Raw genomic sequence first — 57,671 nt, forward strand, 5'->3', positions numbered from 1 at the left:
CCAATATTGGAATTGTGCTTTGGGAATAGCCATTTGTTTTGCATATTCACTTTGAGACATTACTTTTGGGGAATAGCCTTGAATAACATTTAATTTGATATCACTTGTATATTTGCTCATATAAAAACTGCACCTCCAATTGTTAGGTAGTGTCTAACAATTGGGGTGCAGTTCACAAGATAGAGCGGCTTTCGATTCATATTATTCTTTTGCTTTTAGATCTTCAATAGAATCAATTTCCATGTATGTTGGAACAACTAATCCTAATTTAGCACCTTCTAAATTAGGTCCTAAGTCAACAACATCTTCTTCATATTTTTCGTAGAATGAACCGTGTGTCTCTGGTAACCATGGCGCAACAGAAGCATCAGCATCATTTTCAGCCACTGCTTGGAACATAACTACAGGGTCTACAGGTGTATCTTTTACTGTATAGCCTATGCTTGTTAACACTTCTGAAACTACAGCTGTAGAAGAACGTTCTGTGTCCCAAGGAGTTGATACTAATTCAATTTCAACACCATCTACTTCTTCTACTCCTTCTGTCCATTCTGATACTCGATCTTGATTATCTTCTATCCATTTGCTAGCAGCATCTTCAAAACTCATATCTTCTTCTTGTGTCATTAACATTACAGATTCCATATCTTCTACTTCCCAATAAAAACGATCTAACACTGTATATGCTTCTGGCATATCTTCTTCTAATCCTAAACGTGTAATTGTATTAATATTTTCTGCTTCACCAAATGAACCTTTTGGATCTTCTAAAAACTTCAAATCATACTTTGCAAACTTAAAATGTGGTGTCCATCCTGTAATAACAATTGGTTCTTCATTGTTGATCGCATCTTCTAAAGATGTTAACATCGCTGCCGTCGAACTTTCGTTTAAAGTATAGCCGTCTAGATTAGGATAATCTTCTAATGCATCTCCAGCCAAACTTGTAATCCCTGCACCCGGCTCTATACCTGTTAATGTGTATTCAATTGCTTTACCTACATCTTCAGACCCAGCGTCTTCACTTTCGTCATTTTCATCTGATCCACAAGCTGCTATGATCCCTAACGTTAATATTATTATTCCCAATAGGATAAAAGATTTAAAATTTTTCGACATCTTTCATTCTCCCTTCTAGATTTTAAATATATTTTTGTCTAAAATGCTAATTTTAAAATAAATTAATTTATTTTATGAAAAAGCTACCTTTATTTATCGTAAAGGTAGCTTTCATTTAGCTTAATAGATCATGGTAATTACTCTACACCACTAGTCCACTCATCTACTTTATCTTGATTGTTTTCAATCCAGTTAGCTGCTGCATCTTCAGGAGAAGTGCCATTTTGGATTTCGAGCATTACTGATTCAATATCTTCAGCTGCCCAATTGAAATTATCTAAAATTTGATAAGCTACAGGGCTATCCTCTTCAAATCCTTCGCGAACCATTGTTTCGATTGTCTCAGCTTCACCAAATGAACCTTCTGGATCCTCTAAATACTTAAGTTCATATTTACTGAATTTCCAGTGAGGTGACCAACCTGTTACAACGATTGGCTCTTCATTTTTCACTGCCTCACCTAATGTTGTTGCCATTGCTCCACTAGAAGATGTTTCAACAGTAAAACCATCTAAACCATAATCTTCAACAGACTTTTCTGCAGCTTGAACCACACCTGCGCCTGGTTCAATACCAGTGATTGTACCATCTAACTCATCTACAGCACCTTTAAGATCACCAATTGTAGAGATATCCATATATTCTGGAACAACTAAACCAATTTTTGCTCCTTCTAGGTTTGGACCTAATTGTACTAATTGATCTTTATACTCTTCGTATAATTCACCATGTGTTGCAGGTAACCAAGCTGCTACCATTCCATCAGCATCACCAGTAGCAACAGATTGCCACATTACTGCGTTGTCTAATGGAGTAACTGTTACATCATATCCTTGCTCTTCTAAAACTTGAGCAATAACGTTAGTAGAAGCTACCTCAGTATCCCACTCTACATAAACTAACTCAATTTCTTTATTTCCTAAATTTGAATCTGCTGTATCTTCTCCGTTGTTATCATCTGATGCAGTGTCATCTCCACCACCACAAGCAGCTAATACAAGTGATAGCATAAGTACTAACACTAAACCTACATGTTTCCATGTTAATTTAAACATAATAACTAAAACTCCCCTTTTCTTAAAATTTATTCTATATGGTTAACTTTTCAAAATGAAAAGTGTCCAACTAATATCATTCCGCTTTTCCTTTATTCAAGTTTTGTGTAAAGCGGTCAATAATTATTGCTAAAATAACAATACCCATACCTGCTACAAATCCAGTACCTACTTGGGCACGTTGCAATGCAGATAATACATCTCTTCCAAGACCAGGTGCACCGATCATTGATGCAATAACTACCATAGAAAGTGATAGCATAACTGTCTGGTTAATTCCGGCCATGATTGTGCTTTTGGCCATTGGTAATTCTACTTTAAACAACTTCTGAGAACCTGTACTACCAAATGCTTCTGATGCTTCAACTAATTCTTCTGAAACTTGTCTAATTCCTAAGTTTGTAAAACGAACAGTTGGCGGCGTTGCAAAAATTAGTGATGCGAAAATCCCTGGTACCATACCGATACTAAAGAATGCTACTGCAGGAATCAAATATACGAATGCAGGCATCGTCTGCATAAAGTCTAAAATTGGAGTTATAATTGTTTCTGCTGTTTTACTCTTGGACATTAGAATTCCAAAAGGTACACCAATAATAACAGACAACAAACTAGCTATAAGTACTAAAGCAAAAGTGTTCATCAATTGTTCCCATAAGCCTTGATTATAAATTAACCATAAGCCCACAACTGAGAATGCAGCTAATCCAAATTTTTTCCCTGTTACAAAAAATGCTAAAACAGCTACTAAAATAATAACAATAATAGCTGGAACTTCTGCCAATTTATCAGCAAAAAACTCCATAAAATCGCCAAACTGATTCTTTATTGGTTCAAATAAAAATGAAAAGGTGTCAGTAATTGTAGCTGTAAGGTCACTGACCCATTGTGCTATTGGTATTTCCGGCATAAAATCAAGCATCTGCTTCAACCTCACTTTCTCCAGCCAATGCTGCGATTACTGCACCACGTACAATAATGCCTTGTAATTTATTATCTTCAACAACTGCAACTGGTACAGGAGTGTCATGAATAATATCAAAAATTTCTTGCATTGGTTTTTCTCTTTCTACTGTAGGAACGTCCGTTTTTAAAATTTCATTTAGGTCACGAATTTCCTTCTTTCGTGCTTCTGATGCATCATCAGCAGTCACATAACCCTTCAAGTTACGCTTTCCATCAATTACATAAATACTGGATAATCCTTCTTCACGCATACGTTCTAAAGCAACACGTGGTCCATGCTTCTCTATGTTTACTGTTTCTGGACGTTTCATAATATGTTCTGCAGTTAATACTTTTGAGCGATCCACATCTTCAACAAATTTTTCTACATAATCGTTTGCAGGATTAACTAAGATTTCCTCTGGTGTACCAATTTGTACAATAGAACCATCTTTCATCAATGCGATTCGGTCACCAATACGAAGTGCTTCATCCAAATCGTGTGTAATAAAGACAATTGTTTTTTTCATTTTGTCTTGCAAGTCCATTAATTCATCTTGCATGTCTTTACGTATTAATGGATCTAATGCAGAGAAAGCCTCATCCATTAATAGTACTTCAGGATCGTTCGCTAGTGCACGAGCTAGTCCAACACGCTGCTGCATACCACCAGATAACTGGCCTGGATATTGATTAATGTAATTACCAAGTCCAACTAATTCCAATGCTTCTTTTGCTTTTTTCGAACGTTCATCTTTATCGATTCCTTGAATCTCCAAACCAAATTCAGCATTTTCCAATATCGTACGGAAAGGAAATAAAGCGAACTTTTGAAAGACCATACTCAATTTTTCTCTTCTTACACGTCGAAGGTTATCCTTATTCATTGTTGCTAGATTTTCTCCACCAACAAGTACACTACCTTCTGTAGGTTCAATCAATCGGTTAATTAAACGAACTAGAGTAGATTTACCACTACCCGATAGTCCCATAATCACAAAAACTTCTCCTTGTTCTACTTCAAAGGAGACACGGTTAACACCTACTGTGTCACCTGTTTTTTTCAATATTTCTTCTTTTTTCATACCTTGATCTAAGAGCTTTAATGATTCTTTTGTATTTTTCCCAAATACTTTAGATAAGCCCTCTACTTTAATTACAGGCATGCTTCTCACCCCTCTAACTTTCTTTGTCGACATTAACATATAACAATACCCGTTTTGATTATTTTCTAAACAATTATCTCAATTCAAATAGATATTCATTACTGTTTTACGCTCAAAAATTGCTACTTTAATACTATACCCTTTTTTCATTATATAATTCAAACGATAAAAACGATTAATTATGGGTAAATTATACGTACAGTTTAAACTGTACGTACTTAATGCAACTTATTCTTTATTTTACTTCTAAATACTCTATATTTTGTATAGATACCTAATTTCCTTTTTCTACAAAAATAGTGTACCCTTTAAACCACATCTTCATTTCATTAGGAGGAGAAAATGGTTACAAACAATAATGAAACGATGCAGCAAAATATCTTTTATACCTTCTCAAAAACAATAGAATTTTTCAGTATATCACCTGCCGAGGCACAACTATTTGCTATGCTTTATTTAAAAGAATATCCCATGACATTGGATGAAATGGGCCAAGCTCTAGGTAAAAGTAAAACAGCTATAGGCACTAGTATTCGAACATTATCAGAATTAAATTTAGTTAGACGTGTATGGAAAAAAGGAATTCGAAAAGATTTATATGAAACCCATCATGACTTATATAGTAAATTTATGAAGACATATATTAATAATTGGATCAGTCATACAAATAATCAGAAGGCATTACTTAGTGATGTTTATGAACAAATGAACAGAACTAACCTTTCAGAAGAGGAAACACAACTTCTAAATAAACTTACTTCTATAATTGAATTTCATCAATCCATCATTGATACATTTACTACAATTGATCCAAAAAAAAATTAGCTATAACACCACACACATCAAGGCTTTAACTAGTTTGATGTGTGTTTTTTAAACTTTTTTATAAAACCTATTGATTTTTCCAGTAAATCGTACTATAGTCATTGAAGGATATTGACCAACATAACAATGTAGAGTAGGGAGGAATCAATGATGAATTGTTGGAAAACAGTTAATTTAGAAAGAGAAGTGGGTATAAACAGAATTTATATTTTCTCTTTTTTAAACGGATTTTTATCATTTATCTTTTTGTTTATTCCGTTTTCTATTTTTCATCAAACAAGTAACATGAAAGACCATGGTATCTTCCCTTTCATTGTTAGTTTGATTTTATTACCTTTTGCTCATAAATTATTTCATTATGTACCGCTTTTGTTAACGAATCGTTCATTTAAAATAAAATGGCGCATTAATAAAAGAAAGTTTCCTATGATATCCATTTTGTCAACAGCAAAGATGTCAAAGTTAACATCAATCATTTCATTATTATCGCCAACTTTATTTATTACATTACCTTGCTTAATTGCGAGCTATCTGTTTCCTAATTATTTTGCGTATTTTCTTATATATGCTTCCATAAACATTGGATTATCTTCAACTGATTATATATATATGATTCGCTTTCTACGAGCACCGAAAAAATGCATTGTGGAAAACGATGGCTCAAGCTATGACATTCTTATTGTAAAATAAGAGGTATCTTTCGATTAAGATACCTCTTTTTTTCATATTAAATACTATTCAAACCATTAATTTTTTGATAAGGTTATTTAAGAAGTTAAGGAGGCATATATATGACATTATTTTTTATTCCTTTTGCATTACTTACCTTATTTATATTTAACTCGCTTACCTATCGCTTATGTGCACAAACAGAAATGTCTCAAGAGAAGCAACCAAACGTGTTTCGAACAATAAATATTTTAATCACAATTTTATTACTCTCATCCTATGTTGAAATTTTTTACACATAATCCGAATCTCTTATGTAAAGCATAAAAGTAACCTACATAAACAATTACTAAAGTAGGTTACTATATGCTTTATTATTTTATAACCATGAAGCGCCAACAATGATTAACAAAATAAACAATACAACTATTAACGCAAACCCTCCACCATATGTTTGGCCCACGTGACACACCCCCTCCTTAATACCTAATTACATCATATGCAATTGTTAGTAAATCGACATAGCATACTCGCCCAAAAATATGTAAAAAGTAAGGAATTTAAATATGGACTGTTTATTTATCTTCAAAATGTGTTATATTGACTCAAGAGCAATTCATTTTGTTGTTAAATTTTAGCTTAAAGAGTAGGAGTGTAATAGAATGAAAAAACTAGTAATGGCAGCAACAATCGCAGCAGGAGTACTTACGTTATCCGCATGTTCATCAGGAGATTCAGAAGCCGTAGTGGAAACTAAATCTGGTAACGTTTCAAAAGAAGATTTTTATAATGAGTTAAAAGCATCTAATGGTGAAGCTATCTTGAAGCAATTAGTGACTGAAACAATTTTAAATGACAAGTATGAAGTTTCAGATAAAGAAATTGATCAACAAATTGAAACGTTTAAGGGACAATATGGTGATCAATGGGATACAATTCTTCAACAGAGTGGTTATGCAAGTGAAGATGATTTCCGTGATGATTTAAAGACACAATTGTTGCAACAAAAAGCAATCATTGAAGATGTTGAAGTGACAGACGAAGAAATCAAAACACGTTATGAAAGAATGCAATCAGAAGTAAAAGCTAGTCATATTTTAGTAAGTGATGAAGAAACTGCTAAAGATATTAAAAAGCAACTAGATGATGGAGCAGACTTTGCAAAGCTAGCGGAAGAAAAATCAATTGATACGCAATCAGCTCAAAATGGTGGAGACCTGGGATACTTCACTGCTGGTGATATGGTTCCTGAATTTGAGGCAGCTGCTTACGAATTAGAAAAAGGAAAAATTAGTGAGCCTGTTAAAACAGCTAATGGTTGGCACATTATAAAAGTAGCTGACAAACGTGAAACGGAAGAAAAAGTTGAACCTTTAGAAGACATTAGAGAAAAAATCAAAGAAGAAATTGCTCTGGGCAAGGTTGACAATACAGTAGCTCAAGAAAAATTAAACAAACTTTACGAAGAAGCAGATATTGATGTAAAGATTGATGAGTTTGAAGATATGTTTGAAACAGAAGACAAAGAAGATAAAGAAGATAAAGAAGATAAATAATCTAACTGACTACATTGGCTTTTTAGCCAATGTAGTTTTTTCTATTCAGTCATTGTAAATTGCGTTACAATTATAGAAAATAGACGAACTTTGAATGGAGTGCAAGGTATGACAAAACAGAGCCATTATTTTTATAAATTTATTCCAATTTCATATCAACTTGAAGATGATAACGCAGAGTATCTCTTCAATCACTTTCCCTCTCCAACTTTACCAGATGGTGATCATTTCTTTTCTATTCAGGATAAAGAAAAAGGCGAGTCAATTAATGAATTGTTACTTTTAAACGATAGTGAAATCCGATTAACAAAAACAAATAAGCAATTTTTAAAAATGTCGTTTAGCAATAACTCAGGTATGATCCAAGCAAAGATGTGGGATAACAATGGTAATATAAGTGAGGTAGAACAGATGCTTCAACAGCATAGCATCTTTCATGTACAAGGAATTGTAGATGATTTTAAAGGAAATAAATCTATTACTGTTAATTACTTAAAACCTGAAAAAGATCAAATTAGTCCTTTTTCTCTTATGCCTTACACAAATCAAGATATGCAAGAGCTTAAACTCGAGTTGTTTTCGTATCTATTTGAACTAAAAGAACCCTTTCAATCCATTTGTTTACAAGCAATGGAGGAACTTTGGCAAGACTTCTCCATTGCCCCTGCAGCTAAAGGCTATCATCATAATTACTTAGGCGGACTATTGAAACATACCGTTGGTTTAATGCGATTTGCTCGATACATTCTCAAAACAGAGGATCATCCTATTCAAGCAATTATAAAGCTAATTAGCGTCGTTGAAAAAGCTTACAAGAATGAACTGTATCAATCCTTTCAGCATGCCTCTACCTCTAATCTGGTATGGAATGACACGATTGATCACTTGTATAAAATGCTTAATGGATTAAAGGAGTTTCAAGAAAATGAACCCAACTATGACCTTTTAATAGCTAGTATTTTATTTCACGATATTGGAAAATTATGCGAGTATGACTTTGTTGGAAGATCTAATAAAGCTTTTGAATTACTTTACCCTACCGCCCAGTTATCAGATTATAATGCTAGAACACAAGCTGGAATTACAATGGATCCATTAGGTGTAATGATCGGGCATATTCCATATGGTGTTTTATTATTAAACAAAATAATAGAACTAAAAAACATCGACATCTCTCTTATAACGATACATCAAATGAGTCATTGCATTCTTTGTCATCACGGCCTTCCTGAATGGGGTGCAGCTGTTAAGAAGCCACAATCTTTTGAAGGATACTTAATTCATATTGTCGACTATTTAGATAGTCGATATGAAAATACTGAAACAATAAAGTAAAGCTACAACCAATAAAAAATCCCTCTACTTTTGTAAAGAGGGATTTTTGTTATTTATCATGTTTTGGAATATACTTAAATATTTCTCCGGTTTCTACAACTTGAATGAAGCGCATGAGCCAGCGATAATAATTTTGCGCATATCTTAATTTATCGATATCATTATTAATCTTTATCACTAATGCTTCATCCGTTGTCTCTTCTTGGATTAATTTCAATTCTTGAATCGCTTCTTCTGCCTCTTCGATATTTGTCTCTGTGTGGTGTCTCCAGCGGTTACCAAACAAAGAAGTAAATGACTTATACCAATCTTCTTCCGATTGATATAAATCTTTACGTACTCCCTTTTTGAATGAGGGCTCTACCATTTTAATTTCTGATAGGGCGCGTACGCCGGTAGACATACTAGTTTTGCTCATTTCTAGAGCATCACGCATATTATCCAAAGTCATAGGACCGTCATTAAAATAAAGTGTTCCATATAGTCTACCTACAGAGGGTGTAATACCATAAAGATTCATATTTTTGGCTATAACTTGTATAAACTTATCAACAACTTCTTCATAAGATTCCCATTCTTCGGTGCTTTTTTCATTCATTATCATTCAACCCTCCCATTACAATCTATTCTTGTAACAAGGTATATTTGTTGTCCAATTATTAGTGCTTTCATTTAGATTCATCTTCTACTTTCCCCCAACTAATAAAACGTAAACGTGACATCCCTTTTCAAAGCAATAAATAGCTATATTTCAAAATATCTTAAGACATTTTACCATTATTGCTAAAAGAATGCTATTGGATTTCATCAAATCCTGTGTATTCTTACATTTTTGTTATCTAAACAGTAGGAAGGAATATTCTCTTTCGTAAACCAAATGATCTGACTAGTATTAGCTAACTCACTTAATGCAGTTAGGATATTACGTAATCTTGTAGCATCAAAATGAACAAATGCATCATCAACAAAGAAAGGCATATTATGATGTCGTTTAATAAACATACTCATACCAATTCGTAAAGAAATATAAAGTTGATCTCTCGTCCCTTGAGATAATTCATGTACTTCAAATTGAATGCCATATTTATCTTCAGTTAACAACTCCCCCTTTTGATCGTCAAACAATACACGAAGATAGTTACCTGAAGTTAGTTGATTAAAGTATGCTGTTGTATGGGACAAAACGGTTGGCAAATAATGATCATAATAAATGTGTTTCGTTGCTTCAATTTTATTTTTTGCTAGTTGATAAATCGCCCATTGTTTTGTCTGCTGTTGCAATTCATTTTGCAATTGATAGTATCTATGCTTTTCATCGAGTAAGACTTGTGATGTCTCTAATTGCTTAATCGATATTTTTAGATCAGAAACGTTCTGTTGCACTTGTTGAATACGCTGTTCATTTTCATCGAAAGCATCGTTTGTTGTTTCATATTTAGCTATGATTTCAGATTTCACCACTTGTTCACCTTGATCAATTTGGCTCCAATCATCTTTAGAAAGTAAGAGGTTAAGTTGATTTTGATATGCTTTATATTCTTTATATAATAAATCAAAATCCTTTTTTTGCTGACCTTTTTTGAAAAAAGACTCCTCATCGCTAACATTTGCTAGTTCCAATAATGTTTTGATTTTATTTTGTAGCGGAACTATTTTTGCTTGTCGTTCCTCTAATTGATTTTTTAATTGATATAGATTCTTTTCTTTATCTTCTTTTTTGTGTACGAGTAAATTAGTCTTATCTATAGCTTGGCGAAGATTGTTTTTGATCATTTCAATCGTGTCTGAAATATCTGCAGATTCACTAGCTTGCTTATGATACGTTTGCTTTATATCATCTTCTAAATCATCCAACTGTTGTTTCAATAAAGTAATTTGATCACTTAAACTAATATATTTTTTCATTTGATTCAATAAAGCTTCTAAGTGATGATAAAGCTTAGGCCATTGTTCAACAGCAATCCCTTTAAGTACAGGAAACTTCTCTATCTGCTCATTTATTTTTTGCTTTAATAACTGCTGTCTTTGTGAATGGAATTTTTTCGTTTCCTCTAATTGGAGTCGATTTTTCTTTATTTCTTTCATTTCTTTTGTCACAGCTTCCTTTTGTTCGTTCCATGTTTCTTGATCGCGAAGCAGCTGTTTTCTCTCCGATAGCGCTTCATCTGTTAAAACACGGCTATGTTTATTTATAGGCACTTCCATTAAAAACCGATTCATTGACTTTATTGATTGATGCATATTCCATCGCACAAAGATAACTAACAATAAGAACGATCCAGCGATAATAAACCACATTTGCTCTTCTAGAATTAGAGCTAAAAATCCTATCATCGCAGTTAAAGCTACGCCTATGATACTAATTAAGTTAGCTGTTCGTTTTTTCTGATGCGAAAAATCTTTCACCGTGTTCCTTTGAGATTCAATTCCAGATACTTGTTCTTGTTGCCGAATCACTTCCTCTTCTTTTTCAATAGATTGCTTTAAGTGATCTAACTCTGCAGGAGGAAGTAACTGTTCACCAATTTTTGTTTGTTCTACCAATAAATCTTGATACCTTCCATCTTTCACTTGTAGCTCATGATCTGTTTTTGTAATAGCTTGATAAAGCTCTTGACGTTCTTCCTTTAATTGAATCCAATTTTCTTCTGTACCAAATGGTAAAGATAGTTCTTGTAAATCCTCGAAGTTTAAATTTAATTGTAATTGATTGATAACATGATTTATTTCTTGCTCTTGTTGTTTTTTCTCCTTATACTTGCTTGTTAAATCTTGTTTGTATTGCTTCCAGCGTATCGTATCACTTAAAGTATCTTCTATGGCTTTTTTCTCTTCTACTGTTAACAAGTCTTTATTTATCTTTTTTAAATCTGTTGTTTCTTTTTCTATTTTTACTTGAAGCATATTTATTTCACTCTGCAAAGGATATAAAAGATAGTTCAGTTGTTCTAAACGCTCCAATCCTTGCTCCGGAAATTCTAATTTATCTGGGTAGTTTTCTAGTTCTTGTTTAATTGTCTGAAAAGAAGCAATGACATCATATTGCTGCATCATTTGTTTGTTTCTCTGTAGCTCTAGTTGTAATGCTTGCTGCCTCTCATATAATTGGTCTAACTCGCGCTTTTCTTTTTCAATTTCGTATTGTTTTTCCTTATATCGTGTTGCATCTTGCTCTAATTTGCTTAAAGTTTCTTGCTTCTCTGCTAACGCATCCATTAATTGATTAATTTTCGGTTTCTTTCCTTGTGGTTTAAAATAATCCTGCAATTGCTGTTCTAACCATTTTTCTGTTAAATAAATTTGATCTGTTCCAGTCATACCAACGCCTAGTAATACTTCTCCAATATCTTGTTGTTTCATCTGATGTAATCGTGAGAGCATTGTGGCGTCAAAAGAAAATATTGATAAAAACGTATCTTTATTTATTCCGGATAGCTTATGGTTTAACCAATCCTCATCATGTGTCACGCCATCTGCCGTATAACAAATGGCTTCTCCTTTATTTCGATCATGCATGCGCTCAATGGTAAACGCAAAATCTTCTTCTGTTTTTACAGAAATCCTTCCTCCTAATTTACCACCTTTTTTAGGAAGGTATACTTTTCGTTCTCTTGGCGGCATTCCAAACAGAATAAATAAAATAAATTGTCTTAACGTTGACTTTCCCGCTTCGTTCTCACCAGATAGAATAATGAAAGATTGATCGGAAAAGTCAAATTGTTTGTTCTCCCACTTACCAAAACCATATATTTCGACATGTTGAATTTTCATAGATTCTGCTTCCTTGTTAATTGATATAGTAGTATATTTTCGGCCGATTCAAGCAAATCAGCTTTTTCTTCTTTGGATAAATCAGCCAAATACTTTCTCGCTTTTGGATGTTTCCACAATGGATTTATCGCTTGATCTACTTCTTCACTACTTTCTTGTAACTGTAACACCTGTGCCAAAAAGTGATCACCATCTTGATAGTCTTCTTTCCGAATAAAGCCATGCCCTTTTAGATCAATCGATTGAATCCAAATCCAGTCTTTTTTGTCCATCATTTTTTCATTAATAAAATCGATAATATCAGCTAACATGCCTTCATAATAAAATGATGCTACTTCTTTTGTGTAATACTCAAGATTTACCCAAACAAAACTCTTCCCCTTCGTACCAAGTTGTTGTATTCTTTTAAAAATTGCTTGTTCTATAGCTTGGATACTAGATATTTCGCTTACATTGATCGTAAGCTGCTCAAATCGAATAGACTGTAATGGCATAAATGTTAACTGAGCACTAGCTTTGTCTAATTCCACATAATAGCAGCCTTTTTCACCTGTCTCTTTCTTTGATCTCCCTTGGATATTACCAGGATAAATAATCGGAGGTGATTCTTTCAGGTGTTGTCGTTTATGTATATGTCCAAGCGCCCAATAATCGAAATCTTTATCTATTAACTGTTGTAATCTGAACGGCGCATATGTGTCATGCTCTGGTTGTTGCTCGACACTACCATGGAGCATGCCGATGTGATAAGGCGTTTCTGTTGTTTTTTTAAATAATGATGTTTTATTTTCATAAACTGCTTGATTTTGATAACTAAAGCCATAAATCGTTGCTAATGGTTGGTTATTCTTTTTAAACACATGTGTGGTTACCTCTTCTTCTTTAAATAAATGAACATTAGCAGGATAAGCTATGTTAACGAAATCACGTTGGATATAATCATGGTTACCAAAGGACACGTATACAGAAATATTATGTTCATTCAGTTGCTCACAGGCATGTAAAAATTGCATTTGTGCATATACACTTTGTGTCGTCTGATCAAATACATCCCCAACCATTAAAACAAAGTCAACTTGCTTTGTTTTCGCAACTTCTACAAGACTTTTTAAAGCTTTAAACGTGCTTTGCTTTACCTCTTTAAATAAGGCTTGTGGTAAATGATCTAATCCTTTAAATGGGCTATCTATATGTAAATCTGCACAATGGATAAAGCGAAGCTGTTCCATTTTCAAAAAACTCCTTCCAATATAGGAATGTTAATTATATTCTATCAAAGAACAAAGGCGAATGCACGTTCGTTCAATGACCTTTTAAGACTTATATATATAAAAACAGAGTCTGGACTCTAAATAGGCCCTGACTCTGTTCTTCATAATATTATTCTTTTTTAGATAATTGGATTGCTTGTTTGAAATCTTTTAGTGAAGAAGATCGGCCATACATAAGCACTCCACCACGATACACACGTGCACCAATTACAGCGAAAATAAGGATAGTAACGATCATAATCCCAATTCCTAATCCAACTTCCCAAAATGGCACGTCTAACATTCCAACACGTAAGAACATAACCATTGGCGTAAAGAACGGAATATATGAGGTAATCGTAATAAAACTGCTATCCGGCGCATTCAGTCCAAAGATAGATACCATAAATGCAATGATGATTAAAAGAATCACTGGCATCATAATTTGTTGCACATCCTCCATCCGACTAACCAATGAACCGAGCATTGCAGAAAGGGTTGCATATAACAAATAGCCTAACAAGAAAAAGACAATCGCATACACGAATGTAGAAATCGCAATATCTGATAATCCGAAAAACTCAAACATACCGCCAACTAACTCATCTTGTTTTTGTTTTATTAATACATAGCCAGCAATAATGAATATCGCGATTTGCGTTAAACCAAGTAATGCAATACCAATTATCTTCGCAAACATCTGACTAACCGGAGAAGAGCTAGAGATTAATATTTCCATCACACGAGAAGATTTTTCGTTTGCTATGTCCATCGCTATCATATTTCCATATGTTAAAACGGTCATATATAACAAGAATAACATTGCATAAACAAGTCCTCTTGCACCACTTAACTCTTCCTCTGTTTTTGCTGTGGAACCGTCTGCGCTCTCAATAGGTACCATATCAAATGTAACTGGGGAATAAATTGATTCTATAACTGCTTGATCTACTCCTGCTTGATTTGTTGCCATTGCTATTTTTATTTGTTGTAATTGATTTTCAAGTATGTTTGAAACAGATGTATTTGACGGTTGATCTGTGTGATACGACCCCACAGGCAAGTTCTCTTCATTGAAACTAACCTGCAACACACCTATATATTCGCCATTATTTATCATTTCCTCTGCTTCTTCTAATGACCCATCAACTGATTCTAAAACAAAGCTAGAATCCATTTGATCCGTACTTTTAGATAAAGTAGGATAGATTGAATCTGTTTCATCAATGACTCCTACAATATCAGGTTCATTATCTCCGTCGAATAACCCAACAATCGATTGAATATTAGCTATACCTATAATAAATAGCAAGAAAATACCTGTCGTTATAAGAAATGATTTCGATTTAAATCTTGTCCAATATGTGTGTGCTAAAACAATCCAAAATTTATTCATAGGATTCACCTGCCTTCTCAATGAAGATGTCGTTTAGTGAAGGTTCCTCCAATTCAAATCGACGAACAAAACCTTTCCCTTGAATTGCTTTTAATACTTCCTGAGAAATTGCTTCGCTTTCAATTTGAAGCTTACATCCTTCTGTAAATGTTTTATACGAAACAACCCCTGGAATGTCTTTTAAAAAGTCTAGATCAAAATCTGCATGGATAAATAAATTTTTCTTACCGAATGAACGTTTTATTTCTGTTAAACCGCCATGTACTATTGGTTTCCCATGCTGCATAATACATAAGTGCTCACACAATTCTTCTACGTGATCCATTTGATGTGAGGAAAACACAATGGATGTACCAGATTCTTTTAAATCCTTCACTGCATCTTTTAGCATTTCTACATTTACCGGATCTAACCCTGAAAAAGGTTCATCTAGAATGAGCAGCTTTGGCTTATGAATGACAGCAGAAATAAATTGAATTTTTTGTTGGTTCCCTTTAGATAATTCTTCAATTTTCTTATCTAGATACTCTGGTACTTTGAACCGTTCCAGCCAGATTTTAAGTTCTGCTAAAATGTCATTTTTTTTCATCCCTCTCAATCGACCGAGATAAACAATTTGTTCACTGACTTTCAGCTTTGGATATAAACCTCTCTCTTCTGGTAAATAACCAATTTGATCACTTTTACTATAATCAATGGTTTCTCCGTTCCAGCTAATTTTTCCATCTGTGGCGTCAATTAATCCTAAGATCATTCGGAAAGTGGTTGTTTTGCCTGCACCATTCGCACCAAGAAATCCAAAGATCTGTTTTTCTGGTATCTCTATGGACAGATTATTGACAGCCGTAAATGAACCGAATTGTTTTGTCACCTGTTCTAACCTTAAAGTCATCTACTCTACTCCCTTCTTTATCACATACATTATTATATACGTCACTAAGTTAAGATAGTTTCAAATATTCTATCATTTTTAAGCATACCAAGAAATGAGGAAATATGTAATAGCAGATTTAAATTGTTTATTCCATTATATAATCAAAAATCTCGCTAAATTAGCGAGATTTTTGATTATATACTATTCTTGTTCTTGCTCTTCCACACCATATAATTCTTCAAGTGGTTTCGTAATAATTCTGCTGATGTCATTAATCAACACATTCAAACGTTGCTCTTCTTCCATAAGCTTAGAGATTTGTTCGTGTTGTTGTACTGTTTCAACAACCTTACGCGCTTGTTCAACTTCTTCTTCCGTAATTTCTAATCCTTGCATTTGCTTTTGCTGTAATTCGATTTGCGTATTACGGAAATCATCAAACATTTTCTTTGCAATGTCATCTGCCATTACTGTGTCATATGCAGCCTTTAAAGCTTGAAATTCATCACTATTTCGAATTGCTTTCTCTAAGTCATACGCGCTATCATAAATATTTGCCATTAAAAAATCCTCCTAAAGTTATAGCTTTCTTACCCATACACTATATCAAACATGATTTAATTATCCAACCATTAGATTTGCAATTCGTAAAATGCAACTAATTATTTTACAGATGATTTGTTATAATGGAAAGAAAACTAGAGGAGTCATTACATGATAAAGAAATTACAGGAAATCTTTCCTTCTCTCATACATGGTACAAGCATCGATCCAATGAACAAAAAAAACTACCAATGGTTTCTTACAGCAAACGATGAGATTATTGGTATTAAAGCAGAAGAAATCACATCTAAAGAAGATGCTATTTTAACAGCATTTCTTACCCCTTATCACGGCTTACAAATACCCAGTACAGAATTAGAGAGAATGTGGAGTGATCTTCTTTTTGCTGGAAAAGATTCGAATTTGATAGAAACAACTGAATCTTATCGTTTTATCTTTTTTTCCTTATCTGAGGAACCTAACGATATATCAACTTTTCATGAAGCGATTCATGGATTGTTCCCTAATCAAGTCCCGATATTATGGGTAACATCATTAGAAGGAGTAATTATTCAAGAATCAAGACCAATCTTGGATGATGACATTTCTTTTTCAGAAATTATTGATGTCTTTAGTAGCGATTTTTATCTAGATCTCCAATTATTTATTAGTCCGTTCTTCACAGCAGTCAATCGCGCACCGAAATACTATTCGTGGTTGAAGAAAGCTTATCAATTGATTAAAAAACAAAACAAAAAATCTGTAATATCTTACGTTAGCGCTATTCCTCATCTAGTAATGGAAGGGAACAATATAAAAGAATATCCTTTATTAATTGAAACAATCTTACAAGACACTAGTCAGGATGAAGCTTTACTTGATACAATCCAAGTTTTTCTAGAATGCAATTCAAATGTTACACTTGCCGCTAAAAAAATGTACATGCATCGAAATAGTCTGCAATATCGAATTGATAAATTTATTGAGAAGACAAATATTGATGTGAAGCAGTTTGAAGGCGCACTATGTGTATATTTAGTACTTCTACTAAGAAGGACATGTGAATAGCTTATGGAAGCGTGCACAAATTCTATGATTATTTTTGTGCACGCTTACTATATATTAAATAGCAATTATTACGTACAATGAAATTATATTTAAAACGTTTTCAAAAAAGCAGGAGGGTTATGCATGGCTGAATTAACTTTAAAACATATTGATAAGGTATATGACAAGGGAGCAATGAAAGCAGTTGATGACTTCAACCTTGATATTGCTGATAAAGAATTTATTGTATTTGTAGGTCCATCTGGTTGCGGTAAGTCAACTACATTACGTATGATTGCTGGTCTAGAGGAAATCACTGCAGGTGAATTCTATATTGATGATAAGCTAATGAACGATGTTGCTCCAAAAGACCGTGATATCGCAATGGTATTCCAAAACTATGCACTTTATCCTCACATGAACGTATATGATAACATGGCATTTGGTTTAAAGCTGCGTAAGTTTAAGAAAGATGAAATTGATCGTCGAGTGCAAAACGCTGCAAAAATTCTTGGACTAGAAGCATATTTAGATCGTAAACCAAAAGCATTATCAGGTGGTCAGCGTCAACGTGTGGCATTAGGCCGTGCGATTGTGCGTGATGCAAAGGTATTCTTAATGGATGAACCTTTATCTAACCTTGACGCTAAGCTACGTGTACAAATGCGTGCTGAAATTCAAAAGTTACACAAACGTCTTCAAACAACAACGATTTACGTTACTCATGACCAAACAGAAGCAATGACGATGGCAACTCGTCTCGTTGTTATGAAGGATGGTATCATTCAACAAGTAGGTGCTCCTAAAGAGGTATACGATAAACCAAACAATATTTTTGTTGGTGGGTTTATTGGATCACCTGCAATGAACTTCTTTAGTGGCACATTAGAAGAAGGTAAGTTCCGTGTATCAGAAGAGCAAGCAATTGACGTTCCTGAAGGTAAGATGAAGATCCTTCGTGAACAAGGGTATATTGGAAAAGATCTCGTTCTTGGCGTTCGTCCAGAAGATATGCATGATGAGCCAGTATTTATCGATGCAAATCCAGGATCAACTATTACTGCAAGTATTGAAGTTGCTGAATTAATGGGTTCTGAGTCTTACCTATACTCTAAACTTGCTGATCAAGATTTTGTTGCTCGTGTTGACTCACGCACAGATATCAGTGGTGGAGAAAGCATTAAACTAGCTCTTGATATGCACAAATCTCATTTCTTCGATAAAGAAACAGAAGAAAGAATAAAATAATTTAGTATTTTAAAAGAAGCGGGCTCCCCTCCGCTTCTTTTTTTACCTAATATATTGCTCCTCTAACGCAACTTGTAAGTAAGAATTACAAGTTGAACATCTTAAAAGATGAAGGCAGAGATGTTCATTTTTTGAATAAATATCGCCATCAACTAATTTTAATGAATCATCATCCATATATGGTGAATAGTCGCCAAATTGATTTGTTACCTTTCCTTCTTCTATCATCTCGCCTCCACAATGCTTACAATCTGATGTAATTGATTCCATTCCATTACAAACCAAACATACATACATCCTGGATAACCTCCTTTCATGTAAGAGATATAAGCACACCTATTACAAAAGAGGCACTCGGAATCGGTGCCTCTTTAACCATTTCATATATTATTGTTGTGAACCAAACTGTTGCTCGGCTTGTTTAACTAAACGTTTTGTAATTTCTCCACCTACAGAGCCATTTGCTCGTGCTGTTTCACTTGCACCAAGTGACACTCCAAATTCTTGTGCAATCTCATATTTCATTTGATCTAAAGCTTGTTCAATACCAGGAACTAGTAATTGATTTGATCGAGTTTGATCTGCCATCCTTTACTCACCTCCTACAAACCTTAGTGTGAGCAAAAAATGAAAGTTTATAAATTAAATAGGTGGAAAAACATCCTTAATTATCCGTAGGACCGAGCATATTCATTGGATTGACCAATTGATCGTACGCCTTTTCGCTGAGTATATTTAAAGATACAGCTGCTTGTTTTAATGTTGTGTTTTCTTGATAAGCTTTTTTCGCTATACTTGCAGCTTTCTCATAACCGATATGAGGGTTAAGTGCTGTAACGAGCATTAGAGACTGCTCTAAATATTGATTCATTTTTGTTTCGTTTGGTCGAATCCCTTTTATACATCTTTGGTCAAAAGATGCAATACTGTCGGCTAAAAGTTGAATAGACTGTAATAGGTTATAAATAATGACTGGTTTATATACATTTAATTGAAAATTCCCCTGACTAGCAGCAATCCCAATCGTCGTATCATTTCCCATTACCTGTGCAGCCACCATAGTAATTGCCTCTGTTTGTGTTGGATTTACTTTACCTGGCATAATGGATGACCCTGGCTCATTTGCCGGAATCGTAATTTCACCAAATCCTGCTCTCGGACCGCTTGCTAACCAACGAATATCATTTGCAATTTTCATTAGGTTAGCCGCAAGACTTTTTAATGCACCATGCGTGTGTACAATTGCATCATGGCTTGTCAATGCATGAAATTTATTTGGTGCGGAGGTAAACACACCATTTGTATGCTTTGAAATTTGATCACATACACGTTGTCCAAAATCACGATGCGCATTTAAGCCAGTACCTACAGCCGTTCCACCAATCGCAAGTTCTCGTAAATACCGGTAGCTGTCTTTAATCATTTTTTCTGATTGAGTAATCATTTCTAACCAACCACTAATCTCTTGTGAAAAGGTGACCGGTGTTGCATCTTGTAAATGTGTTCTCCCAATTTTAATAATATGCTGAAATTCTTCTATTTTATTTTGTAAGGTTTCTTTCATTTCATTTACTGCTGGAAATAAATGCTCTTCAATCGAAACTACAGCGGCAATATGCATTGCTGTAGGAAAGGTATCATTAGAGCTTTGTGATTGATTAACATCGTCATTAGGATGAAGTATGGTCTCACTCTCTTGTTCTTTTAACCATTGATTTCCGACATATGCAATCACTTCATTCATATTCATATTTGTTTGCGTTCCACTACCTGTTTGCCAGACGACTAATGGAAAGTGATCATTCATTTTACCAGCAATAATTTGGTCTGAAGCATACTGAATAGCTAACATTTTGTCTTTTTCTAACTGACCAAGCTCATGATTAACCTCCGCTGCACTTCGTTTTAAAATTGCAAAAGCTTGAATCAGTTGTTCTGGCATAATTTCTGTTCCAATAGGGAAGTTCTCTATGCTGCGTTGTGTTTGCGCTCCCCAATACTTTGATTCTTCTACTCGTATTTCACCAATAGTATCCTTCTCTATCCGATAAGACATTGATTTGACTCCTTTAAATATAATTTATCTCATTCTATTGTAGCTTCTTTTTCTTTTAAAAACTAGAAAAAATCCTTTTCCGCTATATCGCGAAAAAGGATTATTGTCTTATTCATAATCATAACCAAAGTATTCTTCCAATGTAATATCTTTTTGATAAATCGTTTGTGCTACCTCATGCCCGACATAGCGAATATGCCATGGCTCATAACTATATCCAGTAATATCTTCTTTTCCCTTTGGATAACGAATAATAAATCCAAATTCATGGGCATGTTCAGCTAACCATCCACCCGCATCTGTCTGACTAAAAGATTCTTCTAATAATGTTGATACAGTTTCCGTCGCAGATGCCACATCCATCGTTAAACCTGTTTGGTGTTCACTTGTTCCAGGCTTAGCTGAATACTTATCTGCATGGTCCTGGCCTTTTGTATCCACAATGCTAGAGTAAATACTCTCTTGTCTTTCATACGAGCGATAGCCAGAAACAGCAACAAGACCAATGCCATTGTTTTGAGCTTCTGCAAACAGTTCCTCTAATGCATCAGCTGCACTTTTTTGTAGTTGTCGTTTCGGATTCCCTTCTTTTGAGAAATGAGGTACATCTGGAACTGTTAAGTTAGGTGGAACATATCCTGTCGGTAACTTTCTTTGCTTGTTGACATACACTAATTCACTTTCTGGATTGTCAACTACATGTAAACCTGTTTCTTCCTCTATTTTAGCTATATGCTTATTCGTTTCCTCTTCTTTATTATTTTTAGAATCATCTAATTCATCTTTAGTTGGTTGATCCGCTTCTTGTTGTTTGTTTGCATGATCTTCAGCCTGCTGATTATCCTCTTGCTGACAAGCTGTTAAGAACAACCCTATCAAGCATGCGAAAACAATAAAAAATTTCTTCATATTAAAATCCTCTCACCTTTACATTCTAATTCTAACTACATTTCACTATAACATAAAATTTCTATCAAGGAGCTATAAAAATAAGGGAATATTATCCTTTTGGGACATTGGGGACTGACCCCAATGTCCCATTTCACACAAAAAAATCCCTCGTCAATATGACAAGGGATATAGCTTATTTTAAAATTCGTATGCATAGGCTTGATAACTTTTACTTAACTCTTGAAAAGCAGTCTCATCTTGATTGTCAATCGCTTGATTAATACGCTGTTCTAAATTTGATTTATTCCATTTTACAACTAATTCATCCAAAAGCAGTTGTGATGCAAGCTTAATCTCAAAAGAAATTTCTTTTTTCGCTTTGATTGGTGAATGTTTTAACACAGCATACCTTTCTAAACAATAATTGACTTTTTGCTTTTTCATGGAACACGCCTCCTTGTTCCTTTTTTCTATTATCTAAGATTTTTAGCTCGAATGCAATAGTTACGCATACAATTTTCAGAATATTAATTAAATAAACGAAATTAAGCTGCCTTTCGATGTATTTTATTAATAGAAAGGAACACTGCTAACAAGCCAACCAAACTAAAAACTGCTACCATCCACCAAACATTGTATTTCATTAATATTGCTGTCGCTGGGGGACCAAGGGCAACACCAATATATCTTGCTGAACTATATAAGCAAGTAGTTGTTCCTCTCACTTCTTTTTCGATTGATTGTGTAATGATGGCATCCAAACAAGGTAATCCAATGCCAATTCCAACTCCTCCAATGACAAAAACAGTTAACGTATAAATAAAATAGCTTGAAAAGCCGATAGCAATAGTTGAGCAACACATCATAAATAACCCAATAATAATAATTTTTCGCATTATTTTTATATCTGATTTAATCTTCCTACCTGTAAGATAGGATGATAAACACAGCGCTGCAAGTGGTACAGCTAAGTAAAAACCTTTTTTTATACCCTCAATCTGGTAGTTATCCTCTAACACAGTAGAAAGGTAAAAAAGAACACCAAACAAGACAAACATTAAAGCAGCACCAATAATAAATACTGCAATTAACCATGTTCCATGCTCAACAAACGTATTTTTAGTATTTTTCCAATAGCATTGTATCGAAAATGGCGGGTCTTTTTTATTAGGTTTTTTTACAAGAAAAAAAACGAGAACCGCTGACAAGATACAAAAGATCGGTATCATCCAAAATGGCAGAAACCAAATTACACTTGCTAAAGCAGCACCAAAAATAGGACTAAGTACTTTTCCTAATGTATTTGCAGTTTCTATTATTCCTAATGTGGAACTAACATCTTCATCCCGTTCAAACATATCTCCAACTAAAGGCAACACAATAGGTGCAGTACCAGAAACACCAATACCTTGTAAAACACGCCCCACTAAAATAATGACATAAGGTGACTGCATCTTCCAAGCAGCATAGCCAGAGATAAAACCACCAAGTCCAGCGATGAGTAACGATGGGATAATAACAACTTTTCTTCCATATCGGTCAGACAGAAAACCTGCCAAAGGAATAAGAAAAATTGCAACAATCGAATAAAAAGTAATAATATAGCTTGATTGAACAGCTGTAATATTAATTTTCTTTTCCATTAATGGTAATACGGGAATTAGCATTGAATTACCTAAAGTCATAATTAATGGGACAGATGCTAGAGAAACAATTGCCCACCTTTTGTCATATACGCTTTTATCCTTTTGATCAAGCTGATTATACAATCCTTATCGCCTTCTTCCATAGATACTACACCCTATTATGCTTTATTCATCTCAAATTAATGTATTTCTTTATTATTATTAGGTACGCTAGAAATGTTTGACAAAGCAAACAACCTTTCTTTATCACAATTGATGTTGCTTAGTGAAGTATTGTTTCTCTAGACTCAACCACAATCCATTTGATAAGCTAGATATGCTAATAAATTAGGAGGAAAAACCATGGATGAATACAACAACTTAAAAAAGGGTGAAAAAGGAGCCTGGATTAGTATAATCGCTTATTTATGTTTGGCTGCCCTGAAATTGATTATCGCTTCATTTGGTAATTCCTCGGCATTACGTGCAGATGGATTAAATAATACAACGGATGTGCTTGCTTCCATTGCTGTATTAATTGGATTAAGGATATCTAGAAAGCCACCCGATTCTGATCATCACTATGGTCACTATCGTGCAGAATTAATTGCTTCCCTCATTGCGGCTTTTATTATGATTTCGGTAGGTTTACAAGTAATTTTTGCAACTACCCAGTCTATAATTTATTCAAATTATGAACAGCCTTCAATGCTGACCGGATGGACAGCTTTAATTGCTTCTTTTGTAATGTTTGGCGTTTATCGTTATAATCTTCAATTATCTAAAAAAGTGAATAGTACATCTTTATATGCAGCGGCGCAAGATAATAAATCAGATGCACTCGTAAGTATTGGTGCATTTATTGGAATTATCGGTGCTCAATTCGGACTATTTTGGCTAGATCCTATTACTGGATTTATTGTTGGATTAATTATTTGTAAAACGGCTTGGGAAATTTTTCGTGATGCAAGTCATACGCTAACAGACGGATTTGATGAAGATCTATTAGAAGAGATTAAAGTTAGTATTAACCAAGATGAAGATGTGTTAGAGGTCAAAGATATTAAAGGTCGTTTACATGGAAATCAAGTGCTAGTAGAAATTACATTATATGTAGATCCACGCTTAACTGTAGAACAAAGTCACCATATTACAGATAGAATAGAAGAGCTATTATCTGAAAAACATGATGTACCACATGCACATATTCACATTGAGCCATATCCTAGTAATGAAAAGTAAAACCTCATTTAGCAACGAAATAGGTTGAATAACCTCTCATCACTAAATGAGGCTCTTATTAAGGTTACAACATCAAAAATAAAAATACTGTCAGTGTAGACCCTAAAACTACAATGATGACATTTGCACGTACGATAGCTAAAATTACCGCAATTACAGCTCCGGTTAACCCTATCCATGGCTTATCTGGAATAACGGATAACACTCCAGGGAAAATTAATGCACCTAGAGCAGCATATGGAATAATATCCAGCCACTGATTGACCCATTTTGGAAATGGTATTCGATCAATGATAAAAATTGGCAAGAAACGAGGAATCATTGTGACTAAGGACATACCTATAATAATAAACACCATCACATCGTTTTCCCCCTTATAATAAATACACCAATCAAACTTGCAAGTAATGTACTACATACAATGCTCCATCCTTGATCAATAGAAAACGTATAAGAAAAAATATAATTAAAAATCATGGCTAATCCAGCAACATAACCATAACGGATTTCTTTTTTTACAGATGGAATTAATAAGCCAATAAACATCGCATACAATGCTATCCCCATACTTTGACTTAAAGTAGCCGGAATAACATCTCCTAGCATACCACCTAAAAATGATCCAATCACCCACGAAGCATAAGCAGATATAATTAAAGCGGCATAAAAATAGCCACCGTTTGTCTGTTCAGCTTCCTTTGTATGTAGTGAAGCAATGGAAAATGATTCATCTGTTAAGCCTAATGATAATGGTACTTTCCACTTTGCTTGTAAGCCTCTTGTACGATTTGCAAATGATAAACTCATAACAAAATGTCTAAAATTAAGGACGAAAGTTGCAATAATGATTTCTAATGAACCTGCACCTACCGTAATCATACTTACACCCATAAACTGGGCTGCACCTGCGTAAACTAGAATACTCATTGCTGTTAGTTCAATTAATGAAATTCCTGCCTGAGCCGCTAGAACACCGTATGTTATTGCAATCGGAAAATATCCTAAAACAATTGGTAATGCTGCCATAAACCCTTTCTTTAATAAAATCTTTTTATGCAGCTGCTCCTCGTTTAAATGATTGATTTCTTCTATCAAGCTACATCTCTCCAAGTTGTTATTTAAGATTTATGAAAAGATAAAAAAATACAGCACACATCTTTCATTGTGTGCCGTGTTTTATCCTTTAAAGTTCGTCTTGCTCTGTTAAAATCAACGGACCATCCTTTGTAACAACAACGGTATGTTCGAATTGAGCTGATCGTTCTCCGTCCACTGTTCTGGCAGTCCAATTGTTATTATCCATTTTACTGTGCCAAGAACCTTCATTTAACATTGGCTCTATTGTAATTACCATACCTTCTTTCAAACGAGCACCCTTCCCTGGTAAACCATAATGCGGAATATGTGGAGATTCATGTATCGTTGGTCCAATACCGTGACCAGTAAAGTCACGTACAACTGAAAATCCTTCTGCTTCTGCATATTGTTGTATTGCATGACCAATATCACCAATACGATTACCTACTATTGCTTGTTCAATCCCTTTATATAAAGATTCTTTTGTTACATCTAATAAATGAGCAGTCTTTTCGTCAGGCTCACCTACTACGTATGTCCAGGCAGAATCAGCTAAACCACCATTTAAATTAACTACCATATCGATCGTAACAATGTCTCCTTGATTTAATGGCTCCTTACGAGGAAAACCATGACAGATCTCGTCATTAATCGAAGCACAAGTTGCATACTCATAGCCGTTGTATCCTTTTTGCTCGGGTGTTGCACCATTGTCTGCTAAATATTTCTCCACGAACTGATCAATTTCATGTGTAGTTATACCAGGTTTAATCATTTTAGCTATTTCTTTATGACAAGAGGCTAACAACTCCCCCGCTTTTTTCATCATTTCTATTTCTCGTTCGCTTTTTCTAATAATCATTTCACAATCCTTCCTTTCTTATCTAACTATAGCTCATTTTTAACAAACTAGCCACAAGTCACACTTGGATTATTTGTTTTTATGTAAGTCTCTTTTCTTTTATTCATTACTACATTTTCTTCTAGAATGCATCGATTGTCAACACAATTAGAACAAAAATAAGGAACGCACTTATTGCGTCCCCTATTTCTGAAATTTAACATTCTTTTTGATTATTAGTAGCCGTAACCCCAAGAGGCACCAATGATAATCAATAAGATGAATAAAACAACAATCAACGCAAAGCCTGCACCATAATTATAACCTGCACTCATCTTGTAATTCCCTCCTTTACTTATTTCACTATAGGATATGTCGATAATAGCGAAGTGGGAAGCAAAATGACAAAAATGGGTGAATGACTTATTACCCAATTGAACACAATACTGAAACGGCATGAAGTGATAACTCTACAAGTAAGTTAAACTAGATGGGTTTACAATACATCCTTTACACTGTAGTACCCACCATTTTCAATTTTATTTGATTCCATTAGTATATTAATTAAAACCTGGGCTACTGTATCTGTACTTCTAAGTTTGTTATCTTTTTTATATTGTTGAAATTGATTAACATCCTGAAATGCGTCTTTTGATGTTGAACGAATTTCTTGCTGCATTTCAGTGTTCATAATGCTTGGATCAAAAATCATTACTTTGTTATCATTATCTAATTGACTTTGCTCTAATGCCACTGTCTTTGCAAAACGATTGATCCCGGCTTTCGTCGCACTGTATGCACTCCAACCATATACCGACCGATCTGCTGCTCCTGATGTAACATACACATTAATTAGAGGTAAATTAAATTTCTTCGATTTTTTTAAAACAATACTTGAAGCAACCATTGGAGCAATCAAGTTTACATTTACATGCGCAGTAATAGCCTCTGAAGTATATTGGTCAGCTGTGTTTATTGGATTAACCGTCCCAGCATTGTGAATAAGGTAAATATCAGTTATTTCTGGTCGATTACATTGATTAGCAATGATCGAAAAAACCCTTTCCACCTTTTCTACACGCGAAAGATCACACGTATAATGCTGGTAGGATACGCTATTTTCAATAGCTAAGTTTTCTAATTTAGTATTTTTACTACGAGATACACCAATCACGTGTACTCCTCGTTTCATTAATAATGCCGCAATTGATGCACCTAACCCTTTAGATGTGCCAGTAATTATTGCGTATTTCATTATTTCCCTCCTAAATTGAAATACTTCATTTTTTATTGAAATATAGTTTTATTCATAAAAAATTGTTATTTAGTAATGACTGATGATTCAATCGCATATTCAAACGCCTCAATAATGTCCTCAGCATCTTCAATACCTACAGAAATACGGACCAATCCTTCAGTTATTTGCAATTCATCTTGTACATGCTTTGGCAGCGCCCTATGCGAAGTAGCAATTGGATATGAAACAGAAGTTTCTACGCCCGCTAGTGTTGGTACAATTTTCACCCATTGTAAGGATTTAAAGAAAAGTTCCATATTACAATAATTCGTTAGATCAATGGATACAATGGCACCATTTCCTTTTGGCGTTACATACTTTGGGTAATAAACTTTTGAAACAGCACGATGTTGTGATAGTTTATTAGACAACTTTTGCGCATTGGCATTGTGCCTTTCCATACGCACACTAAGTGTTTTGATACCTCTAACTGCAAGCCAGGCATCAAATGGGCTTAGATTCGTACCAATATTAACAGCTTTTTCTCGTGCCTTTTCGATTAACTCCTTTTCACCTACCAAAACACCTGCAGTTACATCGCTATGACCTGCTAAATATTTGGTTGCACTATGCACAACCAAGTTAATCCCTTTATGATACGGCTGGCATAAGTAAGGAGTGGCAAACGTATTATCAATCATCGTGTAGAGTTGATATTCTTTTGCCATACTGACAATACGATCAAGATCCTCTACCCTGAGCAATGGATTAGTAATCGATTCTGTATAAAGTAATCGAGTATTTTCTCTAATACATGCTTCGATCTCTTTTGGTTGCGTAAAATCAACAAAGGATACATCTATTCCAAAATCTTTTAGCTCTTTAGCCAACAATTGATACGTACCACCGTAAATATCTGTAGCAGCAATAATATGATCCCCTGATTTTGCTACTGCAAGAATGCCAATTAAAATAGCAGATAGACCAGAGGATGTCGCTATCCCATCTGTTGCGTCTTCTAATTGAGCAACGGCTTGACCTAATTCATCAGTATTTGGATTTCCAACTCTTGAATATAAGTAATCTTGCTCGCCTTGATAAAACTTTTCTAAATCGTCTAGATCCGAAAATTTGAAAGCCGTTGTTTGGTAAATTGGTGTTACTTTACTATTTATTTTGTTTGTGTTTTTAATCGATAATTGAACTGATTTTGTATCAAAACGTTTCATTCTTATCCCCCCATATTAAACCATTACAATTGTCTGTACATTTTCTATTTATATTTCTATATATGGAATATAACCATGTATCTTTAAATTGACTTTACTTGACTCGTCTATTAAAACACCTTCATCTTCTAATAATTTTTTTTGATAGAGACCATGTTCCCCTGGCAAACTAATTTTCCCTTTACTATTAATGACTCGATGCCATGGTAATTCGTATTTTTCACTAGAACGATTCAAAATCCATGCGACTTGCCTTGCACTTCTTTTGTTCCCAGCCATTTCAGCAATTTGTCCATACGTCATTACTTTTCCTTTAGGTATTTGTAGAATAATTTGAATCACATTTGATGAAAATTGCATCATTACATCTATCCTTCTTTACAACTTTATCTAGCACATTATAGCATGAATTTTCTGATAAATAAATAAAAGCTATTCTCTAATATATTAGAAAATAGCTTTTATTTATTTATATCGATGAAGACCTTCAAATTGCTCACCCTCCCTTCTAAATTACTTAGGTCGCTTATCGATAATCGTTTGTTCTACCTCATAGACGTTCATCTTGCTCACTCCTTATTTATCCATTAAATAGAGTATAAGCAATTAGATACTATTTGATAACGGCAGGTGGAGGGATTTATTATCAGTCGATAGACGGGTCTATTCTAAGACCTTCACAGGTGAATTTAGTTTTTTAAAATCAACAAAGACAATAATAAAAAACTCCCTTGCAACTTACTAGTTAAAGTAAAGTTACAAGAGAGTTTATCATTTAGTCGTATTTAATGTGCAGCGTGGCCAGTAGTTAGAATCCAAATAGATCCTGCTACAATAACTACAGCTAAGAACACACTATATGAAATGTTGATTATATTAGCTACCTTTGCCTTACCCTCTGTCATATGCATGAACATGATTAACTGAACAAGTGCTTGGAAAATCGCAAATGCACCGATAATCCATAACTTAACGTTTGTAGTGAAATCTGTTTCAAATGCAATAAATAATGCGAATAAAGTTAACGCAATGGACAATAGAAATCCTATGACATGATTCATTGGAAAATGTTTTTTCATCTTACATCAGTCCTTTCAGATACACAAAGGTAAAGATAAAGATCCACACAACATCTAGGAAGTGCCAGTATAAACTGACAATGAAAAACTTACGTGCTGTTACGGCTGTAATTCCACGTCTTACAACTTGAATGATTAACGCGATAACCCAACCAATACCAAGCGCAACGTGAACCCCGTGTGTACCTAATAGTGTAAGGAATGCAGAGCCAAATGCACTTGTCTGCAATGTAAGACCTTCGTGTATATAGTGATTAAACTCGTTAATCTCATAATATAAAAATCCTAAGCCAAGTAGTAATGTCGCAACTGTCCAAAACAACATTGCATTTTTATTATTACCACGCATTTGATGGATAGCTAATCCCATCGTGAAACTACTTGTTAGAAGTAAAAATGTTTCAATTAATACATCTTTTAAAATGAATAAATCGCTTTGTGTTGGCCCACCAGCATAGCTTTGTTCTAAAACAAAGTATGTTGCAAATAAAGTAGAGAACAACACAATCTCAGCACCTAAGAAAATCCAAAAGCCTAGAATATTCATCTCATTTTGCTTTGTACTATACTCTAATGGTGTTGACGTTTGTGATGCCATTATAGATCACCTCTCCACTTTTGTTCTGTTTCCCATACCTTTTTAGCAGGAATATGGTATCCATCATCATAATCAAAGGAATTCGCAATTAATCCTCCAATAATAAGAACAGAGAATATTGCCGCTAAAGTAACCCATTCAAAGACTAAGAAGAAACCAACAATACCCATTGCCACACTTAGTATAATCGGAATAGCCGAGTTACTTGGCATATGAATATCTTTAACGTCTTCTTTCTTGATCGTATTTCTTCCTTGTTTTTTCATTAACCAGAACTCATCATGATCTGTTACTTGAGGAGTAATGGCGAAATTGTATTCTTGTACTGGTGAAGCAGTTGCCCACTCTAACGTACGGGCATCCCAAGGATCTCCACCGATATCACGTGAAGCATATCTAAAGCTCCAGTAGATGTTATAAACTAATGCTGCGAAACCAGCAGCAAGTACTAGAGAACCAACAGCTGAAATCCCTAATAACGGTCCCCAACCTGTGCTTTCAGAGTAGGTGTACATACGACGAGACATTCCGTCTAATCCTACAAAGAACATTGGCATAAATGTTAAGTTAAAGCCTATTACAAATAGCCAGAAATGCCATTTACCAATCTTTTCATTTAGTTTAAAACCAAACATTTTTGGCCACCAGTAGTACAGCCCTGCAAATACCGCGAATACAACACCAGGGATCAATGTATAGTGGAAGTGGGCAACTAAGAACAGCGTATTATGATACTGATAGTCGGCAGCTGCCATAGCGAGCATAACACCTGTAACCCCACCAATAGTAAAGTTCGGTATAAATGCTAGTGCCCAAAGCATCGCATTGGTGAACTTAATCCTTCCTTTACGCATAGTAAAGAGCCAGTTAAATATTTTTACACCAGTAGGTATTGCAATCATCATCGTTGTAATTGAGAATACAGAGTTAACTGCTGCACTGTTCCCCATTGTATAGAAGTGGTGAACCCATACAAGCATACTTAAAAATGCAATTGCTACAATGGAAACTACCATTGCTGTATAACCGAACAAATTCTTTCTTGAGAATGTTGCAATTACTTCAGAGAACATACCGAATGCCGGTAGTACAACGATATAAACTTCTGGGTGACCCCATAGCCAAAATAGGTTTAACCATAGCATTGGATCTCCGCCACCAGCTACCGTAAAGAAGTGAGCACCAAAAATTCGATCTAAAGTCATCAGAGCTAAAGCTACAGTAAAGATCGGGAATGCTGCAACAATAAGTACAGAAGTTACCAATGTAGTCCAAGAGAACATCGGCATTTTCATTAACTTCATTCCTGGGGCACGCATTTTCAGAATAGTAACAATAAAGTTAATACCTGAAGCTAACGTCCCTACACCTGCGATTTGAAGTGCAATCGCATAATAGTTGTTTCCTACATCAGGAGAGAATTCCGAACCTGCTAGTGGGAAATATGATGTCCAACCAGCATCAGGTGAACCCCCGATAACAAATGAAATATTAAATAGCATAGCACCAACAAAGAATGTCCAAAAGCTTAATGCGTTAAGCTTTGGAAATGCTACGTCTCTTGCACCAATTTGAAGTGGCATAACCACGTTTATAATACCTATTAACAACGGCATTGCCATGAAAAGAATCATAACTACACCATGTGTTGTAAATACTTCATCATAATGCTGTGCATCTAAGAATTCCATGTTTGGACGTGAAGTTTGGGCTTTCATCATCAAGCCATCTACTCCACCACGGAAGAACATTAATACACCAGCAATAATATACATAATACCTATCTTCTTATGGTCAACAGTTGTAAACCATTCATTCCATAACCATTTCCATTTCTTTAAATAGGTGATTAGCACAACTAATCCAACCATTGTTAAACCAATTGCAATTTGCGATCCTAGGATTAGAGGATCACCTGTTACGAAAAATTCATCTAGTTTCATTATTTGTTCACCTCCGGGTAAAAATTAGTCTATTCTTTCTCATTCGATTCACTGTCTGTGACCGAATCATCATCTGCTTTTTTATTTTCAATCAAATGACCTTCATACGCTTCTGGATCTATATATTTTTCTGATCCGCCATGTGCGTGGTCAATCCATTGTAAGTGTGTTCCATTATATGTTTCTCGACCAATAACTGTAGGCTGAAGAATCTCTGCATATTTCTCTTCAGTTAATTCATTTGCAGTATTCTTAACTTCATCGACCCATTCATTAAACTTGCTAGGAGACTCTGCAACTACTTCAAAATCCATATGTGCGTAACCTTCACCGTTAAAGTTTGTGTTACGTCCAATGTACTCTCCTTCTCGGTCTGCAACTAAATATAGTTGCGTCTGCATATTTGCCATCGTGTACTTTTGACCACCAAGCGATGGAATCCAGAACGACTGCATCGTGCCGGCAGATGTCATTTTAAAATGAATCGGACGATTAGCAGGAATATTAATGTAATTCACAGTTTCGATATCTTGTTCAGGATAACTAAATATCCATTTCCAGTCTGCAGATGTTACATGAATAACTAAAGGCTCTTGATCTTCATAACCTTCAGGAATATCCTCTACATCGGAAATAGTAATAACTGTAGGAATAGTAAGGGCAATAACAATAATAACTGGGATTATAAACCAAGTTACCTCTAATGCTTTACTTCCTTCTTCATATGGAGGTTCGTAATCTTTATTGTCCTCTCTCTCACGATATTTCCAGACTATTATTCCAAATAATATATAGACTGTCACTACAATAACTGCCATAAAAATAATTGAAAAAATAATTAGATCAGATAAATTACGTGCGACTGGTCCTTGTGGATCGAATACCGTTAACGGCTCACAAGCAGTCAACGCTAATGTTGCCACGAATAAAATAAATAGTTTCATTACAGAACGAACACGCTTCATTTCATTCTCTCCTTTCCCTTTCATCCTCTTATTATCATACTACCACTCTACGAATAACAAAAGTTATTATACTTAAATATATGGAAAGTGTAAATACTTTTCCACAGCAAATATATTTTAACAATTATTATTAAATAAGTATTAAAAAAACGTTAAATGTCATAAAAAGTTCACAATTAGATGTGACAAAAATAAAAACACCCATAAAAATGGATGTTTTTAGGTTATTCTTTATGTTTTAGGCTAATCGTTTAATGCTTTTTCCAAAGCTTTTAAGTTTTTTTCCATAATAGAAAAATAAGTCTGATTGTCTTTCATTTCTTCATCAGTAAGCACCTCAAGGTTATGCAGCTGCAACGTCTCTACTCCTGCTTCTTGTTGAATGACTGAAGCTAATCGAGATGAAACATTTTGTTCAAAAAATAAATATTTTATGTTTTTCTCTTCAATGGTTTGAAGTATTTGCTCGATTTCTTTTTGTGATGGTTCATCAGATGAAGATAAACCAGTTATAGCTACTTGCTTTAACCCATAAGCTTTTTCCCAATAACCATAGGCAGCATGTGAAACAAGGATTTCTTTCTTATTTGCATGATCTATTACAGTATGAAACTCTGAATCAAGGTTACTAAGCTTACTAGTCAACTGCTGAAAATTTTCCTCAAAGTTTGTTTCTTTTTCTGGCATTTGTTCGATTAGTGCATCTTTAATTGTGTTTGCAAGTTCAATAGACAACATAGGATCTAACCAAACATGGGGATCTACGTCTCCGTGATCGTGTGAATCACTTTCTGTTTTATGTGTCGAATCTTCTAACCCTTCTTGATCGTTATCGTGACCTTCATGCTCATGTGTATGAGTTAATAAATCCATGTCTTTTGTTGCTTGAATTATTTTTACCTCTTCATTTTCAAGCGTATCTTTAATGGTTTCCGCATAACTTTCTAAATTTGCTCCATTGTTTATAAACAGGTCAGACTCAGCAATATCAACCATCATTTTCGAAGTTGGCTCAAAAGAATGTGGGTCAGCACCTGCTGGTAGAATCGAATTTACATCTACATAGGAACCACCTATTTCCGAAGTAAAGAAAGCAAGTGGATAAATCGTTGTATATACTTCTAATTGATCTTGGCTTTCCACACCATTATTAGTTTCCGCTACTTCTTTTTCACTACAAGCAGAAATAATTAAGAATAAGCTAATTATTAATAACAATTTAGATTTCTTTTTCAAGTCAATCGCTCCCTAATATAAATTACTAAAAAAATTATATAGGAATGATTACGTTTTGTAAATAGTAATTGTTACGTTTTATTAAAAGTATTACTATTTTTTTTAATAAAACTAACTATAAATAATAATAAAGGTATGAAAAAACCTACTATAATAGTTATTGGAACATATGTGGTATGATCAAAATCATAAAATGTACTATTGTAACCATTATATGCACACGAGAAAATTAAATAGGAAATTGGAATGGTCCATATTTTATCGTCCTTTGTTTTTGTTATATGCTTTATCCCCTTCATCAAAACATATAATGAAGTACATATCTTAAAAAAATTGGTAAAAAACCAAATAAATGCACCAATTCCTTCTATTCGTTGTATAAATGAAGCAATATTAATTTTTTGACCTAACACATAAATAGGATATGTATAATCTGAGGTTGGCTCAACACCTAACACCAAAATACATAATAGCGTGATGAAGGTAATCATTAAGCTTGCTGGTATTGACCCAATTAAGAAGTACTTATTTAATTTTTCTTTTTCATCTACATCATCCATGATCCCAAGAAGGATAACTAATTCTAAAAAAGTAAAAGATAGAATGGAGATTCCTCCAAGGAAGAGATTAAGCTTATTTGATTTTAAAATAGGAAGTACATTTTCAATTCTTACTTCAGGTAACACCATCACACATAACAAAATTAAGCTGAGAACAATGAATGGAAAAAAAACTTCTGCTGTTCGCGTCAATACTTCAATTCCACTCCGAACGGCAATAACAGCCGTAGATATATTCATAAAGATGACCACAGTTGATGGTGTGCCTACTAAGATTTGCACCGAAATAAACTGTGTCACCGTCCACAAATTAGCACTAATATTTAAAAATACATAACTCATAAAAATAAGAATGATTAGTAAACCTAATTTTTTGCCTAGTAATTTCTCAATGAGAGAATAGATATTGGTACCTTTGTTCTTTAAAAACAAGAGAGTATACATTAAAACAACAAATATACCAACAAAAGTCGTTACTAATACAATAATCCAAGCATTTTGCTCTCCATAATTTGCAGCAACTGTTGGAATGAAAATAATCGACGTACCGATTAAATTCACAAAAGCTAACATTGCAAATTGTTTCACGCTAATTTTTTCTATCATTTATATCACCAGCTTATTATTATTGATTAAATAGATGCATGAAAGGGCTTGAAATTGGATGCATCGCCCAGATGTAAGCATCAACAATTCTAAAATCAATCACTTCTCCAATTTGCAACGTTAGTAGTGGTGCAACGACTACCATGCATACAGCAAAAATGTAACTTTCTTTCTTATTCTTTGTTGAGCGAATTCGCTTTAACTCTAAATAAAAGATGAGGATAGAAAAAGCACCTAGATAAAACATAATTGTTTTTAGTCCTCTTTTCGATTTTCCTTAATTTTATAGAAAAATGGTTTTTTAATTACACCAGAGTTCTCCAGATTAGCGGATACATTTATTTTTACAGGTAAGTCAATAAATTGCTCTGTCCAATCATCTTCCCATTCTTTCCATTTATCATAATTGTACTGCTTTATATTTTCACCAAACCCAAAAATATCAGCTTTCATTTCTTTCGCTCTATCTATGCTCAATTGGCACAGTTGCTTGATCTTAGTTTCAACAGCCGCTTCAATTTGTTTTACATCAGATTGATTTTCGATTCTAAAATTTGTATCTACATCTCCGACACTTATTTCACTTGAAATGTCTATATGCATTTCCGTTTTACCTTTATTATCTTTAAACTTAAGAGATGTATTACTCTTCTTAATTTCTAAAGCTAACAAGCCATCTTTTAATTTAACAGAGACTAATGAATTTTTTACTTCATCTGTTATATAATTAAAACCTTTACTCTCTTCTTCATTCAGCCAACCGATTAATTGATCACTGTTAAAGACAGCCAGATGATCAATATACACCAATGCATCAGGAGATATCTTCTCTACATTTTCTAACCTTGATCCACTTTCCATATTTCCTTTCATATATGCTCCGGTAACAACGGCCTGTTTACTCTTACTAATTACCGTATTTATCAAATTATCTATATACATCAATTTACCGATTCCAAGGAAATCATGTGTTGCTTCGATACTGCTTATCACTTTATTTGCAGGTATTTTTTCTAAAGGCGTGAATATCGTCATCAATTGTTCAGCCGTACTTCCTCTTGCAACAATAACCATAAAGTCGGTTCTAAGCTCATGGTCTCGAACTAGAAAATCAAGTGAGTCTCCTATTCCTTCTTTTGCCACCTCTTCGCCATAAATAACAAGACGTAAATGACTAAGAAACACTTTTCTTGGAGTCACTTTTGTTAATTGTCGTAACGCTTCAAAAATTGTTTTGCCTGTCGCAGAATAATTACTAATTGCAGATTGTGTAGTAATATTAGTTCCACCAGCTATTTCATTTGGATTAAGCACTTGTAAAGTTACTTGAAATTCATCATCAATTTTATCTATTCCTAAAGTAGTCGCTAGAGTAATGTCTGTCAGTTCACGCGAGCTCCAACATCCAGTTAAAATACTCAATACAATAATTAACTGTACAAGTAATAACTTATTTCTCATCTTATTCAACCTCTTTGTTTAATTAGGTTTTTTCTGTTTTGTTTTTTTCCATATAGGCAAGCGCAATAGCGTATCTGTTTGTGCCTCCTTATTAAAAGGAGCAATCGGGGTTAAATATGGCATCCCGAATGAACGTAATCCAACTAAATGCATGACTATAAGAAGTAAACCAATGAATATACCAAACAATCCAAAGGTAGCCGCTAAGGTCATAAAACCAAATCGCAAAATTCGAATAGATATTCCAAAGTTATAACTTGGAAACACAAAGCTTGATATCGCAGTCAAAGAAACGACAATAACCATCATTGCTGATACAATCCCAGCTTCCACAGTAGCTTGTCCTAAAACTAACGCTCCGACGATGGAGATGGCTGATCCAATCGTGGTTGGTAAACGAATGCCCGCTTCTCGAAGTAACTCAAACGTAATCTCCATAAGAACGGCTTCACCAAAAGCTGGAAATGGTATTCCTTCTCGCTGAGCAGCTAAACTAATCAATAAAGTGGTAGGAATCATTTCTTGATGGAAAGTAGTTAATGCAATATAAATAGACGGTGTCAATAATGAAAGAAACAAAGCTAATGTTCGAAGCCATCTTAATAAAGTTGCAATATCACTACGCTGATAGTAATCCTCTGGTGACTGCAAAAAATGCTTAAATAATACCGGTACAAGTAATACATCGGGAGTTCCATCGACAAAAATAGCAATTCTCCCTTCTAAAATTCCAGCAGCAATCGCATCAGGTCGTTCTGTATTATATACTGTCGGGAAAGGTGTATAAGTTTCATCTTGAATAAACTCCTCAATATTTCCACTTTCTAAAATCGAGTTCACCTCAATTTTAGAGAGCCTTTCCTCAACCTCTGTTACTAAATCAGAACTAACAACGCCATTTAAGTAAGCATAAACAACTGTCGTATGTGTTTTTGAACCAATCACTTTCTTTTTCGACCATAAGTTTGGGTCTTTGATCCTTTTTCTTACTAATGCAACATTTGTATCTATTGACTCTGTAAAAGAATCTTTAGGACCTCTAACAACTTGCTGGGTGGTTGTTTGCTGCACACCTCTACTTGTCTGGTCTCCTTGTGTTTTAATTGAAAATCCACTCGTCTTGCCATCTATAAAGAAAACAGTATCACCATTTAATATCGCTAGTATTAACTCTTCTATTGTTTGTAACTCTTCAGCAATCAAACTAAATTCCTGATAGATTGATTGTATATCTTTTGGTGTTTGAGCAACTTCTTGTTTCGTCTGTTCATCCATTTCAATCATTAAAGTTTCTAATACCATATTCTGAATAATTTTTTGATCTACTAAACCATTTATGTACAGAAGTACCATCGAAATCTGATTTTGTTTGTCTACAGATATTGTCCTACTCGTTATATCTGCACTTTCCCCCAAGGCTTGATATATTACTTGTTTATTTTCTGCTGCATTACTAGTTAAGTTTATGTTTTGTTTCTTGTCGCTTTTTTTTTGAAAAAAAGACATCGTATACATCCTCAATGTGAATTTTATAAAGGTACTGTAGTAGATGTAGTTTATACAAATTGTTTTTTTTTATACTTTTGCATTGTACCATTGCATTTATTTCATTCATATTATAATATGAATACATGAACATATGAATTGGAGTGAGATTTCATGGGACACAATCATGGACATTCACATGATCACCATCATTCGCATCAAGCTAATAAAAAAGCTTTACTATTAAGTTTTATATTAATTGCTAGCTTTATGGTGGTTGAAGTGATCGGTGGATTATTAACGAATAGTTTAGCTTTATTATCTGATGCTGGACATATGCTAAGTGATGCTGCCGCATTAGGCTTAAGTTTATTGGCTTTTACTTTTGGAGAAAGAGCCGCATCAGCAGCTAAAACATATGGCTATAAACGATTTGAAATATTAGCAGCTTTTCTAAATGGATTAACATTGCTAGTCATTTCTCTTTATATTTTCTGGGAGGCTTATAATCGTTTTACAAATCCTCCTTCTGTTGATGGAATGATGATGGTCATTGCAATTATTGGATTAATTGTAAATATACTTGTTGCATGGATTTTGATGCGCGGGGATACAGAGGATAACTTAAATTTACGTAGTGCTTTATTACACGTTCTAGGCGACTTGTTAGGTTCTGTCGGGGCAATTATTGCTGGGGTTCTAATTCTTCTATTTGATTGGAATATCGCTGATCCAATTGCTAGTGTTATAGTTGCTATTTTAATATTAGTCAGCGGTTGGCGAATCACACGCGATTCTATTCATGTTTTAATGGAAGGAAAACCAGAGAATATTGATGTGGAAGAAGTTAAACATCAGTTACTATCACTAGAAGGTGTTCAGCAAGTGCATGACCTACATGTGTGGTCTATTACATCAGATTTCCCTGCTTTAAGCTGTCACTTAATTGTAAAGCAAGAGGTAAATCGAGATAGTCTATTACAAGAGGCATCAAACGTTTTGCATACTCAATTTAGTTTAAATCATACTACGATTCAGATTGAAGGGGAAGGAACAGCTATTATTGATCATGAGAATTGTTGTAATTAAGAAGGAGACGATAGTGGATGAATAAAAAAAATTATGAACCTATTGATGAAGAAACATTATTTCTCGTATCTCAAACATTCAAAGCACTTTCTGATCCTACAAGAATTCGAATCCTTCATTTATTATTTGAAAAAGAGTGCTCTGTGACAGAAATATCTAATTGTCTGGAATTGAAACAATCGAACGTATCACACCAATTAAGATTTTTGAAACAGTTAAGACTAGTAAAATATAGACGTGATGGAAAAACATTATACTATTCACATGATGATGAGCACGTTATCAATGTACTTGAACAAATGATTCATCATACAAGACACCATTAATGAATTTGTAACCAGTATGAATCCGCATGACTAAAAATTTTAATTTAGAGTCATGCGGATTTTTCTTTTTTTATTACTCGAGTACCATTAAACATAAAAATCATTGATTTATTCTCTATTATAGTTTCTACATATACATTCTTTCCCCATAACTGATAAATATAAGGTAACGTTCTTTCTAATTGATAGATATCCAATTCCATTCCCTCATAATGATGCACCAAGTACAGTTCACCGTTATTTAAGTAATCACCGCTATGTACAGTTAAATAAGGAACCCCACCATTTATTAGATTCTTAATTAATTGATTCTTTACATCTGCCCCATCTGTATGAATGATTTTATATTCTTTTTCTTGTTTTCGGTATACATATAAATTCTCACGTGCAATCAATTCTTCTGACAAATAATTCCTAAAAAACGAAACATCATTCTCTATCTCTCTTACTTCAAATATTTTTTCTTGACCTGAAAAAGGTGAGATACCTGCTTTCCTCATATACTCTGTTGGGTAATCAAACCGTTTTTCTATATCTTCAAACAATTTTACACCTATATGATATGGATTTATTTTTGTTTTTGATGTTTTCAAAATGGCTGCATGTAGTTTGGCGAATTCAATTACTTCCTCTGTTTCTAATTCTAGTTCACGCATAATTCGCTGATGCCAAAAGGTCGCCCAACCTTCATTAATGATTTTTGTTTCTAGCTGTGGCCAAAAATATAACATTTCTTCTCTAAGCATAGTAATTATATCTCTTTGCCATTCTTGTAGATTTTCACTGTATATTCCAATGAATAAAAGCAAATCTTCTTTAAGATCGTCGTGATCTCTTTGATTCGTGTCTATCTGATCTTGTATAGATAATACAGCATCTAAAAACGCTTCTACTTGTTGTTTACCAAACTGTTTTTCATATGAATCTATTCGATCTGCAGCAAAAGACATATAATCATTCATATCCTTTCTCGTTCGTGAGAAATAAAGATTATTTTTAAAAAAATCTGAATGCGCCAAGACATGTGCAACAATCAATTTATTTTGAATCAAGCTATTAGAATGTAAGAGAAATGCGTAACATGGATCAGAATTAATGACAAGTTCATATATTTTGCTCAAGCCAAGGTCATTTTGAAGCTTCATCAACTCAAATTGCTTGCCGAAACTCCAATGAGAGAATCTTGTTGGCATACCATAAGCTCCAAAAGTATAAAGAATATCAGGTGGGCATATTTCATAGCGCATAGAAAAAAAATCAAGCCCAAACCCTTTTGCAATCTCGGTGATCTCTTCAATTGATCTTTTCAATTGATTTAGATCGCTTCGCTTCATTCGAATCACCTCATATATAGAATCATTCCAGTATATGAGAAGTACATTCGAATCATGAAAAAGGTTAGACTTGATTCATTTTATTTTTTATCGACTTTTAACTAAGAGATTTACTGCTTCATTTACATATTCAGCAGTATCTTCACCTTCATCCTCTGCCCGTTTAACACAAGTAACTAAATTGGAACTAACGACAACTCCCATGGTTCGGTCCATTGCTGTACGGACCGCAGACATTTGAGTAATCACATCTTTGCAATCAGTACCATCTTCCATCATCTTTAGAATACCGCGAAGTTGGCCTTCCATACGTTTTACTCTATTTTTCATTTGTTGGGTGTATTCCATCAAACTCACCTCCAGTTCATTATCACTTATGCAACATCCTTTAATTTCCCATGACAGCCACAACCTGTTATTGTATATCCCATCACTTCAAAGCCTTTTTGTTTTAACATACGGATCGCTAAGTTTCGTTCTATTTTATCTGACGCTATTAAATAAATTTGCTTTGAGGGAATTTGCGTATAGTGTCTTTTTAAATACGCAACCGGTAAAGAAACTGCGTCGGTTATTGCGTTTTTTGATGATGTATTATAATCTCTAATATCTAATTTAACTTTTTTTGTTTCATTACTTAATTGATTCATATCTATGCATGGTATTCCTTTAATTGGATAATAACGCACATAAATCATATAAGTCATCGCAGCTAATAAAAAGAGTGAAAAAAAGAACATAGGTTACCTCCAAACTATCTGTTTACAAGTATATTTTATACCCGTATCGGTATATAGTCAACTAAAATGTACAAGTGACTTATCCTATGTCGCTTCTATCTATGGATAAATATAATTGGAGCATCTTTTATTTGTTTTCATTTAAAGACTGCCAGTAATAAACGAGCGTTTCCATCCCTTTTTGAAAATTTTCTAAAGGAAAGCTTTCATTCGGTGAATGCAAACGATCATTAGGTGTACCAAAACCTAACAATACAATTGGCATGTTGTAAATTGTATCAATCCACTCTACCACTGGAATAGAACCGCCCATTCGTACGAATACAGTTTCTTTACCAAATGCTTTTGTATAGCTTTCTGCAGCTTTCTTTATTAGCACATGATCAGGATCTACCTTATAAGCTTTTGCAGATAGTGGTTCTTTCTTTATATCTAACTTCACACCCGCAGGGGTATGTTCTTCTATATGTTTAATGACCAAATCTTGTATATGTTCAGGCTCTTGACCTGGAACGAGTCGACAAGTAATTTTAGCTGTTGCGGTTGAAGGAATAATCGTTTTTGTTCCTTCACCTTGATAACCACTATACACGCCATTAATTTCTAATGTTGGACGTGCCATCGTATGCTCTTTTGCTGTGAATCCCTTTTCTGAAACCGTCTTTGTAACACCAGTAGTTGCTTTAAAGTCTTCACCGGGCACATCAGCGATTAATTCACGTTCTACTTCGCTTAACGGATCTACTTGATCATAAAAACCATCAACTTGAACAACTTCATCTTTATCCTTTAAAGAAGATAATACATGTGCCATAGCCATTGCTGGATTTCGAACAGCTCCTCCATAAATACCTGAATGAAGATCACTTGAAGGTCCATGTATTGTAAATTCTAAACCAGTAAACCCTTTAAGGCCATAAAGAATGGTCGGTTGATTCTCTGCTACCATTCCAGAGTCAGATATGACAGCGAAATCAGCCTGAAATTGTTCTTTCTTCTCTTCAAGTACGGCATATAAATTTTCGCTTCCGATCTCCTCTTCTCCTTCAATACAAACCTTCACATTAATCGGTAGTTTACCGTCCATTTCCATAAATGCTTCAAAAACGGCTAAGTGCATAAATACTTGTCCCTTATCATCACTTGCACCTCTAGCATATAATCTCCCATCTCGTTGTTCCGGTTTAAATGGTTCACTAGTCCACAATTCCAATGGATCTGCTGGTTGGACATCATAATGACCATATAATAAAACAGTAGGTGCGTTCTCTCCTGCTCCAAGCCATTCAGCGTACACAAGTGGATGCCCACCTGTAGATTGAACCTCTACTTTTTCAAATCCAATACGATCTAGATACTCCCTCACAAAATTTGCTGCTTTTTTTACATCCTCATTACTATTTGGATCAGTACTCACACTAGGAATCGATAAAAAATCATTTAACACTTCAAGATATTCCTCTTGATGCTCATTTAAATAGTTAATCACTTTGTTTGACATTATTTATTCCCTATCCTCTCTATTTCTTTAATTTATACGTATATGTATTTTTAAATAAAAAAGAGCAGAAAGCTACTGCCCTTATAAATACTTATTCAGCAAATACAATATGCCATTGATCTTTGTGCTCTAGCATATTAGTTGCAATTTGTTTTGCTCCATCAAGACTATGGTTGGCAGCCCATCCACATTGAACTTCATTACAGGCTGGAACCTCTGTTGCATCTAATACATCATGAAGCGTTTTATCTAACGCATCAATAATCGCATCATAGCTATCATTGTTTAAAATTTGCAAATAAAATCCTGTCTGGCAACCCATTGGTCCAATATCTAAAATATTATCTATATGATTACGTATATTCTCAGCCATTAAATGCTCTATAGAATGTAGACCAGGCATATCCATATGTGCTTTATTTGGCTGACAAAAACGAACATCATACTTATAAACCTTATCGCCATGCTGTCCAGTAGTTACACCTACCAGGCGAACATATGGCGCTTGTACTTTTGTGTGGTCTAAATTAAAGCTTTCAACATTCATTTTTTTTGCCATTATCTATTCTCCCTTATTAAAAATTTATTATCTGTACGACAATTTTAAAGAGTATTCATTCACATAATATTAAGATAACATATTTTTATAATTGCTAAAAGCAAGAAGAAAAGCGACTGTCGATAGACAGTCGCACAATAATTATTGTTGAGCTCTCGGGAAAACACGTTGAATCATTTCACCCATTTGATCAAAGAAGCCTTCAATTGGTTCACCATTTTTTACTTGATTAGCATAATCTGTTGTTAAATCCACAAAATCAGGATTTGTGGAAACATAAACATAATCTACATCATACTCTTCAAGCTTAACGATTTTGGCAATTTGCTGTTTCACTTCTTTGGTAGCTTTTGTATTCTTGTCATTATCTTTGTCTAATTTCGCTGCAACATATGCATTATTTCCCATTTTCAACACATAAGCTTGGTCTATTTGCTTTATTTCTTTTGTCATTCGCTTCGCGGCAGCTTCTGACATTTGATACGAGTTGTTTGTATTTCTAGCTGCTTTGTTATTTACATTATTAGTGGTTAAATCTCTACCTCTTTGATAGGTGCCACCATAATTGTTATTCCCGTAGTTATCAGGTTGACCATAGTTTTGTCGCATTGGAGCTTCTAATGTTCCTTCATTTCTTACTGGTTCTATATTATTTGTATCACGCTGACCAATTGCATTATCATCTCCAGTGCCACATGCTGTTAACGCAAGCAACATGGTAGTATAAGCAGCAGCTCTTTTCCATCTCATGATTAACTCCTCCTTTTTCTAGAGTCAACATTAGTATAAATAGAATAATGCCATCTTATACAACCCATATAATGAAAGAACACGAAAGCCTGCTGTTCGGCATAAGATTTAACATATGGAAAACATACCAATAAAATAAATGCTTGATACACAATAAAAACAGCCATAATAAATTTGAATCCTTAGAAAGAAGGGATTTAAAATGGATATTCCGGATTACGATAAAGCGCTATACTTCACACTATGGGGCCAATGGGATGATTTATTAATATTGATGGTTCGAACAAAGGATGATTTATTGTCAAAAAAAATTGAGGCATTTCTTCATGCTTTTCATTATAGTGGAAATGAACAAGAGATCATGACAAATCATGATTCATTGCTCCATTATATTGACCATGCCATGGGACATACACCTGTTCACATAATTAAAACTTTTTAACAGAGCAACCACCCGTATAAATGTATTTAAGTAACTTCTTAGCTAACATTCCCATACGGGTGGGCCTTGTTATATAATCGCTAACTTTGTGACAATCCCTTGGTAAGTGAATTGAAATTCAATTGATCTTTTATGCATTCTTGAAGATATACGAATTCACCATCTAAAATAATAAAAATTACCAAAATGTATTTTCGATTACGTTCTAACGTTTTTTTACTAACATCTACCTTTTCAGCCAATCGTTTCATTGGAATTCTTTTTTTCTTAAGGATAAAACTTCTCATTTCCTCATCGTGATACAGCAAAGATGCTATATTAATTGCATTCTTTCTCGCGTCTTTATGTTTAGGTGAAATTTTTACTAGTTCATTCATCGATAAGTTATAACTTTTAAGCTTTTTATTTAGTAATAAAATTTCTTGTCGACGATTCCAATTATCTTGCTGAACCTGATATGCTCTATTCGCAGCATCGATTTCTAAAGGATTTTCCGTATTTTCTTGTTCTTGTGCTTTATCCAATGACACCACAACTGTTTTCTTGCTTTCTTTTCTAATGTAATCAATCGTTTTTCTCTTTATAACTAAACGTGCAAAAGATAGGAAGGAACTACCTTTTTCTTCCGAGTAACAATTTATAGCTTCATAAAATGCAAACAATCCGATACTAAATTCATCATCTTTTTTTGGATCGATGTATCTTTTACAAACTTCCGAAACACACTTTGCTATATAAGGTTTATATGCATGCAATAGTTCATTTTGTAATGATCGATTACCTGATTGAATTTGATATACTTTACTTTCAAGAGAATCCACTTCGATAGCTAATTGGTTTCCCATTTAACCCACCACCAATTCCAGCCATTTTTTAATTTATTTTTAAAAGAAATTTGTCTTTTATACACATACATTGTCATATGTTTGTGTATTATCCATCTTACAAGACATGTTAGCGGGATTCTATCACAACAGCTTAACAAATTCTTAAAAAAACATATCATTTTTTAGGTCTTTAGACATATTTTTTGACATGTTTGAAAAAAATCACATAAAAAAAACACATATAAACGTACATGTGTTTGATTGATTTTATTTATTAATTAATTGGTAATAATAGTCTATTGGTATTGCTAAGCCAACTTTCCCATAATCCTCGTGGTCTAGTGTTGCAAATATGATCCCTATCACTTCTTCGTTTTGGATAACCGGACTTCCACTATTCCCTCTGTAGACTGGGGCTTGTAACATAAACACTTCTTGATCCCAATCATCTAACTTAACGGAACCAATAATTTCTCCTTCATTCGCAATTCCGTTGAATCTTAAAGGGTTTCCAATAAAATAAATAGATTCTTGCTCATGCCATTTACCGTTATCTGACAATGCTAAATGGGGTAAGTTTGCTTCATCAACCTTTAAAACAGCTAAATCAACGGAGGGATCTTGGGCAATTACTTCGGCTTCAAATAGTCCCTGTTCTGGAAATGCAACAGTGATTGTTTGACTACCTTCAATAACATGATGATTCGTAATAATCGTTCCATCTGATGTTACAGAGAAGCCTGTCCCCTTACTATCTTCGGTTTCAATAACAACAACTGCTTCCTTATAGGTACGAATCGTTGGATCAGAAGATAATTCGGCTGAAGTTATTAGAAAATCAATCGCAGGTATAGAAAAAGTCTTTGGCAGAATAGCAATAACATTTAATGATAATGCAATTGCAATCAACCAGAAAATCCACCTTGGAAATCGATGACGCCTCTTTCTTCCATTCGCTTTATCGTTTTCAGAACTTGATTGCTCTTCCTCTAAAAGCTCTGCAATCTCTTCATCATTCAACGCTTCATATAGGTCATCATCAATGATGTCATTATCGCTATAGTTATCTGCCACGACCACACCCCTAACATACTTGTTGCACGATCTATTCTAACATAAACAGTATATATAATTATATCGAATGTACACTAATCGATTTTTTCATTTCCCAGGAAATATTATCACTATCCACTATCTTTCCATTTTTTATTTAAAAATATAAAAAAAGTATTATTTTCCATTTTTATCCTCCTGTTTATTTTTTGCAAATGATTACAATGATTTGTTCTACACATATGTTATTTTTCTTCTCGATTAAACAAATGAATCTATATTTTCCGAATAAACACGTATAAATAAATTTTATTTTCTTTTGAATTAATTTATATGGCACTAGTTCACCTACTCTATTTATATTTCACCTTCAACCACCATCACCTTTTATCTTTCCGCCTTGTTGAATAAAGTTAAATCTAAACATATAAAACAACTCCTTTCTGTTCAAAATATTTATTATAATCCAGTGATTAAACTGGAGAATAAACTGCTATAAATCTTGTTCAAACATTTTTAAATAAAACAAAAAAACGCATACATCCGGGGACGTATACGTTCATTATCATTAAAAATATACAAGTCACGGAACCACATGCGTAACTATCACTGATACAAAAATAAATTAGTAATTGAAAAATTTGATCGCAGAAGTCACGCTACATATTAAGTTAGTTACTACTTTATTTCCCGAGTTTCTCATTGTCGTGACCTCCTTTTTTTATAGTCTTTTACATTATATCTCTATATTTTCCATGCGTCAATTAACTTTCTAAAAATTCAAAAAGAATACGTTTGTTAAGAAAAAATACTTGATAAAATGATACATTTTCGTCTAACATAATATTATGAAAGGGGATGGGGTTGTATGTTATTAGAGGAGATATTACAGTTTAACCATAAGTTCGTAGAGAATGAAGAGTATAAACCTTATGAAACAGATGTTATTCCAAATAAGCGTGCTGTTATCTTTACTTGCATGGACACACGTTTGGTTGAACTTTTACCGAAGGCATTGAATTTAAAAAATGGTGAGGTTAAAGTTGTAAAAAATGCTGGGGCGATATTAACCAATCAACATGATAGTGTGATGAAAGCAATTCTTATTGCTTTGCATGCACTTCAAGCTGAAGAAGTTTATGTTATTGCACATCATAACTGTGGTATGAATCACTTAGACACAGAAAATCTGATTGAGCGAATGAAAATACAAGGAATTACAGATGAACAATTAAATCAGTTTGATTCAAACGCAGAAGACTGGTTAAAAGGGTTTGAATCTGTTGAAGACTCAGTAAAACATTCGGTCTCAGTCATTGAGAATCACCCATTAGTTCCTGATGACATTCCTGTTCATGGATTAGTTATCGATCCACATACCGGTAAATTAGATTTAGTCATCAATGGATATAGCTAAAAAGATGGAGCATCATACTGCTCCATCTTTTTTATTTAGGTACTTTTTTTTCATATAAGAAAAATGATGTCATATGAATCATCACATTATATAAAGATATAACTCCAATTAACTCTCCACCTAAACCTAAGGAATCTGTTAACAAAAACCAAAGGGCTAAGCTTAACAAGATAATAAATCGAATGTTTCCTACCATACCATTTAACGGAGTCCAAAAACTCCAAATTGTTTTCGTTTCTTGCTCTACTTTTTGATAGCAAACGTAATGGTAAGGTCGAATTCGAAACAAATTACTTACAGTTACTAATTGATCTCTTTTTTCGATTGGTTTTTTGCAATATGGACAGATAACCATCTTCATCTCTTAACTCCTTAATTATGCTTTGCAGTAGTTTTAATAATTTTAATTACTTCTTCTTTTGCCTCAACACTTTTATAATTGTTCATATTTTCTTTTAATGTGGCAGATGCAGCGCGTAAGTCATCTAACGACTTGACCAATGATTCACCAGTTAAATTCTCTTCTTCTAGAACATGTGCATACCCTTGTTTTTTAAATGAATTCGCATTTAAAATCTGATCTCCACGACTTGCCTTTTTAGACAATGGAATTAATAGCATCGGTTTTTTTAATGCTAAAAACTCAAAAATTGCATTTGCTCCTGCACGAGATAAGACATAATCAGTCGCGTGTAACAGATCAGAGAGCCCATCACTGACATATTCAAATTGCGCATATCCTTTTTGATTGATTGATGGCTCCAAATTATTTTTTCCACAAATATGAATGATTTCAAATTGTTCAAGCAACTGGTCTAACTGATCTCTGACCGCTTGATTAATTCTTTGTGCACCTGCACTTCCACCCATAATTAGCAGGACAGGCTTCTCTCCTGGCAAATTCGCATCTGCTAAACCTTTTTGTTTGTCTCCATGAAACAATTCACTACGAACTACTGCACCAATCCATTTTCCTTTGTTATCTGAAATTGATTCTAACGTCTCTGGAAAAGTAGCTAATACTTTTTTGGCAAAAGGCATTGCAAGCTTATTTGCCAAACCAGGTGTCATATCTGATTCATGTATTACTGCTGGTATTCCTCGCATGCGAGCAGCAATTAAAACCGGTACAGAAACAAAGCCACCTTTTGAAAAGACGACTTGGGGCTTTAGTTTTCCTAAAAGGCGAAACGATTGAGCGATACCTTTCATCACCTTAAATGGATCCTTGAAATTCTCTTTAGCCATATACCGTCTCAATTTACCAGTGGAGACTGAATGATAAGTAACTTCGGAAATAGGCTCAATTAGTTCTCGTTCTATTCCGTTTTTCGATCCAATATAGTCAATTTTCCATCCTTCATTTATAAAGGTGGGGATAATAGCCAAATTAACCATCACATGACCAGCTGTTCCCCCACCTGTTAAAACAATACGTTTTTTACTCATGGTATTTAATCCTCTCTTATGCACAACGCTTATTTCTCATAAAGAAAATTTTAGCATAGTTAAGCTTGCTTTTGAACTAAATCCTATTCAGATTAGCTTGATTTTATGTTTGTTGTGCAATTTTAATTAAATCTTGTTTAGAAACCTGTTTTTCATGCATTGATGGACGGAAAGTCATTACATACGACACGTTATCTTTTATCCAAAATAATGATTTAGCAAATTGATTATCCATGTATTTTCCTTTTGTTTGCTTATCAATCTGAACTTCTTCATTATTTTCTGGAAACTGAAACTTACCTTCCGTTGCTTGAAAGGTGAGTACGTCATTATCTTTAGAATAGAAACTAACATCCATCGCCTCATTATCCGTTCCCTCCAAGTTGAATTGATCCGTAACAATTAATTCTACTTTAATTGGTAAAAAGGATGGAATTGTAGGGTGAAATGTTAATTGATTAAGTAAAGCTTTCACTTCTGACTGATCATAACGATAAAATCCCTCTGGAAGATTCCCTTGTTGCGCACAACCCACTAATGTGAACAAGATTAAGCTAGCTATTATTATTTGATATCGTTTCATCAAGGTTCCTCCTAATAAACTTATGCCGCATTTCTCATGGTGTATACTTCATAGACGATTTTATTAGAAGATTCGTTTCAAAAAAAGACTTTTCTGTCGGCTTAATAACAGAAAAGTCTTTTATATGAGTTATACGTTTAAAAAATCAATCGTAGCTGCGGCAAGTACTTTAGCACCATTTCGAAGAGCTTCTTCATCAATATCAAATTTAGGATGGTGATATGGATATGTAAATCCTTTTAATTCATTTGCCGAACCTGTAAAGAAATAAGTGCCAGGTATTTCTTTCGTGAAATATGAAAAATCTTCAGCACCCATATTAGGTTGCATCTGTTTGATATTCTCTTCAGGAATGACATCTTTTGCTGCATTAATTAATAATTGATTCATATTTTTATCATTTTTTGTTGCTGGATATCCAAATTGATAATTGATTTTACAACTTGCACCAAAAGCTTTACAAGTATGTTCAGTTATCTGTTTCACCCATTTTGCAACATCATAACGAACTTCTTCATCAAATGTTCGAACTGTTCCCTCTAATCGACCTTCGCCTGATATAACATTTGCGACTTGCCCAGCTTGAAATGCACCAATTGTTAAAACAGCTGATTTCAATGGATCTACCTTTCTACTAATCACTTGATGTAAATTACTGATTAATTGTGCACCAATTGCAACAACATCTGTTGTATCTTGCGGGAATGCTCCATGTCCACCCATTCCATTGATTATAATCTCAAAATCATCTGCTGCTCCTAAAATGTATTCATCACTATGCCAAATATGTCCTACTGGAAGATAATTTTCCATATGCGTAGCAAAAATAGCATCCACACCTTTTAACGCACCAGCTTCTATCATGGACTTAGCTCCACCCGGATCCTCCTCTTCTGCATGTTGATGAATAAATACAATATTTCCTGATATTTTATCTTTATTTTTAAAAAATGCTTTCGCTAATCCAAGTGCAATTGCTGTGTGCGCATCATGTCCACAAGCATGCATCACACCGGGATTTTTTGATTTATATGTCACATCATTTTCTTCAGTTATTGGCAATGCATCAAAATCAGCACGAATAGCAACGGTTTTTCCTGGTTTTTCCCCGCGTAATGTTGCGACTACACCATTACCACCGACACCAGTTTGAACTTCCAATCCTAATTCACGTTGATAAGCTGCTATTTTTTTCGCTGTATTTATTTCTTTAAATGATAATTCTGGGTACATATGAAACTCTCGACGCAACTGAACCATCTCATCATATAAGTCATCAATTTCATGAAATATTTCTTTTTTCATTCTCTCACTCCTTTGCCTTCCTTTAACAAATTTTCGAAAAAATAGCCTCCAGCACTAAATAGTGAAGAAAGCTACATATGATTTAGTTAAGCAATTCTATTTTTTGTTTTTTTCTCAATTTTACCTAATATTACATCTGCTATAACGGCAAGGGCCGCTGCCGGAATTGCACCAGCATATATTTTAATTTCCGATTGTAAACTTATTCCCGAGATAATCTCTTTACCGAAACCACCCGCACCAATATACGGTCCTATACATGCAACAGCTACAGCAATGACTGATGCAACACGTAAACCAGCCATTAAAAAGGGAATAGATAGCGGAAACTGTACTTTCATCAGTAATTGGATTGGTGTCATTCCAATACCTTTGCCTGCTTCCAACACACCAGGATCTACTTCTTTTAACCCTACATATGTGTTTCTGACAATTGGAAGTAATGAGTAAAAAAACAATCCAACAACCATCGTTTGAAAGCCTAATCCTAAATAAATCAGTAAAATGGCCAACATTGCTAAGCTTGGGATTAATTGCAGAATATTGGTTAATGACAAGATAATTGGAGCAACTCTTTCAAATTTTGCAGCAATAATCCCTAGAGGAATACCTACAACAAGCGATAAACCAATAGCATACAAAACCATTAGTACATGTTCGATACCCAATGCTAATAAGTTAGATGAATTATCGATCATATATTGACCTAATTCCATAATAAAATTCATGTTGTATCATTCCTTTTATTTTTATTTAATCTAATAATCCCTTTTCTGTAAGAAATTCTACTGCAACCTCTCTCGCGTCTCTTCCATTAATATCCACTTCATGAATTAACTTTGTCATTTCCTCTGTGTTAACAAGTCCAACAATTGTATCTAAAATTTCACTTACCTCTGGATAATTTTCTACAACTTCATTTCTTGCTACAAGTGAAGCGTCATAAGGAGGAAAGAAACTCTTGTCATCCTCTAGCACTTTCAAATCATTCTCGATTATTTGCGGATCGACAGTATAAGCTGTAATAACATCTAACTCTCCGCCTGCAATTCCTTCATACATTAGGGATACTTCCATTCCTCTAACATCGCCAAAAGAAAAATCATACTTTTCTTGAAATGCCGCATATCCATCATTCTTGCGTTCAACCCAAGCTGAATCCGTTCCAATTGCTAAATCTGATGCATATGGTGCTAAGTCTGAAATCGTTTCTATATTATTTTTCTCAGCAAAATCAGCCTTAATTGCAATTGCATATTCATTTCTAAAACCAATAGAATCATACCAATTCATATCATATTGGTCGCCAAAAAGTTTTTGAGCCTGTTTTATTGTCTTATCTGCGTCTGTTGAATATTCAACTTCATCATCATCAAAGTGATTGTTGTATACCTCACCAGAATATAATGTTGCAAAATCAAACTCGCCACGGTCAATAGCAGCAATAATTTGCGGGCTTGCTTGAATATCTTCTGTTAAATTAACTTCATGATCCGTCTGATCTTCAACCAATGCTTTTACCATTTGTCCCATAATCTTTGGATCTGTATATGTTTGCGCTCCATATTCTAAGACATCTCCACCATCAGCTGATTTTTCATCTCCACATGCTGCAATAAAAGTTAGTAACAGTGATAACATACTTATTAATAAAATTTTCTTCATTGTATTATGTCTCCTTTTTTATCTGTTTTTAGCTATTTTTTTCTCTACTAATCCAAAAAATAAATCTATGATTAAAGCCATTGCGATCGCCATTGCTGTACCTGTAAATATCATATACTTGTCATTAAATCCAATCCCAGCAATCACCATATCACCTAGACCACCAGCTCCAATCACCGCTGCTAAGGTTGTCCAACTAATTACGTAAACAGTGGTTACTCGAATCCCCGACATAATATACGGTATAGCAATTGGTAACTCGACTTTAAATAATCGCTGTATCGCGCTATACCCCATTCCTCTAGCCGCTTCAACAATCCCTTGATCAATAGATTCAATTCCAGCGTATGTATTACGCAATAATGGAAGTAATGCATATAAGAATAGTGCAGTAACTGCTGGTTTAAATCCTATCCCCATTATTGGAATTAGAATAGCAAACAAAGCTATTGTTGGGATGGTTTGAAAAATATTAGCAATATTAAAAATTAAACTCTTTATTGTTTCATTTTTCATTTTAGTCATATAGATCGCCAATGGTATGGTTAATAGGACGGCAAATAAAATAGATACAAAAGATAGAATAATGTGTTCATATGTATAACTTAAAATCGAGTCATACTTATCCTGCCAAAATTCCAGATAATCTGTTAATATTTCCATCTATTGTCCACCACGCTTGTTTTCAAAGTTCTCGTGTAGTGACCGCAATAATTTCTCTTGATCTACCATACCTAGAAAACGTTTATTGGATGTAACTGGTATAACTAAACGACTATCGTGTAATACTTCTTCTGTTTTAGTGGTTTCATCATAACTATAAATGGAATCATCTATAATCTCTTTTGCTGTTTTTTGTTGATTCGATAATGCATGATATAAATTCACACTACCAATATAGTTTTCCTTCTCATCAACAACAGGTAAACAATCTGTTTGATGTTGTTTCATCAACTCTATCGTATCTGACACCGGATCGGTACAAACTGCTCGTGGATATGTGGTATCAACAATTGAACGAAGAGATGGAAGTCCTTGCGCTTGTTCTAATCGTTCTGAACCGATAAATTCTTTCACAAAATCATTGACTGGATTTAATAAAATATCATTAGGAGAACCTTGTTGAACCACTTCTCCATCCTTCATTAAAATAATTTGATCTGCTATTTTTATCGCTTCGTCCATATCATGTGTTACAAAAATGATTGTTTTGTTTATACTTTTTTGTAGATGAACTAATTCATCTTGCAATTGTTCTCTACTAATTGGATCTAAGGCACTGAAAGGTTCATCCATTAAAATTGTAGAAGGCTCTGCAGCCAATGCACGAATAACCCCTATACGTTGTTGTTGTCCACCACTTAGTTCAGATGGATAACGTTTTTTATATGTTTTCGGATCTAAATCTACCATATTAAGTAATTCGTCTACTTTTTGATTGATTTTTTGCTTATCCCATTTCAGTAACTTAGGAACAGCAGCCACATTGTCATAAATAGTCATATGTGGAAACAATCCGATACTTTGAATAACATATCCCATTTGTCGACGTAACTCAATTGGGTTCATATCTTTAATATTTTTCTCATCAATTAAAATTTCTCCGTCTGTATGTTCAGTCAATCGATTCAATAACTTCATTGTTGTTGTTTTACCACAACCACTTGGTCCAATTAAAACATTAATTTTTCCCTCTTCAAAAGTAAGTGAAATATCTTTCAATGCTTGAAAACCATCATCATAAATTTTATTTATATTCTTTAATTGAATCAATGCTTTCCCCCCCTAACATAGATTTTCTTTGCTTCACTTATTACATTGTACTGAAGTTAAAACAATTTGAAAAACCTTGTATAAACTTTAAATTGCACAAACTTTATACAAAATAAGTTGTATAAATTGTATAAAGTGTACATACTTAAAATTCCTAATGATTCCTTTAAAATGCTTTCACATATATCCTTTCTACATTTTTCCTATTTGTGATAAGCTATAATAAATAGAAATAATAAAGATGGTGAAGAAATGAATAGTTCGGATAAGCTAGATTTAGTTAAAAATAGAATTATTGAACAAATAGCTGAAAATATGAAATCTTATGGTTTCCCTGGGACAATAGGTAGAGTAATAGCTATCATTTACTATGAAGGCAGAGCTTTAGATTTAGATGAATTAGCAGAAAAAACAGGAATGAGTAAAACGAGAATGAGTCAAGTTATGCGTGAAATGTCTCACTTAAATATCGCAGAGAAGGTTTTTGTTAAGGGGTCACGTAAAGATTATTACACTGTTGAGAGTGACTATTATCAAACCTTTATTTCATTGTTCACTTCAAACTGGAAGGAAGTAGTGGCGCGTAATAAAAAGATAGAACAGAGAATCATACAAGATTTAAATTCTATTTTGGAAGATGAGAATGCCAGTGAAAATTTAATAGAAGAAGCGAAACAGTATAAGATTGATTCTGAACAATCAATCGAATATTATGATTGGGTTGATCGTTTAGTAGAATTCTTTGAATCACAGGAAATTTTTAAATATGTTCCTAAAAAATCACCTAATAAGTAAAGGTTGCACACTCATAAAAACACATTCCCTATTGGAAATGTGTTTTTTAATTTATTCTTTCAGCTAAAGATATTTGGCGTTTAATCAATTTTTTTATATTTGAATTAAAACCTATTCCATTAATGAAGATCCATTCTTTTGTTGAAATAGCGGAAATCCTCTCTTTGATTAGGGTAGGAAACATTGTGAACGTAAGAAAATGCGGAACAACAATAATAGGATCATCATTTTTCTTTTGTAATTTACTTATCTTTTCTTCAATCGTAGGCTTAGAAGATGTCACATAAGCTTGATAAACTGGCATATTGTTTAATTTGTTCTGAAGTGCCTTACTAAAATCTTGAAAAACATCTGATGCTTGTTTATTTCTGCTTCCATGTGAAATGATGCATACTGCTTGGGGTTGATTTGCAGAATGAAGTTCTTGTGCTTCTTTTACACGCTGATATGTATCTTCTACAATTTCTTCTGCTGCATTAAATGCAGGCGCATAATAGAAAGACGACCTTGGATATTGTTTGTTTTTTTGTTTCAAAATAGTTGGTATATCACTCGTAACATGAACACCTGGTAATAAAAATATAGGAACAACGATAATCTCATTAACTCCGTAATCGATGCATTGATCTATGATTTGTGCTAATGAGGGATTGGCTTCAAGAAAAGCTATTCTATGTGTTTGGTTATCATCCATTTCAATAATAGATTGTATTGCTTTGGTAAATTTGTCATTCGTTTGTTTCTCCTTACTTCCATGGGCAACATATATTACTGCTTGCATTTTCTTGGCCTCCAGTTCATTATTTCAATCTTAACTAAATTACCACTATTTCATTGTTTTTAAACAATTACATACGATATTGTTCAATAGCAAAGAATTGTTTCATCGCATAATAAACATCTGATTCGTTCTTAACTGTGTAAGATCGAAGGTTTAATTCTCTTCTTTCTTTAAATATTTTCATTAACGAAGAGTGGCGATTTTTTGTATTTACTTCTACATACCCAAATAAACTACAATACTCTAATAGCTCCTTTATTAACTTTTCACATCTACAATTATCGGAGGCTAAATTAGCTCCATCTGAAACATGAAAAATATAAATATTGTAATTGTCAGGATGATAGTTTTT

At 34.0% G+C, this 57,671-nt stretch carries 64 protein-coding genes (1 of these 64 running past the window's edge); 13 read left to right on the forward strand and 51 right to left on the reverse strand.

Going from position 1 to position 57,671, the window contains the following annotated elements; translation table 11 throughout:
• Window positions 1-201: 201 nt before the first annotated feature.
• From HP569_RS09035 to HP569_RS09050, 4 genes are all read right to left on the reverse strand, one after another.
• The gene (locus tag HP569_RS09035; RefSeq protein WP_182200854.1) at window positions 202-1,119 is read right to left on the reverse strand and encodes a glycine betaine ABC transporter substrate-binding protein; all 918 of its coding nucleotides are present in this window, start codon (window positions 1,117-1,119) and stop codon (window positions 202-204) included.
• A 137-nt stretch (window positions 1,120-1,256) separates the two neighbouring features.
• Window positions 1,257-2,174, reverse strand: a complete 918-nt coding sequence (locus tag HP569_RS09040; RefSeq protein WP_182200855.1) for a glycine betaine ABC transporter substrate-binding protein — start codon at window positions 2,172-2,174, stop codon at window positions 1,257-1,259.
• A gap of 76 nt (window positions 2,175-2,250) precedes the next feature.
• Window positions 2,251-3,096 (reverse strand): ABC transporter permease, encoded by an 846-nt coding sequence (locus HP569_RS09045; RefSeq protein ID WP_182200947.1) that lies wholly within the window; start codon window positions 3,094-3,096, stop codon window positions 2,251-2,253.
• Window positions 3,089-4,285: a quaternary amine ABC transporter ATP-binding protein gene (locus HP569_RS09050; RefSeq protein ID WP_182200856.1), complete on the reverse strand. Its 1,197-nt coding sequence runs from the start codon at window positions 4,283-4,285 to the stop codon at window positions 3,089-3,091. The genes HP569_RS09045 and HP569_RS09050 overlap by 8 nt, the downstream gene beginning before the upstream one ends.
• A 342-nt stretch (window positions 4,286-4,627) precedes the next feature.
• On the opposite strand from HP569_RS09050, the gene HP569_RS09055 reads away from it, so the two are divergent.
• The 3 genes from HP569_RS09055 to HP569_RS09065 all read left to right on the forward strand — a co-directional run bounded on the left by HP569_RS09055 (window position 4,628) and on the right by HP569_RS09065 (window position 6,081).
• A complete protein-coding gene (locus HP569_RS09055) occupies window positions 4,628-5,110 on the forward strand; it encodes a GbsR/MarR family transcriptional regulator (protein ID WP_182200857.1) in 483 nt (160 codons plus the stop codon).
• Window positions 5,111-5,260: 150 nt separating this feature from the next.
• Window positions 5,261-5,800: a DUF3267 domain-containing protein gene (locus HP569_RS09060; protein WP_246367050.1), complete on the forward strand. Its 540-nt coding sequence runs from the start codon at window positions 5,261-5,263 to the stop codon at window positions 5,798-5,800.
• Between the two features lie 101 nt (window positions 5,801-5,901).
• Window positions 5,902-6,081, forward strand: coding sequence for a hypothetical protein (locus tag HP569_RS09065; protein ID WP_182200859.1), 180 nt, complete (start codon window positions 5,902-5,904; stop codon window positions 6,079-6,081).
• A gap of 77 nt (window positions 6,082-6,158) precedes the next feature.
• Here HP569_RS09065 and HP569_RS09070 read toward each other — a convergent pair whose 3' ends face one another.
• Window positions 6,159-6,242 carry a YjcZ family sporulation protein gene (locus HP569_RS09070; RefSeq protein WP_182200948.1) on the reverse strand — a complete coding sequence of 28 codons (84 nt, stop codon included), beginning with the start codon at window positions 6,240-6,242 and terminating at the stop codon, window positions 6,159-6,161.
• Between the two features lie 199 nt (window positions 6,243-6,441).
• Between HP569_RS09070 and HP569_RS09075 the strand changes: the two genes are divergently transcribed.
• Entirely contained in the window at window positions 6,442-7,335 is an 894-nt protein-coding gene (locus tag HP569_RS09075; RefSeq protein WP_182200860.1) for a peptidylprolyl isomerase, read from the forward strand.
• Between the two features lie 108 nt (window positions 7,336-7,443).
• Window positions 7,444-8,670: an HD domain-containing protein gene (locus HP569_RS09080; RefSeq protein WP_182200861.1), complete on the forward strand. Its 1,227-nt coding sequence runs from the start codon at window positions 7,444-7,446 to the stop codon at window positions 8,668-8,670.
• A 49-nt stretch (window positions 8,671-8,719) separates the two neighbouring features.
• On the opposite strand, the gene HP569_RS09085 is transcribed toward HP569_RS09080, so the two are convergent.
• From HP569_RS09085 to HP569_RS09110, 6 genes are all read right to left on the reverse strand, one after another.
• The gene (locus HP569_RS09085) at window positions 8,720-9,268 is read right to left on the reverse strand and encodes a GbsR/MarR family transcriptional regulator (protein ID WP_182200862.1); all 549 of its coding nucleotides are present in this window, start codon (window positions 9,266-9,268) and stop codon (window positions 8,720-8,722) included.
• Window positions 9,269-9,477: 209 nt separating this feature from the next.
• A complete protein-coding gene (locus HP569_RS09090) occupies window positions 9,478-12,441 on the reverse strand; it encodes an ATP-binding protein (protein WP_182200863.1) in 2,964 nt (987 codons plus the stop codon).
• Window positions 12,438-13,670 carry a metallophosphoesterase family protein gene (locus HP569_RS09095; RefSeq protein ID WP_182200864.1) on the reverse strand — a complete coding sequence of 411 codons (1,233 nt, stop codon included), beginning with the start codon at window positions 13,668-13,670 and terminating at the stop codon, window positions 12,438-12,440. Before HP569_RS09095 ends, HP569_RS09090 begins: the two co-directional genes overlap by 4 nt.
• Before the next feature lie 151 nt (window positions 13,671-13,821).
• Window positions 13,822-15,087, reverse strand: coding sequence for an ABC transporter permease (locus tag HP569_RS09100; protein ID WP_182200865.1), 1,266 nt, complete (start codon window positions 15,085-15,087; stop codon window positions 13,822-13,824).
• Window positions 15,080-15,979 carry an ABC transporter ATP-binding protein gene (locus HP569_RS09105; protein WP_182200866.1) on the reverse strand — a complete coding sequence of 300 codons (900 nt, stop codon included), beginning with the start codon at window positions 15,977-15,979 and terminating at the stop codon, window positions 15,080-15,082. Before HP569_RS09105 ends, HP569_RS09100 begins: the two co-directional genes overlap by 8 nt.
• Before the next feature lie 183 nt (window positions 15,980-16,162).
• Window positions 16,163-16,522: a YlbF/YmcA family competence regulator gene (locus HP569_RS09110; protein ID WP_182200867.1), complete on the reverse strand. Its 360-nt coding sequence runs from the start codon at window positions 16,520-16,522 to the stop codon at window positions 16,163-16,165.
• Between the two features lie 153 nt (window positions 16,523-16,675).
• Between HP569_RS09110 and HP569_RS09115 the strand changes: the two genes are divergently transcribed.
• Entirely contained in the window at window positions 16,676-17,572 is an 897-nt protein-coding gene (locus HP569_RS09115; RefSeq protein ID WP_182200868.1) for a PucR family transcriptional regulator, read from the forward strand.
• Window positions 17,573-17,695: 123 nt separating this feature from the next.
• Window positions 17,696-18,799 carry an ABC transporter ATP-binding protein gene (locus HP569_RS09120; RefSeq protein WP_182200869.1) on the forward strand — a complete coding sequence of 368 codons (1,104 nt, stop codon included), beginning with the start codon at window positions 17,696-17,698 and terminating at the stop codon, window positions 18,797-18,799.
• Between the two features lie 42 nt (window positions 18,800-18,841).
• On the opposite strand, the gene HP569_RS09125 is transcribed toward HP569_RS09120, so the two are convergent.
• From HP569_RS09125 to HP569_RS09150, 6 genes are all read right to left on the reverse strand, one after another.
• The gene (locus HP569_RS09125; RefSeq protein ID WP_246367054.1) at window positions 18,842-19,096 is read right to left on the reverse strand and encodes a hypothetical protein; all 255 of its coding nucleotides are present in this window, start codon (window positions 19,094-19,096) and stop codon (window positions 18,842-18,844) included.
• A gap of 90 nt (window positions 19,097-19,186) precedes the next feature.
• Window positions 19,187-19,387 (reverse strand): alpha/beta-type small acid-soluble spore protein, encoded by a 201-nt coding sequence (locus HP569_RS09130; RefSeq protein ID WP_182200870.1) that lies wholly within the window; start codon window positions 19,385-19,387, stop codon window positions 19,187-19,189.
• A gap of 76 nt (window positions 19,388-19,463) precedes the next feature.
• Entirely contained in the window at window positions 19,464-20,855 is a 1,392-nt protein-coding gene (fumC, locus tag HP569_RS09135) for a class II fumarate hydratase (protein ID WP_182200871.1), read from the reverse strand.
• A 108-nt stretch (window positions 20,856-20,963) separates the two neighbouring features.
• A complete protein-coding gene (locus tag HP569_RS09140; RefSeq protein ID WP_182200872.1) occupies window positions 20,964-21,764 on the reverse strand; it encodes a M15 family metallopeptidase in 801 nt (266 codons plus the stop codon).
• A gap of 180 nt (window positions 21,765-21,944) precedes the next feature.
• Window positions 21,945-22,190 carry an IDEAL domain-containing protein gene (locus tag HP569_RS09145; protein ID WP_182200873.1) on the reverse strand — a complete coding sequence of 82 codons (246 nt, stop codon included), beginning with the start codon at window positions 22,188-22,190 and terminating at the stop codon, window positions 21,945-21,947.
• A gap of 101 nt (window positions 22,191-22,291) precedes the next feature.
• Window positions 22,292-23,515: an MFS transporter gene (locus tag HP569_RS09150; RefSeq protein ID WP_246367056.1), complete on the reverse strand. Its 1,224-nt coding sequence runs from the start codon at window positions 23,513-23,515 to the stop codon at window positions 22,292-22,294.
• A gap of 219 nt (window positions 23,516-23,734) precedes the next feature.
• On the opposite strand from HP569_RS09150, the gene HP569_RS09155 reads away from it, so the two are divergent.
• Entirely contained in the window at window positions 23,735-24,613 is an 879-nt protein-coding gene (locus HP569_RS09155) for a cation diffusion facilitator family transporter (protein ID WP_182200874.1), read from the forward strand.
• Window positions 24,614-24,677: 64 nt separating this feature from the next.
• On the opposite strand, the gene HP569_RS09160 is transcribed toward HP569_RS09155, so the two are convergent.
• From HP569_RS09160 to HP569_RS09235, 16 genes are all read right to left on the reverse strand, one after another.
• Window positions 24,678-24,971 carry an AzlD domain-containing protein gene (locus HP569_RS09160; RefSeq protein ID WP_343051117.1) on the reverse strand — a complete coding sequence of 98 codons (294 nt, stop codon included), beginning with the start codon at window positions 24,969-24,971 and terminating at the stop codon, window positions 24,678-24,680.
• Window positions 24,971-25,708, reverse strand: a complete 738-nt coding sequence (locus tag HP569_RS09165; RefSeq protein ID WP_425501857.1) for an AzlC family ABC transporter permease — start codon at window positions 25,706-25,708, stop codon at window positions 24,971-24,973. Before HP569_RS09165 ends, HP569_RS09160 begins: the two co-directional genes overlap by 1 nt.
• Before the next feature lie 88 nt (window positions 25,709-25,796).
• The gene (gene map / locus HP569_RS09170; RefSeq protein ID WP_182200876.1) at window positions 25,797-26,552 is read right to left on the reverse strand and encodes a type I methionyl aminopeptidase; all 756 of its coding nucleotides are present in this window, start codon (window positions 26,550-26,552) and stop codon (window positions 25,797-25,799) included.
• Window positions 26,553-26,767: 215 nt separating this feature from the next.
• Window positions 26,768-26,866 carry a YjcZ family sporulation protein gene (locus HP569_RS09175; RefSeq protein WP_079709084.1) on the reverse strand — a complete coding sequence of 33 codons (99 nt, stop codon included), beginning with the start codon at window positions 26,864-26,866 and terminating at the stop codon, window positions 26,768-26,770.
• 161 nt (window positions 26,867-27,027) lie between these two features.
• The gene (locus tag HP569_RS09180; protein ID WP_182200877.1) at window positions 27,028-27,786 is read right to left on the reverse strand and encodes a (S)-benzoin forming benzil reductase; all 759 of its coding nucleotides are present in this window, start codon (window positions 27,784-27,786) and stop codon (window positions 27,028-27,030) included.
• Window positions 27,787-27,851: 65 nt separating this feature from the next.
• Complete coding sequence (locus HP569_RS09185; RefSeq protein ID WP_182200878.1) at window positions 27,852-28,997, reverse strand: trans-sulfuration enzyme family protein; 1,146 nt, start codon at window positions 28,995-28,997, stop codon at window positions 27,852-27,854.
• Between the two features lie 48 nt (window positions 28,998-29,045).
• Entirely contained in the window at window positions 29,046-29,360 is a 315-nt protein-coding gene (locus tag HP569_RS09190) for an MGMT family protein (protein WP_182200879.1), read from the reverse strand.
• A gap of 422 nt (window positions 29,361-29,782) precedes the next feature.
• A complete protein-coding gene (gene qoxD, locus HP569_RS09195) occupies window positions 29,783-30,076 on the reverse strand; it encodes a cytochrome aa3 quinol oxidase subunit IV (RefSeq protein ID WP_182200880.1) in 294 nt (97 codons plus the stop codon).
• A gap of 1 nt (window position 30,077) precedes the next feature.
• Entirely contained in the window at window positions 30,078-30,674 is a 597-nt protein-coding gene (qoxC, locus tag HP569_RS09200; RefSeq protein WP_182200881.1) for a cytochrome aa3 quinol oxidase subunit III, read from the reverse strand.
• Entirely contained in the window at window positions 30,674-32,617 is a 1,944-nt protein-coding gene (gene qoxB, locus HP569_RS09205; protein WP_182200882.1) for a cytochrome aa3 quinol oxidase subunit I, read from the reverse strand. The genes qoxC and qoxB overlap by 1 nt, the downstream gene beginning before the upstream one ends.
• A gap of 29 nt (window positions 32,618-32,646) precedes the next feature.
• Window positions 32,647-33,582: a cytochrome aa3 quinol oxidase subunit II gene (gene qoxA, locus HP569_RS09210; RefSeq protein ID WP_182200883.1), complete on the reverse strand. Its 936-nt coding sequence runs from the start codon at window positions 33,580-33,582 to the stop codon at window positions 32,647-32,649.
• 243 nt (window positions 33,583-33,825) lie between these two features.
• Window positions 33,826-34,818 (reverse strand): metal ABC transporter solute-binding protein, Zn/Mn family, encoded by a 993-nt coding sequence (locus HP569_RS09215; protein ID WP_182200884.1) that lies wholly within the window; start codon window positions 34,816-34,818, stop codon window positions 33,826-33,828.
• 71 nt (window positions 34,819-34,889) lie between these two features.
• Window positions 34,890-35,984 carry a GerAB/ArcD/ProY family transporter gene (locus HP569_RS09220; RefSeq protein ID WP_182200885.1) on the reverse strand — a complete coding sequence of 365 codons (1,095 nt, stop codon included), beginning with the start codon at window positions 35,982-35,984 and terminating at the stop codon, window positions 34,890-34,892.
• Window positions 35,985-36,003: 19 nt separating this feature from the next.
• On the reverse strand, window positions 36,004-36,231 hold the full coding sequence (locus tag HP569_RS09225) for a hypothetical protein (protein ID WP_182200886.1): 228 nt from the start codon (window positions 36,229-36,231) through the stop codon (window positions 36,004-36,006).
• 8 nt (window positions 36,232-36,239) lie between these two features.
• Window positions 36,240-37,445 carry a Ger(x)C family spore germination protein gene (locus tag HP569_RS09230; protein ID WP_182200887.1) on the reverse strand — a complete coding sequence of 402 codons (1,206 nt, stop codon included), beginning with the start codon at window positions 37,443-37,445 and terminating at the stop codon, window positions 36,240-36,242.
• A gap of 18 nt (window positions 37,446-37,463) precedes the next feature.
• Complete coding sequence (locus HP569_RS09235) at window positions 37,464-38,951, reverse strand: spore germination protein (protein WP_246367059.1); 1,488 nt, start codon at window positions 38,949-38,951, stop codon at window positions 37,464-37,466.
• A gap of 153 nt (window positions 38,952-39,104) precedes the next feature.
• Between HP569_RS09235 and HP569_RS09240 the strand changes: the two genes are divergently transcribed.
• Window positions 39,105-40,019, forward strand: a complete 915-nt coding sequence (locus HP569_RS09240) for a cation diffusion facilitator family transporter (protein WP_182200889.1) — start codon at window positions 39,105-39,107, stop codon at window positions 40,017-40,019.
• Between the two features lie 17 nt (window positions 40,020-40,036).
• A complete protein-coding gene (locus tag HP569_RS09245) occupies window positions 40,037-40,345 on the forward strand; it encodes an ArsR/SmtB family transcription factor (protein WP_182200890.1) in 309 nt (102 codons plus the stop codon).
• Between the two features lie 50 nt (window positions 40,346-40,395).
• Here the strand turns inward: HP569_RS09245 and HP569_RS09250 are convergent, their stop codons facing one another.
• The 6 genes from HP569_RS09250 to HP569_RS09275 form a co-directional block, all read right to left on the reverse strand.
• Window positions 40,396-41,679, reverse strand: a complete 1,284-nt coding sequence (locus HP569_RS09250; RefSeq protein ID WP_182200891.1) for a SpoVR family protein — start codon at window positions 41,677-41,679, stop codon at window positions 40,396-40,398.
• An 87-nt stretch (window positions 41,680-41,766) separates the two neighbouring features.
• Window positions 41,767-42,027 carry a metal-sensitive transcriptional regulator gene (locus HP569_RS09255; protein ID WP_182200892.1) on the reverse strand — a complete coding sequence of 87 codons (261 nt, stop codon included), beginning with the start codon at window positions 42,025-42,027 and terminating at the stop codon, window positions 41,767-41,769.
• Window positions 42,028-42,053: 26 nt separating this feature from the next.
• The gene (locus HP569_RS09260) at window positions 42,054-42,419 is read right to left on the reverse strand and encodes a rhodanese-like domain-containing protein (RefSeq protein WP_182200893.1); all 366 of its coding nucleotides are present in this window, start codon (window positions 42,417-42,419) and stop codon (window positions 42,054-42,056) included.
• Window positions 42,420-42,546: 127 nt separating this feature from the next.
• On the reverse strand, window positions 42,547-43,920 hold the full coding sequence (locus HP569_RS09265; RefSeq protein ID WP_182200894.1) for a dipeptidase: 1,374 nt from the start codon (window positions 43,918-43,920) through the stop codon (window positions 42,547-42,549).
• A gap of 91 nt (window positions 43,921-44,011) precedes the next feature.
• Window positions 44,012-44,479: an S-ribosylhomocysteine lyase gene (locus HP569_RS09270; RefSeq protein ID WP_182200895.1), complete on the reverse strand. Its 468-nt coding sequence runs from the start codon at window positions 44,477-44,479 to the stop codon at window positions 44,012-44,014.
• A gap of 141 nt (window positions 44,480-44,620) precedes the next feature.
• The gene (locus HP569_RS09275; RefSeq protein ID WP_182200896.1) at window positions 44,621-45,229 is read right to left on the reverse strand and encodes a YhcN/YlaJ family sporulation lipoprotein; all 609 of its coding nucleotides are present in this window, start codon (window positions 45,227-45,229) and stop codon (window positions 44,621-44,623) included.
• Window positions 45,230-45,431: 202 nt separating this feature from the next.
• On the opposite strand from HP569_RS09275, the gene HP569_RS09280 reads away from it, so the two are divergent.
• The gene (locus HP569_RS09280; RefSeq protein ID WP_182200897.1) at window positions 45,432-45,671 is read left to right on the forward strand and encodes a YhdB family protein; all 240 of its coding nucleotides are present in this window, start codon (window positions 45,432-45,434) and stop codon (window positions 45,669-45,671) included.
• A gap of 80 nt (window positions 45,672-45,751) precedes the next feature.
• Here HP569_RS09280 and sigI read toward each other — a convergent pair whose 3' ends face one another.
• Together sigI and HP569_RS09290 are read right to left on the reverse strand one after the other, a co-directional pair.
• Entirely contained in the window at window positions 45,752-46,516 is a 765-nt protein-coding gene (gene sigI, locus HP569_RS09285; RefSeq protein WP_182200898.1) for an RNA polymerase sigma-I factor, read from the reverse strand.
• Window positions 46,517-46,765: 249 nt separating this feature from the next.
• Window positions 46,766-47,572, reverse strand: a complete 807-nt coding sequence (locus tag HP569_RS09290; RefSeq protein ID WP_246367062.1) for a S1C family serine protease — start codon at window positions 47,570-47,572, stop codon at window positions 46,766-46,768.
• A gap of 847 nt (window positions 47,573-48,419) precedes the next feature.
• Between HP569_RS09290 and HP569_RS09295 the strand changes: the two genes are divergently transcribed.
• Window positions 48,420-48,968 (forward strand): beta-class carbonic anhydrase, encoded by a 549-nt coding sequence (locus tag HP569_RS09295; protein ID WP_182200899.1) that lies wholly within the window; start codon window positions 48,420-48,422, stop codon window positions 48,966-48,968.
• Between the two features lie 31 nt (window positions 48,969-48,999).
• Here the strand turns inward: HP569_RS09295 and HP569_RS09300 are convergent, their stop codons facing one another.
• The 8 genes from HP569_RS09300 to HP569_RS09335 form a co-directional block, all read right to left on the reverse strand.
• Window positions 49,000-49,329, reverse strand: a complete 330-nt coding sequence (locus tag HP569_RS09300; protein ID WP_182200900.1) for a hypothetical protein — start codon at window positions 49,327-49,329, stop codon at window positions 49,000-49,002.
• An 11-nt stretch (window positions 49,330-49,340) separates the two neighbouring features.
• Window positions 49,341-50,417 carry an undecaprenyldiphospho-muramoylpentapeptide beta-N-acetylglucosaminyltransferase gene (locus tag HP569_RS09305; protein WP_182200901.1) on the reverse strand — a complete coding sequence of 359 codons (1,077 nt, stop codon included), beginning with the start codon at window positions 50,415-50,417 and terminating at the stop codon, window positions 49,341-49,343.
• Between the two features lie 103 nt (window positions 50,418-50,520).
• Entirely contained in the window at window positions 50,521-51,000 is a 480-nt protein-coding gene (locus HP569_RS09310; RefSeq protein ID WP_182200902.1) for a hypothetical protein, read from the reverse strand.
• A gap of 129 nt (window positions 51,001-51,129) precedes the next feature.
• Window positions 51,130-52,305 (reverse strand): amidohydrolase, encoded by a 1,176-nt coding sequence (locus HP569_RS09315; protein WP_182200903.1) that lies wholly within the window; start codon window positions 52,303-52,305, stop codon window positions 51,130-51,132.
• An 86-nt stretch (window positions 52,306-52,391) separates the two neighbouring features.
• Window positions 52,392-53,033 carry an ABC transporter permease gene (locus HP569_RS09320; protein ID WP_182200904.1) on the reverse strand — a complete coding sequence of 214 codons (642 nt, stop codon included), beginning with the start codon at window positions 53,031-53,033 and terminating at the stop codon, window positions 52,392-52,394.
• Window positions 53,034-53,058: 25 nt separating this feature from the next.
• Window positions 53,059-53,970, reverse strand: coding sequence for a glycine betaine ABC transporter substrate-binding protein (locus tag HP569_RS09325; protein ID WP_182200905.1), 912 nt, complete (start codon window positions 53,968-53,970; stop codon window positions 53,059-53,061).
• 18 nt (window positions 53,971-53,988) lie between these two features.
• Window positions 53,989-54,633: an ABC transporter permease gene (locus tag HP569_RS09330; RefSeq protein WP_182200906.1), complete on the reverse strand. Its 645-nt coding sequence runs from the start codon at window positions 54,631-54,633 to the stop codon at window positions 53,989-53,991.
• Window positions 54,634-55,743 (reverse strand): ABC transporter ATP-binding protein, encoded by a 1,110-nt coding sequence (locus tag HP569_RS09335; RefSeq protein ID WP_182200907.1) that lies wholly within the window; start codon window positions 55,741-55,743, stop codon window positions 54,634-54,636. It abuts the gene before it with no gap.
• 252 nt (window positions 55,744-55,995) lie between these two features.
• Here HP569_RS09335 and HP569_RS09340 point away from each other — a divergent pair, with 252 nt between their 5' ends.
• Entirely contained in the window at window positions 55,996-56,538 is a 543-nt protein-coding gene (locus tag HP569_RS09340) for a GbsR/MarR family transcriptional regulator (RefSeq protein WP_182200908.1), read from the forward strand.
• 46 nt (window positions 56,539-56,584) lie between these two features.
• On the opposite strand, the gene HP569_RS09345 is transcribed toward HP569_RS09340, so the two are convergent.
• Both HP569_RS09345 and HP569_RS09350 read right to left on the reverse strand, forming a co-directional pair.
• Complete coding sequence (locus HP569_RS09345; protein WP_182200909.1) at window positions 56,585-57,319, reverse strand: sirohydrochlorin chelatase; 735 nt, start codon at window positions 57,317-57,319, stop codon at window positions 56,585-56,587.
• Between the two features lie 67 nt (window positions 57,320-57,386).
• Window positions 57,387-57,671, reverse strand: the end of a protein-coding gene (locus tag HP569_RS09350) for a YeaH/YhbH family protein (protein WP_182200910.1). The gene runs 867 nt beyond the window's last position; only the last 285 of its 1,152 coding nucleotides appear in the window; the start codon falls outside the window, past its right edge — the gene reads right to left on this strand; its stop codon occupies window positions 57,387-57,389.

The sequence above is a fragment of the Paraliobacillus salinarum genome, from assembly GCF_014083865.1.
GTDB lineage: Bacteria > Bacillota > Bacilli > Bacillales > Amphibacillaceae > Paraliobacillus > Paraliobacillus salinarum.

Bases quoted from the DNA above. Each gene is read 5' to 3' on its own strand.
- HP569_RS09035 (WP_182200854.1), bottom strand. From the start codon at position 1,119: ATGTCGAAAAATTTTAAATCTTTTATCCTATTGGGAATAATAATATTA.
- HP569_RS09040 (WP_182200855.1), bottom strand. From the start codon at position 2,174: ATGTTTAAATTAACATGGAAACATGTAGGTTTAGTGTTAGTACTTATG.
- HP569_RS09045 (WP_182200947.1), bottom strand. From the start codon at position 3,096: ATGCTTGATTTTATGCCGGAAATACCAATAGCACAATGGGTCAGTGAC.
- HP569_RS09050 (WP_182200856.1), bottom strand. From the start codon at position 4,285: ATGCCTGTAATTAAAGTAGAGGGCTTATCTAAAGTATTTGGGAAAAAT.
- HP569_RS09055 (WP_182200857.1), top strand. From the start codon at position 4,628: ATGGTTACAAACAATAATGAAACGATGCAGCAAAATATCTTTTATACC.
- HP569_RS09060 (WP_246367050.1), top strand. From the start codon at position 5,261: ATGAATTGTTGGAAAACAGTTAATTTAGAAAGAGAAGTGGGTATAAAC.
- HP569_RS09065 (WP_182200859.1), top strand. From the start codon at position 5,902: ATGACATTATTTTTTATTCCTTTTGCATTACTTACCTTATTTATATTT.
- HP569_RS09075 (WP_182200860.1), top strand. From the start codon at position 6,442: ATGAAAAAACTAGTAATGGCAGCAACAATCGCAGCAGGAGTACTTACG.
- HP569_RS09080 (WP_182200861.1), top strand. From the start codon at position 7,444: ATGACAAAACAGAGCCATTATTTTTATAAATTTATTCCAATTTCATAT.
- HP569_RS09085 (WP_182200862.1), bottom strand. From the start codon at position 9,268: ATGAATGAAAAAAGCACCGAAGAATGGGAATCTTATGAAGAAGTTGTT.
- HP569_RS09090 (WP_182200863.1), bottom strand. From the start codon at position 12,441: ATGAAAATTCAACATGTCGAAATATATGGTTTTGGTAAGTGGGAGAAC.
- HP569_RS09095 (WP_182200864.1), bottom strand. From the start codon at position 13,670: ATGGAACAGCTTCGCTTTATCCATTGTGCAGATTTACATATAGATAGC.
- HP569_RS09100 (WP_182200865.1), bottom strand. From the start codon at position 15,087: ATGAATAAATTTTGGATTGTTTTAGCACACACATATTGGACAAGATTT.
- HP569_RS09105 (WP_182200866.1), bottom strand. From the start codon at position 15,979: ATGACTTTAAGGTTAGAACAGGTGACAAAACAATTCGGTTCATTTACG.
- HP569_RS09110 (WP_182200867.1), bottom strand. From the start codon at position 16,522: ATGGCAAATATTTATGATAGCGCGTATGACTTAGAGAAAGCAATTCGA.
- HP569_RS09115 (WP_182200868.1), top strand. From the start codon at position 16,676: ATGATAAAGAAATTACAGGAAATCTTTCCTTCTCTCATACATGGTACA.
- HP569_RS09120 (WP_182200869.1), top strand. From the start codon at position 17,696: ATGGCTGAATTAACTTTAAAACATATTGATAAGGTATATGACAAGGGA.
- HP569_RS09125 (WP_246367054.1), bottom strand. From the start codon at position 19,096: ATGTATGTATGTTTGGTTTGTAATGGAATGGAATCAATTACATCAGAT.
- HP569_RS09130 (WP_182200870.1), bottom strand. From the start codon at position 19,387: ATGGCAGATCAAACTCGATCAAATCAATTACTAGTTCCTGGTATTGAA.
- fumC (WP_182200871.1), bottom strand. From the start codon at position 20,855: ATGTCTTATCGGATAGAGAAGGATACTATTGGTGAAATACGAGTAGAA.
- HP569_RS09140 (WP_182200872.1), bottom strand. From the start codon at position 21,764: ATGAAGAAATTTTTTATTGTTTTCGCATGCTTGATAGGGTTGTTCTTA.
- HP569_RS09145 (WP_182200873.1), bottom strand. From the start codon at position 22,190: ATGAAAAAGCAAAAAGTCAATTATTGTTTAGAAAGGTATGCTGTGTTA.
- HP569_RS09155 (WP_182200874.1), top strand. From the start codon at position 23,735: ATGGATGAATACAACAACTTAAAAAAGGGTGAAAAAGGAGCCTGGATT.
- HP569_RS09160 (WP_343051117.1), bottom strand. From the start codon at position 24,971: ATGGTGTTTATTATTATAGGTATGTCCTTAGTCACAATGATTCCTCGT.
- map (WP_182200876.1), bottom strand. From the start codon at position 26,552: ATGATTATTAGAAAAAGCGAACGAGAAATAGAAATGATGAAAAAAGCG.
- HP569_RS09175 (WP_079709084.1), bottom strand. From the start codon at position 26,866: ATGAGTGCAGGTTATAATTATGGTGCAGGCTTTGCGTTGATTGTTGTT.
- HP569_RS09180 (WP_182200877.1), bottom strand. From the start codon at position 27,786: ATGAAATACGCAATAATTACTGGCACATCTAAAGGGTTAGGTGCATCA.
- HP569_RS09185 (WP_182200878.1), bottom strand. From the start codon at position 28,997: ATGAAACGTTTTGATACAAAATCAGTTCAATTATCGATTAAAAACACA.
- HP569_RS09190 (WP_182200879.1), bottom strand. From the start codon at position 29,360: ATGATGCAATTTTCATCAAATGTGATTCAAATTATTCTACAAATACCT.
- qoxD (WP_182200880.1), bottom strand. From the start codon at position 30,076: ATGAAAAAACATTTTCCAATGAATCATGTCATAGGATTTCTATTGTCC.
- qoxC (WP_182200881.1), bottom strand. From the start codon at position 30,674: ATGGCATCACAAACGTCAACACCATTAGAGTATAGTACAAAGCAAAAT.
- qoxB (WP_182200882.1), bottom strand. From the start codon at position 32,617: ATGAAACTAGATGAATTTTTCGTAACAGGTGATCCTCTAATCCTAGGA.
- qoxA (WP_182200883.1), bottom strand. From the start codon at position 33,582: ATGAAGCGTGTTCGTTCTGTAATGAAACTATTTATTTTATTCGTGGCA.
- HP569_RS09220 (WP_182200885.1), bottom strand. From the start codon at position 35,984: ATGATAGAAAAAATTAGCGTGAAACAATTTGCAATGTTAGCTTTTGTG.
- HP569_RS09225 (WP_182200886.1), bottom strand. From the start codon at position 36,231: ATGTTTTATCTAGGTGCTTTTTCTATCCTCATCTTTTATTTAGAGTTA.
- HP569_RS09230 (WP_182200887.1), bottom strand. From the start codon at position 37,445: ATGAGAAATAAGTTATTACTTGTACAGTTAATTATTGTATTGAGTATT.
- HP569_RS09235 (WP_246367059.1), bottom strand. From the start codon at position 38,951: ATGTCTTTTTTTCAAAAAAAAAGCGACAAGAAACAAAACATAAACTTA.
- HP569_RS09240 (WP_182200889.1), top strand. From the start codon at position 39,105: ATGGGACACAATCATGGACATTCACATGATCACCATCATTCGCATCAA.
- HP569_RS09245 (WP_182200890.1), top strand. From the start codon at position 40,037: ATGAATAAAAAAAATTATGAACCTATTGATGAAGAAACATTATTTCTC.
- HP569_RS09250 (WP_182200891.1), bottom strand. From the start codon at position 41,679: ATGAAGCGAAGCGATCTAAATCAATTGAAAAGATCAATTGAAGAGATC.
- HP569_RS09255 (WP_182200892.1), bottom strand. From the start codon at position 42,027: ATGGAATACACCCAACAAATGAAAAATAGAGTAAAACGTATGGAAGGC.
- HP569_RS09260 (WP_182200893.1), bottom strand. From the start codon at position 42,419: ATGTTCTTTTTTTCACTCTTTTTATTAGCTGCGATGACTTATATGATT.
- HP569_RS09265 (WP_182200894.1), bottom strand. From the start codon at position 43,920: ATGTCAAACAAAGTGATTAACTATTTAAATGAGCATCAAGAGGAATAT.
- HP569_RS09270 (WP_182200895.1), bottom strand. From the start codon at position 44,479: ATGGCAAAAAAAATGAATGTTGAAAGCTTTAATTTAGACCACACAAAA.
- HP569_RS09275 (WP_182200896.1), bottom strand. From the start codon at position 45,229: ATGAGATGGAAAAGAGCTGCTGCTTATACTACCATGTTGCTTGCGTTA.
- HP569_RS09280 (WP_182200897.1), top strand. From the start codon at position 45,432: ATGGATATTCCGGATTACGATAAAGCGCTATACTTCACACTATGGGGC.
- sigI (WP_182200898.1), bottom strand. From the start codon at position 46,516: ATGGGAAACCAATTAGCTATCGAAGTGGATTCTCTTGAAAGTAAAGTA.
- HP569_RS09295 (WP_182200899.1), top strand. From the start codon at position 48,420: ATGTTATTAGAGGAGATATTACAGTTTAACCATAAGTTCGTAGAGAAT.
- HP569_RS09300 (WP_182200900.1), bottom strand. From the start codon at position 49,329: ATGAAGATGGTTATCTGTCCATATTGCAAAAAACCAATCGAAAAAAGA.
- HP569_RS09305 (WP_182200901.1), bottom strand. From the start codon at position 50,417: ATGAGTAAAAAACGTATTGTTTTAACAGGTGGGGGAACAGCTGGTCAT.
- HP569_RS09310 (WP_182200902.1), bottom strand. From the start codon at position 51,000: ATGAAACGATATCAAATAATAATAGCTAGCTTAATCTTGTTCACATTA.
- HP569_RS09315 (WP_182200903.1), bottom strand. From the start codon at position 52,305: ATGAAAAAAGAAATATTTCATGAAATTGATGACTTATATGATGAGATG.
- HP569_RS09320 (WP_182200904.1), bottom strand. From the start codon at position 53,033: ATGAATTTTATTATGGAATTAGGTCAATATATGATCGATAATTCATCT.
- HP569_RS09325 (WP_182200905.1), bottom strand. From the start codon at position 53,970: ATGAAGAAAATTTTATTAATAAGTATGTTATCACTGTTACTAACTTTT.
- HP569_RS09330 (WP_182200906.1), bottom strand. From the start codon at position 54,633: ATGGAAATATTAACAGATTATCTGGAATTTTGGCAGGATAAGTATGAC.
- HP569_RS09340 (WP_182200908.1), top strand. From the start codon at position 55,996: ATGAATAGTTCGGATAAGCTAGATTTAGTTAAAAATAGAATTATTGAA.
- HP569_RS09345 (WP_182200909.1), bottom strand. From the start codon at position 57,319: ATGCAAGCAGTAATATATGTTGCCCATGGAAGTAAGGAGAAACAAACG.